Source organism: Streptomyces sp. Q2 (genome assembly GCF_056820935.1).
Genome location: NZ_JBXEJE010000063.1, coordinates 1 through 50,589, shown reverse-complemented (window position 1 = coordinate 50,589; position 50,589 = coordinate 1). Strand labels below are relative to the sequence as shown.

The 50,589-nt window shown below is 68.8% G+C and carries 41 protein-coding genes and 4 pseudogenes; 20 read left to right on the top strand and 25 right to left on the bottom strand.

Annotated elements, in window-relative coordinates:
• Nucleotides 1–2,596, bottom strand: a 2,596-nt coding sequence (locus ACWBNA_RS43540; RefSeq protein ID WP_482710158.1) for an ATP-binding protein, incomplete at its 3' end; no start/stop codon positions are given.
• Between the two features lie 319 nt (nt 2,597–2,915).
• Here ACWBNA_RS43540 and ACWBNA_RS43535 point away from each other — a divergent pair.
• The 4 genes from ACWBNA_RS43535 to ACWBNA_RS43520 all read left to right on the top strand — a co-directional run bounded on the left by ACWBNA_RS43535 (nt 2,916) and on the right by ACWBNA_RS43520 (nt 7,824).
• Complete coding sequence (locus ACWBNA_RS43535) at nt 2,916–3,974, top strand: WD40 repeat domain-containing protein (RefSeq protein ID WP_482710157.1); 1,059 nt, start codon at nt 2,916–2,918, stop codon at nt 3,972–3,974.
• A 171-nt stretch (nt 3,975–4,145) separates the two neighbouring features.
• Nucleotides 4,146–5,105, top strand: a complete 960-nt coding sequence (locus ACWBNA_RS43530; protein WP_482710156.1) for a DUF1152 domain-containing protein — start codon at nt 4,146–4,148, stop codon at nt 5,103–5,105.
• Nucleotides 5,106–5,356: 251 nt separating this feature from the next.
• A complete protein-coding gene (locus ACWBNA_RS43525) occupies nt 5,357–5,995 on the top strand; it encodes a nucleotidyltransferase domain-containing protein (protein WP_482710155.1) in 639 nt (212 codons plus the stop codon).
• Between the two features lie 608 nt (nt 5,996–6,603).
• Nucleotides 6,604–7,824, top strand: a complete 1,221-nt coding sequence (locus ACWBNA_RS43520; protein ID WP_482710154.1) for an outer membrane protein assembly factor BamB family protein — start codon at nt 6,604–6,606, stop codon at nt 7,822–7,824.
• Between the two features lie 409 nt (nt 7,825–8,233).
• Here the strand turns inward: ACWBNA_RS43520 and ACWBNA_RS43515 are convergent, their stop codons facing one another.
• The 5 genes and pseudogenes from ACWBNA_RS43515 to ACWBNA_RS43495 form a co-directional block, all read right to left on the bottom strand.
• Nucleotides 8,234–8,920: a HEAT repeat domain-containing protein gene (locus tag ACWBNA_RS43515; RefSeq protein ID WP_482710153.1), complete on the bottom strand. Its 687-nt coding sequence runs from the start codon at nt 8,918–8,920 to the stop codon at nt 8,234–8,236.
• A 933-nt stretch (nt 8,921–9,853) separates the two neighbouring features.
• Nucleotides 9,854–10,174, bottom strand: a complete 321-nt coding sequence (locus ACWBNA_RS43510; RefSeq protein WP_482710152.1) for a transcriptional regulator — start codon at nt 10,172–10,174, stop codon at nt 9,854–9,856.
• On the bottom strand, nt 10,171–10,662 hold the full coding sequence (locus ACWBNA_RS43505; protein ID WP_482710151.1) for a hypothetical protein: 492 nt from the start codon (nt 10,660–10,662) through the stop codon (nt 10,171–10,173). Before ACWBNA_RS43505 ends, ACWBNA_RS43510 begins: the two co-directional genes overlap by 4 nt.
• A 100-nt stretch (nt 10,663–10,762) precedes the next feature.
• Nucleotides 10,763–11,110, bottom strand: a pseudogene (locus ACWBNA_RS43500) (IS5 family transposase); the annotation flags it as partial.
• A gap of 47 nt (nt 11,111–11,157) precedes the next feature.
• Nucleotides 11,158–11,550, bottom strand: a complete 393-nt coding sequence (locus tag ACWBNA_RS43495) for an SgcJ/EcaC family oxidoreductase (RefSeq protein ID WP_482710149.1) — start codon at nt 11,548–11,550, stop codon at nt 11,158–11,160.
• A gap of 114 nt (nt 11,551–11,664) precedes the next feature.
• Between ACWBNA_RS43495 and ACWBNA_RS43490 the strand changes: the two genes are divergently transcribed.
• The gene (locus ACWBNA_RS43490; protein WP_482710148.1) at nt 11,665–12,405 is read left to right on the top strand and encodes a class I SAM-dependent methyltransferase; all 741 of its coding nucleotides are present in this window, start codon (nt 11,665–11,667) and stop codon (nt 12,403–12,405) included.
• Nucleotides 12,406–12,536: 131 nt separating this feature from the next.
• Here ACWBNA_RS43490 and ACWBNA_RS43485 read toward each other — a convergent pair whose 3' ends face one another.
• Nucleotides 12,537–12,950: a hypothetical protein gene (locus ACWBNA_RS43485; protein WP_482710147.1), complete on the bottom strand. Its 414-nt coding sequence runs from the start codon at nt 12,948–12,950 to the stop codon at nt 12,537–12,539.
• A 528-nt stretch (nt 12,951–13,478) separates the two neighbouring features.
• On the opposite strand from ACWBNA_RS43485, the gene ACWBNA_RS43480 reads away from it, so the two are divergent.
• From ACWBNA_RS43480 to ACWBNA_RS43460, 5 genes and pseudogenes are all read left to right on the top strand, one after another.
• Entirely contained in the window at nt 13,479–13,877 is a 399-nt protein-coding gene (locus ACWBNA_RS43480; protein WP_482710146.1) for a hypothetical protein, read from the top strand.
• Nucleotides 13,874–14,527, top strand: coding sequence for a hypothetical protein (locus tag ACWBNA_RS43475; RefSeq protein WP_482710145.1), 654 nt, complete (start codon nt 13,874–13,876; stop codon nt 14,525–14,527). Before ACWBNA_RS43480 ends, ACWBNA_RS43475 begins: the two co-directional genes overlap by 4 nt.
• An 87-nt stretch (nt 14,528–14,614) precedes the next feature.
• A pseudogene (locus ACWBNA_RS43470) lies at nt 14,615–14,746 on the top strand (GGDEF domain-containing protein); the annotation flags it as partial.
• Between the two features lie 68 nt (nt 14,747–14,814).
• Nucleotides 14,815–15,231 (top strand): hypothetical protein, encoded by a 417-nt coding sequence (locus ACWBNA_RS43465; RefSeq protein WP_482710144.1) that lies wholly within the window; start codon nt 14,815–14,817, stop codon nt 15,229–15,231.
• Between the two features lie 5 nt (nt 15,232–15,236).
• Nucleotides 15,237–16,514 carry an MFS transporter gene (locus ACWBNA_RS43460; RefSeq protein ID WP_482710143.1) on the top strand — a complete coding sequence of 426 codons (1,278 nt, stop codon included), beginning with the start codon at nt 15,237–15,239 and terminating at the stop codon, nt 16,512–16,514.
• 265 nt (nt 16,515–16,779) lie between these two features.
• On the opposite strand, the pseudogene ACWBNA_RS43455 reads toward ACWBNA_RS43460, so the two are convergent.
• A pseudogene (locus tag ACWBNA_RS43455) lies at nt 16,780–16,950 on the bottom strand (transposase); the annotation flags it as partial.
• Nucleotides 16,951–17,328: 378 nt separating this feature from the next.
• Nucleotides 17,329–17,640, bottom strand: a complete 312-nt coding sequence (locus ACWBNA_RS43450) for a beta-Ig-H3/fasciclin (protein ID WP_482710142.1) — start codon at nt 17,638–17,640, stop codon at nt 17,329–17,331.
• 687 nt (nt 17,641–18,327) lie between these two features.
• On the opposite strand from ACWBNA_RS43450, the gene ACWBNA_RS43445 reads away from it, so the two are divergent.
• The 3 genes and pseudogenes from ACWBNA_RS43445 to ACWBNA_RS43435 all read left to right on the top strand — a co-directional run.
• Entirely contained in the window at nt 18,328–19,284 is a 957-nt protein-coding gene (locus ACWBNA_RS43445; RefSeq protein ID WP_482710141.1) for a helix-turn-helix domain-containing protein, read from the top strand.
• A complete protein-coding gene (locus ACWBNA_RS43440) occupies nt 19,281–20,135 on the top strand; it encodes a helix-turn-helix domain-containing protein (RefSeq protein ID WP_482710140.1) in 855 nt (284 codons plus the stop codon). Before ACWBNA_RS43445 ends, ACWBNA_RS43440 begins: the two co-directional genes overlap by 4 nt.
• A gap of 535 nt (nt 20,136–20,670) precedes the next feature.
• A pseudogene (locus tag ACWBNA_RS43435) lies at nt 20,671–20,790 on the top strand (B/F/G family RNA polymerase sigma-70 factor); the annotation flags it as partial.
• A 206-nt stretch (nt 20,791–20,996) separates the two neighbouring features.
• On the opposite strand, the gene ACWBNA_RS43430 reads toward ACWBNA_RS43435, so the two are convergent.
• From ACWBNA_RS43430 to ACWBNA_RS43415, 4 genes are all read right to left on the bottom strand, one after another.
• Complete coding sequence (locus ACWBNA_RS43430) at nt 20,997–21,713, bottom strand: GAF and ANTAR domain-containing protein (protein ID WP_482710139.1); 717 nt, start codon at nt 21,711–21,713, stop codon at nt 20,997–20,999.
• Nucleotides 21,714–21,792: 79 nt separating this feature from the next.
• Nucleotides 21,793–22,521 carry an ANTAR domain-containing protein gene (locus tag ACWBNA_RS43425; RefSeq protein ID WP_482710162.1) on the bottom strand — a complete coding sequence of 243 codons (729 nt, stop codon included), beginning with the start codon at nt 22,519–22,521 and terminating at the stop codon, nt 21,793–21,795.
• A gap of 22 nt (nt 22,522–22,543) precedes the next feature.
• Entirely contained in the window at nt 22,544–23,116 is a 573-nt protein-coding gene (locus ACWBNA_RS43420) for a hypothetical protein (RefSeq protein ID WP_482710138.1), read from the bottom strand.
• Nucleotides 23,117–23,211: 95 nt separating this feature from the next.
• On the bottom strand, nt 23,212–23,637 hold the full coding sequence (locus tag ACWBNA_RS43415) for an STAS domain-containing protein (protein ID WP_482710137.1): 426 nt from the start codon (nt 23,635–23,637) through the stop codon (nt 23,212–23,214).
• A gap of 1,028 nt (nt 23,638–24,665) precedes the next feature.
• On the opposite strand from ACWBNA_RS43415, the gene ACWBNA_RS43410 reads away from it, so the two are divergent.
• Nucleotides 24,666–25,109, top strand: coding sequence for a hypothetical protein (locus ACWBNA_RS43410; RefSeq protein ID WP_482710136.1), 444 nt, complete (start codon nt 24,666–24,668; stop codon nt 25,107–25,109).
• Between the two features lie 619 nt (nt 25,110–25,728).
• The gene (locus ACWBNA_RS43405; protein WP_482710135.1) at nt 25,729–26,190 is read left to right on the top strand and encodes a TSCPD domain-containing protein; all 462 of its coding nucleotides are present in this window, start codon (nt 25,729–25,731) and stop codon (nt 26,188–26,190) included.
• A 354-nt stretch (nt 26,191–26,544) separates the two neighbouring features.
• Here the strand turns inward: ACWBNA_RS43405 and ACWBNA_RS43400 are convergent, their stop codons facing one another.
• Together ACWBNA_RS43400 and ACWBNA_RS43395 are read right to left on the bottom strand one after the other, a co-directional pair.
• Nucleotides 26,545–26,922 carry a helix-turn-helix domain-containing protein gene (locus ACWBNA_RS43400; protein WP_482710161.1) on the bottom strand — a complete coding sequence of 126 codons (378 nt, stop codon included), beginning with the start codon at nt 26,920–26,922 and terminating at the stop codon, nt 26,545–26,547.
• 37 nt (nt 26,923–26,959) lie between these two features.
• Nucleotides 26,960–27,709: a class I SAM-dependent methyltransferase gene (locus ACWBNA_RS43395; protein ID WP_482710134.1), complete on the bottom strand. Its 750-nt coding sequence runs from the start codon at nt 27,707–27,709 to the stop codon at nt 26,960–26,962.
• Between the two features lie 704 nt (nt 27,710–28,413).
• On the opposite strand from ACWBNA_RS43395, the gene ACWBNA_RS43390 reads away from it, so the two are divergent.
• The gene (locus tag ACWBNA_RS43390; protein ID WP_482710160.1) at nt 28,414–28,656 is read left to right on the top strand and encodes a DUF6417 family protein; all 243 of its coding nucleotides are present in this window, start codon (nt 28,414–28,416) and stop codon (nt 28,654–28,656) included.
• On the opposite strand, the gene ACWBNA_RS43385 is transcribed toward ACWBNA_RS43390, so the two are convergent.
• Together ACWBNA_RS43385 and ACWBNA_RS43380 are read right to left on the bottom strand one after the other, a co-directional pair.
• Nucleotides 28,640–31,102 (bottom strand): family 43 glycosylhydrolase, encoded by a 2,463-nt coding sequence (locus tag ACWBNA_RS43385; protein ID WP_482710132.1) that lies wholly within the window; start codon nt 31,100–31,102, stop codon nt 28,640–28,642. The two genes, ACWBNA_RS43390 and ACWBNA_RS43385, sit on opposite strands and share 17 nt — an antisense overlap.
• 183 nt (nt 31,103–31,285) lie before the next feature.
• Entirely contained in the window at nt 31,286–32,716 is a 1,431-nt protein-coding gene (locus ACWBNA_RS43380) for a glycoside hydrolase family 43 protein (protein WP_482710131.1), read from the bottom strand.
• A 641-nt stretch (nt 32,717–33,357) separates the two neighbouring features.
• Between ACWBNA_RS43380 and ACWBNA_RS43375 the strand changes: the two genes are divergently transcribed.
• Entirely contained in the window at nt 33,358–36,717 is a 3,360-nt protein-coding gene (locus tag ACWBNA_RS43375) for an alpha-L-rhamnosidase-related protein (protein ID WP_482710130.1), read from the top strand.
• Nucleotides 36,718–37,080: 363 nt separating this feature from the next.
• On the top strand, nt 37,081–37,698 hold the full coding sequence (locus ACWBNA_RS43370; RefSeq protein ID WP_482710129.1) for an SUKH-4 family immunity protein: 618 nt from the start codon (nt 37,081–37,083) through the stop codon (nt 37,696–37,698).
• 543 nt (nt 37,699–38,241) lie between these two features.
• Here the strand turns inward: ACWBNA_RS43370 and ACWBNA_RS43365 are convergent.
• The 4 genes from ACWBNA_RS43365 to ACWBNA_RS43350 form a co-directional block, all read right to left on the bottom strand.
• Nucleotides 38,242–39,249: a cytochrome c oxidase assembly protein gene (locus ACWBNA_RS43365; protein WP_482710128.1), complete on the bottom strand. Its 1,008-nt coding sequence runs from the start codon at nt 39,247–39,249 to the stop codon at nt 38,242–38,244.
• Between the two features lie 173 nt (nt 39,250–39,422).
• Nucleotides 39,423–39,641 (bottom strand): hypothetical protein, encoded by a 219-nt coding sequence (locus ACWBNA_RS43360; protein ID WP_482710127.1) that lies wholly within the window; start codon nt 39,639–39,641, stop codon nt 39,423–39,425.
• A gap of 208 nt (nt 39,642–39,849) precedes the next feature.
• Entirely contained in the window at nt 39,850–41,325 is a 1,476-nt protein-coding gene (locus ACWBNA_RS43355; protein WP_482710126.1) for an MFS transporter, read from the bottom strand.
• Nucleotides 41,326–41,389: 64 nt separating this feature from the next.
• The gene (locus ACWBNA_RS43350) at nt 41,390–41,671 is read right to left on the bottom strand and encodes a hypothetical protein (RefSeq protein ID WP_482710125.1); all 282 of its coding nucleotides are present in this window, start codon (nt 41,669–41,671) and stop codon (nt 41,390–41,392) included.
• A gap of 164 nt (nt 41,672–41,835) precedes the next feature.
• Between ACWBNA_RS43350 and ACWBNA_RS43345 the strand changes: the two genes are divergently transcribed.
• Both ACWBNA_RS43345 and ACWBNA_RS43340 read left to right on the top strand, forming a co-directional pair.
• Nucleotides 41,836–42,087, top strand: coding sequence for a maleylpyruvate isomerase N-terminal domain-containing protein (locus ACWBNA_RS43345; RefSeq protein WP_482710124.1), 252 nt, complete (start codon nt 41,836–41,838; stop codon nt 42,085–42,087).
• Nucleotides 42,088–42,252: 165 nt separating this feature from the next.
• Nucleotides 42,253–42,705, top strand: coding sequence for a DUF5707 domain-containing protein (locus ACWBNA_RS43340; protein ID WP_482710159.1), 453 nt, complete (start codon nt 42,253–42,255; stop codon nt 42,703–42,705).
• A 365-nt stretch (nt 42,706–43,070) separates the two neighbouring features.
• Here ACWBNA_RS43340 and ACWBNA_RS43335 read toward each other — a convergent pair whose 3' ends face one another.
• The 4 genes from ACWBNA_RS43335 to ACWBNA_RS43320 all read right to left on the bottom strand — a co-directional run.
• Nucleotides 43,071–45,068: a glycoside hydrolase family 2 protein gene (locus ACWBNA_RS43335; RefSeq protein WP_482710123.1), complete on the bottom strand. Its 1,998-nt coding sequence runs from the start codon at nt 45,066–45,068 to the stop codon at nt 43,071–43,073.
• 387 nt (nt 45,069–45,455) lie between these two features.
• Nucleotides 45,456–47,513 (bottom strand): RICIN domain-containing protein, encoded by a 2,058-nt coding sequence (locus tag ACWBNA_RS43330; protein ID WP_482710122.1) that lies wholly within the window; start codon nt 47,511–47,513, stop codon nt 45,456–45,458.
• 534 nt (nt 47,514–48,047) lie between these two features.
• On the bottom strand, nt 48,048–50,075 hold the full coding sequence (locus tag ACWBNA_RS43325) for a beta-galactosidase (protein ID WP_482710121.1): 2,028 nt from the start codon (nt 50,073–50,075) through the stop codon (nt 48,048–48,050).
• 44 nt (nt 50,076–50,119) lie between these two features.
• The coding region (locus ACWBNA_RS43320) for a carbohydrate ABC transporter permease (protein ID WP_482706801.1) at nt 50,120–50,589 on the bottom strand (470 nt) is incomplete at its 5' end.

The window sequence follows — 50,589 nt, the reverse complement described above, 5'->3', positions numbered from 1 at the left end:
CGACCGCCTCGGCAAGCCCGACCAGCATCCCGCAGCCCCCGGCGGCGGCGAGCCGCCGCCCGCGGTGCCAGGCCGCCTGCCCACGCCGCGCACCGCCGGGGTCCGCCGCCAGCAAGGACGCACCGAAGAGCAGGGAGAACGCCTCCCAGAACACCGCTTCGCTGCGGGCACTCTCATCGGCCGCCGCCACGAACAGGTCCGCCGCCACCCTGTCGTCACCGAGACCGAAGTGCAGGTGCGCGGCGCTGCGCATGGCCGAGGCGCGCTGTACGGGCAGATCGAGCCTTTCGGCCTCCTCGTGGGCCCGCTCCGCCCAGTCCTTCGCCGCGTCCAGGTCACCCATGGTGACGGCGGCGGTCACCAGGACCTCCAGGAACAGCGGGCGCATGGAGGGCTGCATCCGCCGCAGGTCGGGGCCACCGGCGCGCAGCACCGCCTCCCGGGCACGGGCCGGGTCGCCGGCGGTGAGTGCCGCGTAGCCGAGTACGCACCAAGCGGTGGATGCCCACCAGTTGACCCCCAGACCCGCTGCGGCGACCGCTTCCTCGGCGGTGGCCAGTGGTCGCGGGTCGCCGGGTGGGCAGGCGTCGGCCAAGGCGTGGGCCCTGGTCGCGAGGACGAAGGCGAGCAGTTCGTCGCTGCCGATGCCGCGGGCGATGTCCTCGGCCTCCTCGGACAGCTCCACCGCCGAAGCGAGCCGGCAGGTCTGGATGCGTACGTGTGTCTTGCACAGCAGGAGGTGGGGCAGGAGGTAGAGCTGGCCGGTGCGGCGGGCTATGGCCAGACCGCGATCGGCGTGCCGCTCGGCGTCGGCGAAGCGCTCCAGGAACGCCTCCGCCCAGGCCAGCCGTACCAGCGGCTCGCACAGGTCGGTCAGATCGCTGTCCGGCAGCGAGTCCACGAGGGCCGCCGCCCGGCGGGTGAAGTCGTCCGCCGCGGCCGTCTCCCCCTCGTACGCCTCTCCCAGGGCCGCGACGCTCAGCGCACCTGCCACCCCCGTCTCGTCCCCGAGGGAGCGGGCCACCTCCAGGGTGTGTGCCACGTCGGAGCGCACCGCCGGGTAGGAGGTGTCGTGCGGGGCCGAGGAGCCCAGCTCCAGGCCCAGCGCCACCTGGTCGGCGAGTGACGGCACGGGATCAGTGCGGTGCAACTCGCGGCGGAGCAGGGCGACAGCCTCCGCGTAACGCCCCAGATGGCGCTCCATGACGGCGCACAGCACGACAGCGGACGCCCGCGACCCGGTCCCGTCGCCCGGGTCGGGCAGAGCGATCACCTGGTGCAACAGGTCCCGGCTCTCCCGCAGCCGGCCGCCGACGCCCAGCGCCCGGGCCCGCCGGAGCATCAACTCGCGCCGCCTGCCCGCGTGTTCCGGCGTGTGCGGAAGATGCCGCAGCACCACTTCCAGCCAGTGGGCGCTGCTCGCGGGCGCGGTGTGTGCGGCCTGCTCGGCGGCCTCGTCCAGCACGGCCGCCGCCCGTGCATCCCAACCGGACAGTGACTGCTCGGCGTGGTGGGCCCGCTCGGCCAGCGGGGCGCCGGTCCGGGCGAGTTCGGCGCCGACGAGCCGGTGGGTCTCGGCGCGCAGCCACGGGTCGGTGCCGTCGCGGACGAGGCTGCGCAGCACGGGGTGGCGCAGTGTGATCCGCCCGTGCGTGCCGGTGCGCAGCAAATCGCGCCGGGTCAGTACGGCGAGGTCCTCGGCCAGTTGTCCCGGCTCGTGGCCGGTCACCGGGCCGAGCAGCGCGGGTGTGGCGTGGTCGCCCAGCGCGGCCACCACTTGGACGAGCCGGCCCTGCGACGGCGTCAGCGGGGTCAGCTCGTCGAGCAGCAGCGCCCCGAGGCCGGTCGTGGAAAGCCGGCTCACCGACGCGCCCTCGCGGTGTGCCTGGAGCAGGGTCAGCAGGTACAGCGGGTTGCCCTCGCTCGCCGTGAAGAGCCGTACGGCGTCGTCGCGGGCCAGGTCGGGGGTGAGCAGTTCGACGCACTCCCGCTCGCCGAGCGGGCCCAGGACCGTCCGCCGTACCGTGCCGGTCTCCGTGCCGCGGGTGAGGGTCGCGGCGAGCGGCGCGGGGCTCTGCCGGTCGCGGCGGGCAAGGACCAGCAGGACGCGGGCGCGCACGGGGTGCCGTACGAGATGGTCGAGGAGTTCCAGCGAAGCGGCGTCCGCCCAGTGCATGTCGTCCAGGACCACTACCAGCCCAGACGCCGCGGCGTGGGTCAACAGGGCGGCGGTGGCACGGTGCAGGAGGAAGCGGTCCGTGCTGCGGGGAGCGCCGCTGAGCACCGGGGCGACCTCGGCGGCCGACGGGAAGGATTCGACGGCCTCCGGGTCGAGGTCGGAGAAGGCGTCGGTGAACGGCTGGAACGGGATGTGGCGTTCGTACTCCGTCGCCCGACCGCGCAGCACCGCCGCCCCCCGCCGCGTCGCGGCCAGGCACAGTTCGTGGACCAGCCGGCTCTTGCCGATGCCCGCCTCACCCCCGACGTCCAGCACCGCCGGGCGGGTGGGCACGTCCTCCACCAGATCAGCCAGGAGCCGGTCGAGCCGCGCGAGTTCCGCTTCTCTGCCGACCAGCGGTGTCCGTTCCGTCGTCATGCCCTCGCTCCCCCCACGAAGTTGGTGCCCCCGCACATCCTGTCGTACGCCACCGACAACCCGTGGCTTCGTGTCCGCGATCTCACACAGCGTCGAAGGCGACGCGTCGACGGCGAGCCGCGGGCCCACGCGGGTGACCGTCGATCAGTGCGGGAGGGACACCCGACGTCCAGGTCGGGCGAACGGGTGCGGAAACTACGTAACCGATCTACGTAACAGCACGATGGTCACGGCCCGACGCACCCGCAAGTATCAAGTCCCTTGGGGTTCGCGTCCGTTGGCGCAGCAGGAAGGCTCCGGGGATTTTGGGGGAGGGCGGATGTTGATCGGCGGCATAGCGGCAGGGATCGTCGTTCTGATCGTTCTGATCGTCGTATGGGTGGTCCGGCGGTCGGACGGCCGGTTCCGGTTCCGGCCGTCGTTCGAGGCGGCCTGCGAGGTCACGGTCGGCGGCCAAAGACTCGTGGCGTACTCCGGGCACCGCAAGGTGATCCGGGTGGCGGACCCGGGCACGCGCGAGGACACGGCGGTCGTCACGAGCTCGCGCACCTGGATCCGTACGCTGTGCGAGGTCCACGTCGACGGCAGGCCCCTGCTGGCGTCCGGCGGCCGGGACGGGGTCGTCCGGCTCTGGGATCTGGAGGACCGAGGCGAGCTGGTGACGTCCCTCACCGGTCACCGCGGCTGGGTGTACGCGCTGTGCACATTGCGGGTCTCGGGGCGCGACCTGCTGGCCTCGGCGGGCCGGGACGGCGCGGTACGCCTCTGGGACCCGCGCGACGGCCGACTGGTGCGCACGATCGACGCCGGCCCCCGGAAGGGGTGGATCTTCTCGCTGTGTCACGTGCGTACGGGCGGGCGAACGCTGCTCGCGGCCGGGCACGGCAACGGCACAGTGACCCTGTGGCATGCCGAGTCCGGGCAGGCGGCCCTGGAGCTGACCGGGCACAACCGCGCCGTGTGGACCCTGTGTCAGGTGTCCGACGGCGACCGCACTCTGCTCGCCTCCTCCGGCTGGGACGGGGTCATCCGGCTGTGGGACGTGGAGGCACCGCAGGAGGCAGGGGCGTTCACGGCCGGTGTCGGGCCCGTGTACGCCCTGTGCCAGGCGGAAGCCGGGGACCGTACGCTCCTCGTCGCCGGCGGGGACGGACCGGGCACCGCTGTCTGGGACCCGTTCACCGGCGAGCGCGCCGGCGACCTGGGCATGGACCTCGCCGGCATCCTCAGCGGCCACGGCTGGGTACGCGCCGCCTGCCAGGTCCGGCCGAAGCAGGGCCCACCGCTGATCGTCACCGCGGGGTACGACGACGGGGCACGCGTGTGGGACGTGGCGAAGGAGATCGGTTCGCCTCCGTCAGAGACAAGAGCGCCCTGATCCGCGACGGATCACTTCGAAGTCGGTCCGACCCTCACCTTGAGTCAGATTCCCTCGCTGGTCCCAGCGCTGATGTTGACTCAGGCGGTGAGAGTCTTCCGTTTACTTCCTGCCCCTCGGTGCGGGAGAACTCGGGAGCGTTCGCGGGCCCGTCCCCGGACAATGATCGTCATGACTTCCCTCCACTCCAACCCGCTCTTCGCCCGCCTCGCCGACGCCGAACGGATCCTCGTCGCCGGCGCGGGCGGCGGCTTCGACATCTACTCCGGCCTGCCGTTGGCTCTCTCCCTCCAGCACCAGGGCAAGGAGGTGTATCTCGCGAACCTCTCCTTCAGCGCACTCGCCGGCCTTCCGATCGATGACTGGGTCGCCCCCGACGTGGCCGCCGTCACTCCCGACTCCGCTTTGCACCAGAGCTACTTCCCAGAGCGGACCCTCGCTCAGTGGCTGCGCCAGCATGGCTATCCGTTCACCGTGTATGCCTTCCCCCAGACGGGGGTGCGCCCGCTGCGCGCCGCCTACCAAGCACTGGTCGAGCTGCACGGCATCGACGCCGTGGTGCTGGTCGACGGCGGTACGGACATTCTGATGCGCGGCGACGAAGCCGGGCTCGGCACGCCCGAGGAGGACCTGACCAGCGTGGCCGCGCTGGCCGCGCTGGACGGCATACCGACCCGGCTCGTCGTGTCAGTCGGCTTCGGTGTAGACGCTTACCACGGCGTGAACCACGTGCAGGTATTGGAGAATATCGCCGCGCTGGAGCGCGACGGCGCGTACCTCGGCGCCTTCTCGATACCCCGCGCCACCCGTGAGGGCGCTCTCTACCTTGACGCGGTGACGCACGCACAGCACCACACTCCGGAGCACCCCAGCATCGTGAACGGTTCCATCGCGGCAGCCGTGCGCGGCTCGTTCGGCGATGTCCGGTTCACTGATCGCACCCGGGGCAGCGAGCTGTTCGTGAACCCGCTGATGTCCCTGTACTTCGCCTTCGACCTCCCGGGCCTGGCAGCCCGCTGCCTCTACCTGGATCGTATCGAGGACACCCAACTGATGCGCCAAGTCCACTCGCGCATAGCCGAGTTCCGTGAATCCATAGTGACTCGCCCGCCCCGCCGCTTCCCACACTAGCTAAGCCAGGGGGCCTGCTGGCTTGGGCCGCCTGTGGCGGCCGTGCTCCGCCTCAGCCGGTCGCTTCCATACAGCCGCGATCTTGTGGTCGAAAGGCGCCCGCCGCATCGCCTGCCACCCCCGCATTCTCTGGAATCACGACGGCAAGCGTTGACGTCGGTTGCGCACCCCGGTGCGGCACGGGACCCCAATGCCGGCCCCGCCGCCCGTATTCGAGCAGAGGGGGAGGGCTGCGACAGTAAATTGTGGCGATGACCGACTCCCTGCCGCCTGACGGCTCTGTGCTTGGTACAGACGAATTGGATGCCCGGTGGGCCGACGCATGGAGGCCGGAGCAGGTCGCGGGGCGGTTGGGTGGGGTCCACACTCCCTGGTGTGTTGCGGCAGGGTGGGCCCTGGACCTGTTCCGCGGTGGGCAGTCACGGCCGCACGGCGATCTGGAGATCGCGGTACCCGAAGCGGGGTTCCCGGAGATTCGGAACCGTTTTCCCGAGTACGCGTGGGACGCGGTGGGTTCGGGACGGATCTGGGCGGAGGCGGGAGCCGAGGAACTGGCGGCCACCCACCAGACCTGGCTTCGAGATCCGGCAAGTGGTCAATTCCTGTTGGACGTCTTCCGCGAGCCCCATGAGGGCGGGATGTGGATCTGTCGGCGGGATGAGAGCCTGCGACTGTCGCACGACGCGATCACCGAGCGGACGACGGACGGGATCCCCTACCTGATGCCGGAGTTGGTGCTGCTGTTCAAAGCGAAGGAGCCGCGGCCCAAGGATCAGGAGGACTTTGACGGGATACTGCCATTGTTGAGCCGGGTGCGCCGGAGCCGATTGAGTGAGTGGCTGGAGCGCGTGCATCCCGGGCATCCATGGCAGGTACAACTGACGGAGTAAGCGGCGCGGGTCACGTTCGTGGAGAACTGGGGACGATCCCAGCCGCTGAGGGCTGTCAGACGTGACGCTTGAACGTGTGGTGTCTTCCCTCGCCGGACTTCGATGACCGGTAGGAGCTGATGAGGCGTTGCTCCGGACGGAGTGAGGACGTCCGCCAGACGTTCCAGCAGCCGGTCCCCTTCGGTCTGACCGTCGTCGACGGCAGCCTGCGCTTCCTCGCTGAAGGCGATCGTGGCGAGCATGCCCTGGAGATTGTCCTTCGCTTCAAGGAGCTGGCCTTCGCTGGAGTCGTTGGGCATGGAGAAGTTCGCTGCGGGCGCTGACCATGCGGTGCGGTGCGAGCACTGTTCGAAGAACAGCGTGCGCAGTGGTGCGCGTTCCGGCCCCGGCGGTACGCACCGGCATCGGGTCCATTGCGGGGACGGTGCGTGAGGGAGGCCCAAATCCCTGTGGTGTAAGGGGAGTTACGTCGCGGCATCCTGGGTAACCGAAGCGGCGGTCGGGGCACCGGCCGACTCCACCCACTCCGCCCGCGCGGGCAGAGTGACGACCCAAGAGGGGGGCTCATGGGCAGCACTGTGAGGCGAGTGTGGACCAGATCGGGCTGTGTGACGGCGACAGTTCTGGCGGTCCTGGCCGTCGGCGTCGGCGTCGGTCCGGGAGGCGCGGCGACCCCGGGACCCGCATCCGTCACGGCGAGTACGGAACCGGCGGACGCCACACTGGGGTACCGCGCCAACGCCCGCCACGACAGCTTCGTCGCCCAGGCGACCGCGGCCCCGCCGTTCACGAAGCTCTGGTCGGTCGACCTCGGCTCGGCCGTCTCCGCGCCGGTGACGATCGGCGGGCGGGTCTTCGTGGTGGTCAACGCAGTGGACGAGGAGGATTCCGGCGGCCCACGCATGGAACTCGTGGGTCTGGACGCGGCCACCGGCAAGCGACTGTGGCCCCAGCGACTGGTCGCCGACAACGATCCGAAGGCCACCCTGGCCTACGGCGGCGGGCTGCTTTACACCCAGACCGGCCGAGGCGTGGTGACAGCCTGGGACCCCGCCACGGGCACGCAGCGGTGGTCTCGCAGCATCGGCTCCGGCATCTGCGAGTACCCGCCCACCTGGTACGACGGCGTCCTGTACACGCAGGACGGCCGCGGCACGGCGATGGCGCTGCGGGCCGTTGACGGGGCGGAGCTGTGGCAGGCTCCCCTCGTCGACTGGGGGATGTCGCCCGTGCTCGTCGACGACCTCGGGGTGTGGTTCGGCTTCGACAACTACTCGTACCAGCTGCTGGACCGGGGCACCGGCCGGGAACTGCGACGTTACGACGTACCCGACCTCACCGCGCTCGGCGGCAACCCGATCGTGCGGGGTGCCGGAGCGCTGTGGCTGCGCAGCAAGGCCGCCGACGACGAGCGGACCGTGGCCTACGACCAGCACACTGGCGCCGTCCTGCGCTCCTTCCCCGCCGACGCCACGACCGCGTTCGGTCCGGGCCGGGTCTACGTGACCTACCGCGGAACCGTGAAGTCAATCAGCACGACGACGTACACGACGGCCTGGAGTTACCGCAGCCCGCGCCAGGCGGCCACCGTCCGCCTCGTCGCCGGCGGCCATGTGTATGTCCAGGACGGTGACGGCCGCCTGGTGGTCCTGAACGAGCGCACCGGCGCCGTGGTCTGGTCCTACCGGCTGTGGGCCGAGCCACATCCGCAGGAGAACGTGATCGCGGAGGAGGACTGGGCGGGCTGGGTCAACCCCGGCATCGCGACCACACGCGGCCGGGTGTTCACGCCCGGGCAGAACGGCGTCCTGATCGCGTTCGGGAACTGACCGAGCAGCCGCACCGCGAAGGATCCGCGCCGACCGGCTCGGCGTGGGGAACACCGGCCACCCACGTATCCGCTCCACGGCCCACCGCTTGGGTGGCTGGGTGGACCCCCTGGTCGACCGGGTGGTGCCGGCGCCAACACTCCTGCGGCGCCAACACTGCTGCTCGCGGCCGTGACCAGCACTGCGAACAGCAGGCCGAGGGCGTCGGTGACGACGCTCCGGTCGCGGCCCGCGATCTTCTCCGTCGCGTCCCTGTACCGCCCTGCGGCCGGGGCGTCGGTGGAGGGTGATGCTGGCGAGCCGCATGCTTTCCGGGGCAGGGCCACGCGACCGGGGAGGGTGCGGGTCCAGTCGGCTGGCTGAGGAGGCGCCCTCGGCGGTCGTCGCAGGCCGGGGCCGCTCAGCTGATTTAACTGTCCGACTGGGTGGGGCGGTTGCGCTCCTGGTAATCCCAGTAAGCGAGGATTCGATGGTCCTCCTGGTGTGGGCCGATCTGACCGAAGCCTGGGGGCAGCTCCCCGACGCGTTCCCAGGCTTGCTCGGTGCGGGGATCGTCGCGGCGAGCGAGAGCGTAGACGATCTCCAGACGCAGGAGCTGGTGCTCCTCGTCCAGCACGGCGACGAGGGCGCCCGTCACGGCGGCCGTCCGGTCGTCGGAGGCGCCCAGCGAGATGGCAGCTTGAGCCCGGACGTCGAAGTCGCAGTCCCGGATGAGGGTCAGGAGGGCCTCTCGGAATGCGGGTGTGAGGTGGGCGGCCAACTCTGCGACGGCGGAGCGCCGAACGTCGGGGTCGGGATCGCGCGACAGGGCGAGCAAGGTGGTGGCGGCAGCCTCGGTCGGCGGGGCTTCTCGCGAGACCAGGCCGGGAATCTGGCTGCGCACACGCGGGTCAGGGTGGTCGGCGTAGCGCAGACTGATGGCCTCTTGGTCGGGGTGCTCCCCGTCGGCATAGACCTCCAGGATTTTGGCGAGCACCATGCCGTCCGCCTCGTCGAGGGCCCAGGCAGCGAGGAATTCGGCGTCCTGCGCGGTGTCCTGGCGTGGGTTCCACCACGTCATGGAGTTGCGGCTCCACACGACGTCGGCGAGGAACATTCGGTGGACGGGGGTCGGGGTGGTGCTGCAGGGCCTTCAGGTCGGACCAGTCCTGCGGGCTCTGGCGCTGGCCGAGGCTGTATCTGGCGGTGGACCAGTTGATGTGGGTGTGGTCCGGGACCCAGTACGGGACGGCGCGTGCCACCAGCTCCGCCACCGGTGCCAGGACGCCGAACAGCTCCTCCAGTGAGGTGAGGATGGCGCTGTGGCCTGACCGGACAGTGAGTCCTCCTAGGCAGATTTCCTCGACGTCCGTGTACCTGTCGTCGCTGACGAGGCGGCGGGTGGCCGGGCCCGCGGCTCCAGTTCGCCGGCGCAGCCCCTCCTCCTCGCCCGTCTCGACCCAGTACCGCGCGAGGTCGAGCAGCCGCTTGCGGGCGCCCTCGGGGAGCCGCAGCTGTGGGTCGTTGCCGAGCACGGCACCGACCAGAGCGTCCGAGCCGAGGTCGACGGCCCGCAGGAGCGGTGTGGTGCCGTCCGGCAGCTCGCGGTCGGGGTCGGCGCCGCCGTCCGTCAGGGCCTCGGCGGAGGTGTGGTCGAATCCGGCCACGGCGGCGCAGAGCAGCGGGAGGCCGTCGGGGCCCGGAGCGTTGGGGTCGGCGCCTTCTTCGAGAAGAGCTGTGACCGTGTCAGAGTCCTTGGCGGTTACGGCCGCCACGAGCCGGTCGGTCAGCTCGTGTTGCGGTACAGGCATCGGCCCCCAGGTGTTCCTGTCTCCTGCATGGTCGAATAGACCTCGCCCAGCTCCTTTCTTGCCACTTCCTCCTCAGTCCGCAGGCTCCTGCCCAGCCACGCCGCGGGATCCTCGCGTTGCAAAAAGTCGTGGAACAACACGCCGACCACGTGGCCAGGTCCTCGAACTCCTCTGATCACAGCTAGACATCGCGCTGCCACGAGGGACTCGCAAGGGCGAGAACCGCTCGCACAACATGATCAGGGAGATGCATCCGACGGCCCTACTATCGCCCGCAGCGCCGCAAGGTGCCCTTGGTAGGCATCCCGGCCTCGCCGGGTCAGGCGGAGCCACACGCGCTGGCGGGTGTCGCGGACGGCCTTGCGCTGCTCGACGTAGCCGGCGTCCATCAGCACGGTGACGTGCTTGCTCAGCACGGAGGCGGAGAGGTCGAGTTGCCTTTGGACCAAGCCGAACTCCGCCTCGCCCGCGGTGTCCAGCAGGGCGCAGATGCGCAGCCGGTTCGGGGCGTGGATGGTGGTGTCGAAGCCCTCCAGCATGCCGTGGGCTTCGGCGCTCACGCGGTCTTCCGGTGCAACCGGACGAAGGCAAGGTGGAAGCCGACGGACACGGCGGCACTGATCAGCGAGGCCGCGATCAGCCACGCCGGCCATCCGGTGACGCGGAAGGCGAACGCTGACCCCACCAGCAGCACGGGCAGGGCGACCATGAGCGGCACGGTCGCCCGCTTCGGCAGCACGTCCAACCGCAGCGCCACCCCGGTCTTGGTACGCCAAGCCTTGGCCGCGACGGCGAACAGCGCCCCGTACACCGCGGTGATCGCCAGCATGATGCCCATCCAAACCGGGCCCGGCAACAGCCAGTCCGAATCGGCCATGACGCCTCCGTAGGTGATCGGGAGCGCGGCGACGTAGAGCGTAAGGGTGATGAAGAACCAGTTCGGCCACGGTGTGGCCGACAGCGCCGCGGCGTTGGCCCGGATGTGCTCGGTGTCGGCCAGGGCGGAACGGGCCTGCTCTGGCGTCAGTCGTACCCCGTTAGTTTCCATAGCGGAAAGAGTAGTGGTTAGTTTCCAGTATGGAAAGAGGCGAGTTTCCGGGACGGCAAGTGTGTTCGCCTTCTTCTGCCCCTTTCGACGCAAGGGCCGGCGGTGGATCGGTGCGAGCGCAGGCCGCATGCTGTTGGGTCCGCAAGATGGTGGAGTCCACCGTGATGTCCCAGTCGATTTCATCAGCGGCGTCGGCCGCGGCCTGGACCTGCTGCAGCAAGCGTTGCCACGTGCCGTCGGCCGACCACAGCCGATGGCGCTCATAGACCGTCTTCCACGGGCCGAACCGCTCGGGCGGATCCCGCCACTGCACGCCGGTCCGCACGACGTGCAGAATTCCGTCGATCACCTGCCGGTGATCCCGCCAGCGGCCACAACGCCCGTTACTCACTGGCAGACACGGCCGCAGCCGCTCCCACGCCGCATCTGCCAGATCACCACGCGTCATGCCCAGGACAACGATCCGAATGAACCAGTCGCATGATCATTCTGGTTCTATCCACCCCGCACTTCGGTGTTCTGGCATGCGTGCAGCAGCCACCTCCCGTCATCCTGCTTCGTCATGACGTAGAGCGGAGCGCCTTCCGTGTCGCCCTCAGGCGAGTGGTAGACCTGCCGAACCTTGACGGCCGCCACGTCGGGACGCAGGAATTGCGTGTGCACTGCCTCGTAGGTGATCTCACCATCCCAGCTGGCTGCGGGCAGCACGGCGCGGGTGAACTCGGCGATCGCGTCGAAGCCGATCAGGACCTTGCCGTGGCCGGTCGTCCAGAGGGCGTCGGGGTGGAAGAGTGCGAGGAACCCCTCGACGTCTTTGGCGCGCTGAGCGCGCTCGACAGTGGTGACGACCTGTTCGATGGCCTTGATATCTGCGGTTTCGGTATCCATGCGGATCACTCTGAGACCTCAAGTCGACTTGAGGTCAAGGCCCGGTCGCGAGATCGCCCGGACAGGTCCTTAATCGTGTTGACCGCCCCCGGCAGGCAGTGCTGGAGTCGGCACGTGGACAGCATCTCCGCCAATCGGCGGCTCTGGAACCAGATCAGCAGCGCCTACCAGCACGAGCACGACCCGCAAATCGGCGCCACACCCCGGCTGTGGGGCATGTACTCCATCTCCGACGCGCACCTGCACGCCCTGGGCGACGTCACCGGCAAGCGCGTCCTCGAACTCGGCTGCGGCGCCGGTCAGTGGTCCAGGGCGCTCGCCGCCGAGGGCTCCACCGTGGTCGGGCTCGACCTGTCCGAAGCCCAACTCACCGCAGCGGCCCGCGCGATGGGAGCGGCCCGCTACCCGCTGGTGCAAGGCGCCGCCGAACAACTCCCTTTCGCCGCCGGCAGCTTCGACCTGGTGTTCTGCGACTTCGGTGGGCTCAGCTGGGCGCCCCCGCACCTGGCCGTCCCGGAGGCCGCACGCGTCTTGGGCCGAGGCGGGCGCCTGGTGTTCAACGTCGCCAGTCCATGGTTCGAGGCTTGCTACGACGAAGCCGCCAGCCGCGTGACCACGACGCTGCAGCAGGACTACTTCGGGCTGAACACCATCGCCGAAGGCGACGGCGCGACCAGCTATCAGCTCACCTACGGCGACTGGGTCAAGGTCCTGCGCGGCGCGGGTCTCATCATCGACGACCTCATCGAGCCGCGGCCCGAACTCGGAACACTCAACGGCTACAACGAAACCGACCCACCCGACTGGGCACACCGCTGGCCGGCGGAACTGCTCTGGGTAACCCACAAACCGTAAGGTCCGCCGCGCCGAAACGTGAAGGCATCCCCACACCGGAATCAGCGGCCACACCCCAGCCATCCGCGTCACCAACCTGTCCGGTCAGCACACCTGGCTCTCGCCACGACAGTCGGCCACCTCACCAGAACTCACGGGGAGCTGGCCGGCGGTCCGTCAGATCGCAGCGCGGACCCCACCTCATCGAGGGTCGGGGGCTCGGGATCAAGAACGGGCTGACCGACCTCGGACGGCCAATCGGGACGGAAACGTGCCTCGGAGTCTGCGAAGTCGTTCCGCTGATACCGAGAGTCCAACGGCCGCAGCCGGATCTGTTGACGGCTGTCTGCCCACCAGATCTCGAAATCCGCAACCGTGCCTTCCGCCGGCCAGTCATCGCTCTGTTCCGGAAGCCACAGGACGTCGACGAAGCCTCCGACGCTCAGGCTGATGTCCACGAAGATCCCGATCGCACCGGGCCGGGGAACCTTCACAACGGTGCCTTCGAAGACCTGCCCGAAGCACAACCCCCGGCGAATCCGAGCCCACTCGGCCTCTGTCACCACGAACGCATCTTCGCACCCTCGTCCGGGTCATGAGCAACCACACCCGGGCGGCAGGGTCCAGGCACGGACGTCGATCACTCCGCCCGTCTGGGCGCCACAGCACTGCCGTCACTTCTCGTGACCATTCCCCGACAGGCGACGTTCGACTGCTGCTGAACCTCCTCGACAAACGCTGTCGCTGATAGTGAACGAAGCCACGGAGCGGACTGCGAGACTGCCCAGGTAGCAGGCCCGCCCTGTGCCCGATACCGCAGCTAAAGCCATGGCGGTGGGGCAGTGGGTCCGGCATCATCCCCGTGTGATGGTGATGCAAGCCGTTCTGGAGGTCTTCACTGCCGACGACTTTGCGCTCTGGCCGGTTGGCGAGCACGAGTCGTACGGTTACCTCGTTCTGGACGGGGAGCTGACTCGGGCGGAGGTCGGCACGGCGGTTATGCGGTCGCCGACTGTAACGGTTTCGAGCCGGAGGAGGAGCATGGGCCGTGCCCGACCGACCCGCTCGGCGCGTTCCTGCACGGGCTGCTCACCATGCCTGACCTGTTCGCCGCCGGCGGGTTCCGGGTGACCGACAACGCCACCGACACCGTCTTCGTTGAGCCGGGCTGCTGCAGTGGCCTGGAGACCTGGCGGGACTGGCTGGAGGTGCTCGACGGCACCGGCTGCTCCTACTTCGGCCACGACCCGTCCTCGGTGGCCGAACGCGTCGGCGACACCGTCCGGCTGACGCTCGACGCCTACGCGAAGGACGGCAGCCCGGTGATCGAGCTGCCAGTAGACGAGGTCCGCACGCTCGTCACCGGTGCCCAGCAGGACTTGCAGGACTTCCTCAGCCTCGCCGGAACCTGGGCCGAGCAACACCTGCCGGCACACGCCGCCGCCGTCACCGCCGCCCTGGCACGGGCACTGGACCTGGGACCCACTCAATGACCAGCTTCCTGACCCACCGAACGCGCGTGCACGACGCCCGCCTCCCCCTCCGCCGCCGGCACAGCGCGCTGCGGACCTGCATCACCCTCTTTGCGCCATATGGCTTCCGGGCGACGTACCACCACCTCACACTCAGCGCCGCGATTCCCCGGCGGCTGGAGGCGGATCCGGACGCGCTGGTGCGGGCGGTGGAGGAACTGCATGAGGCGCGGGTGCTGTGGCGTGCGCGGGCAGAGGAGTACGCCGCGCAGCGCCGGGCGGAGAAGCGGGCTGGACGGCGGGCTGTAGCGAACCCGCGACCGTGGTGGATGCGGAGCTGGTGGGAGGGCCCGAACCGCGGCTGGTATGAGGACCCGTTTCGCCATCCGTCGCTGCGACTGTCCGAGTACGTCCGGCGACAGAACGCGATTCTGGACGGCGCCGATCTCCCCGGCTGTCCGGCCTGCGGGGACGAGAGACCGCTGGAGCCGAACTCGACCGGACACGGCTGGGTCGAGCTGTGCCGTGGGTGCGCGTGGGCGCCGGCGCCATGTCTGTGCGGGCAGCGGCACCGGCTCGTGCCGGAGATCCCGTACGGCTGGAACGAGATCTGGCAGCGGGCGCACATGAGCGATGACGGCAAGCTGAACCCTCACTGGCCTGCGTGCTAGCCAGTTGGATGCGGCACGGCGAATGCTTGGGAAGCCAAAGCCCGTAAACCACGGCGAACCCGCGCGCAGGACCACCACAGCCATCAACTGACATGCAGGTTCCGGCATCTCAACGCTCAGGATTCCGGGAACCCGCGCGCTTCCGAGCAGGATCACTTCAAGGACGTCAACGATCGTCTGAACCACGCGGCCGGGGATACGGTCCTACGCGCGACCGCCGACCGGCTCACCGCATGGGCCGGGCCCCGAGCGTCGGTTGGCCGACTCGGTGGAGACGATTCGCCATCGTGCTGCACCTGCCCCGCGGCCGCCGCGAAGTCCGCCTCGAACAGCTGGTGCAGATGCTGTGCACCCCGGTGGTCCTCGACGACGGCCAGGCCGTGGACGTCGCCGCCTCGGTCGGCGCCGCCACCGTCGACGTGATCGGCACCCGCGACCCGTCCGTGCTGCAGCGCGCCGCCCTGTACGACGGCAGGCACTCCGGCCGAGCCGTCCTCGCCACCAAGGAGCACACCACGGTGCCGTCCATCAACGGGCGGCGCGCGGGCCGCAGGCTGGAGTCATGCGGCTTGTCTTCACAAAACCGATTGCAGTTCGGCCCGGACTCTGGTTACGTACGCGCATGCCTGTTACGCCCCGTGTTTCTTAGCTCGGACACCAGCTTCGACGCCACCTTTGTGTCCTTCAGCTGTCACGGAGCGTAACTCCTTTGAATACTCTTCGCGGTCCCGGCCTGTTCCGGGACCGGGACTTCTCGCTGCTACTGAGCGGCCAGTTGGTCTCTGCCATCGGTGACCAGGCTCATTTCATGGCCCTGCCGCTGATCGTGCTGGCCCTCACCGGGTCGGCCACGCAAGCCGGGTTCGTACTCGGCCTCGGCACCCTTTCGTTCCTGGTGTTCGGGCTGATTGCCGGCGCCCTCGTCGACCGGTGGGACCGTAAAGCCACCATGATCTGGTGTGAGGTCGGCCGAGCCGTACTCACCGCCGGCGTCGCCGTCGCGCTGTGGCTGGACAAGCTCACAATGCCCCAGCTGTATGCGACAGCGGTGCTTGCCGGGATCCTGACCACTCTCTTCCAGGTGGCGAGCACTGCGGCGCTGCCCAACGTGGTTGGTCCGCGACAACTGTCCGCCGCGCTCGGCTACTCGCAGTCCGTCGCCAGCGCGGTGGGCATCTTCGGAGCCTCACTCGCCGGTGCGCTGTACACCGTCGGCCGGACCGTGCCGTTCGCCGTGAACGCGATTTCCTTCGCGGTGTCCGCGGCGTCGCTGCGGTTGATGCGCGCTCGATTCCAAGTGGACCGGCAGGACGTGCGAACGACGTCCCGACTCACCACCGAGATCCGAGAAGGGCTCGTCTGGCTGTGGCGCCAGCCGGTCATACGCTTCCTCACTCTGGTCTCGGCCGCTGACAAGGTGCGTTACGGGGCCGGGTATCTGTTGATCATCACCCTTGCCGGGCAGGTGGGCGCCTCGCCGCTGTGGATCGGCGGCATCTTCAGCGGCGCGGCGGTCGGTGCCATGGCGGGGGCGCTGGTCTCGGACAGGGCCGCGCGCCGTTTTCCGCTGGGCCGGATCGCCGTGGTGATGCTGTGGCTGGAGGCATTGATGTTCCCGCTGTACGCTCTCGCGCCCAACCCGCTGGTGCTGGCAGCGGTCGCGGCCGCCGAGTCGCTGGTGGCTCCCGTCTATGCGGTGGCCATGACCACCCACCAACTGGCCATCACCCCCGATGAGCTGCGGGGCCGGGCGACGAGCGCGGTCTCCACGCTCACCACGGGAGCCTTGTCGATCGGCACGCTTGCAGGCGGCGCGCTGATCACTACGCTCGGTGCCAAGCCGCTGGTCTGGCTCTGCGGAGCATGGCTTCTCATCCTGGCCCTCCTCACCACTGCCAACCGGGCCGTGCGGCAAGCACCACCAGCGGGCGCGCTTCCACAGCAGCAGGCCACCAGCGCGACCGAAACCGCCGACATGCCTGGCTAGCACCCAAGGCCGCGGCCACCGTTGATCGTCAGTGGGCGGAAGGGCACTGACGGCTCAGCGGTGGCCGCTGGTCACACCCTCGGCCTGCTCCTGCGTTGACGCCAGCGACACGGACCGGAGTTCGCCACGACGCGAGCGCCGCAGTCGCACAACACCTCCCGCACCAGTGCGTCCTCGACGTCGAAATCCAGCACCGGGACGGGATCACCCCGACACCCTCACCAGCCGCAACAACCTCGCGGCGGCACGGGCCGCGGCCGCGCGTACCCAAGCTCGTCGGGGAGGTCCGCCAGGGCGAGTTGGTGCAGTACTTCCACGCGATGGCCTCGAGCGTGCGGCTGTGGTCGGCGCACCGGCGTCCGCGGACCGGATCGGCCGGCATCAGCGGCTCGATCCGGTCCCACATCGCCTCAGTGATCACTAATCGGACAGGCACACCCGATCAACTGATGAGCCCACCAAAGAGAGACGCGCTCTAGTCCGGCGGCTCGCCCTTGCCCGGAACGTCAGCTTCCTCTGAACGTACACGGCATGAAGTCCCCGGGCCGGCGGTCCGGAGAGTCGCGTCAGCGTGCGTCATGAAGCGGGAGCATTACGACGCCCCAGAAGGCGTGATGCACGATTTGCAGCGGTTCCGCTGTGGATCAGTGTCCGGTTGTTCGGGGGACATGACTGAGGGCCCGCCCCTGTCGGTACGGGCCCTGAGCCGGCGGAAGAGAGCAGCGTGCCGTGTACCTCGCCTTGGAGTCCTAGCTCAGAGCCCAGGGCCAGGTGACCTGCTGGCAGGCCCGGCTATTGTCCGCTCGGTCCAGTGTCAGCACACGGCTGTTCTGCTGTAGCTGCCAAAAATCCCCTCGTATTCGTATATCCAGCTCGCCCCGGCTGACGCGATGTAGCACGTGCTGTCGCTGCCGCTGTTGACGACGACCTGCACCCTCATGGTCTTGCCGCAGTTGTTTTCGAGGTCTACGTCGAAACCTTTGCTTGTTTCGTACACATGGCGCGCAATGCATGCAGGTGCGGTGCCGCCGGCCGCATAGGCAGAGGGCGCTGAGACGAGAGAGGCGCCGACTGCTGCCGTCATGGCGGCAACAACGGAGAGCTTCCTGGGCAGACGCATGGTCATGTTCTCCCTTTGGGGATCGGATGGGCTTCCTGGTGACAGGAGCGGAGTGTCGCAGGGGGTGTCCCGACGTGATGCTTGACGAGTTCAGCCCCCTGGCGCTCGACCGCGTTCGTGCACCGCCCCAAGCCCTCGCCTTGAACACGTCAAGCCAGGGGGTGAGGAGCGAGGTGAACCTGCGGAGTAGGGGTTGTGGAACACGCGTGTCACAACGTGCGCCAACTCTCCGATGGCTGGATGTGAATGGATTTGCGCCAGCTTCGGGAGGCCGATTCGGCCAGCCGCTCCGCCATTGGTACAGCGGGCTGTCCAGGTTCTGACATCCCGAGGGCAGTGCGCTTTCCTGCGTTCACGAATCGGCCTCCTCCCTGCGAGGACAATGCGGGGTTGACCGCGCCGTCTGGTCTCACGACAGAGATTGCTGGTCAATCCAGATCTGGGCCAGAGAGGCCGGCCCCCTTGAGACACCGTGGGACGTCCCACCCATTGACCTGCTGGGATGTCCGACGTGATGCCACATCGCTGGGACGCCCGCCCCTCGTGGGCCATGCCTGAGGACATGGGTGCGGAGCTTCGGCCTGGCCATTGAGCCCGCACGAGGTGTACTAACAGAGCAACGGGCGAGAGCCCTGGGGGGTCTGATGTGTATAGGGGTGGAGCGTGTCGCGCTGGAAGGAACTGCCGGACTCTTTGGACCAGAGAGTCCGGCAACTCGTGGTGCAGTTGCGAAGGTTGAAGGACCGCAGCGGGCTGAGCCTGGACGCGCTCGCGGTCAAGACCGGACACAGCCGCTCGTCGTGGGATCGCTACCTCAATGGGAGGGCGCTGCCGCCGCGGCACGCGGTGGAGGAGCTGGCGCGGGTCGCGGGGGCCGACCCGGTCCGGCTGTTGGTGCTGCATGAGGTGGCCGAGAAGGCGTGGCCACAGCGGATCGCGTCGTCCTCGTCGGCCGGTACGGAGGACGGCGGCGAGCAGGGGACACGGGGCGAGGCGGCTGCCGAGCGTTCTGGTGCGGCTGAGGACTCTGCGGCCTCGGCGGAAAGGTCCGAGACCTTGCAGGAAGAGCCCGGAGTCCTGGCGCAGGGGCCCGGGACATTGGAGGAGGGGCCCGAGCCGTTGGGGGCTGGGCAGCCGTCGGGGATACCCCGGCCCGTCGCCCTCGCTGCCGTGGTGGCCGCCGCGCTCGTGGGGATGGCCGCCGGAATGCTGATCGCCGGGCCCTGGGGCGATGACGACGGCGGGGTCGCCAAGGTGCGGACAGCGCAGGACGGCCCACGGCCGAGCAGCAGTACCACCAGCACCGGTGCCAGTACCGGCAGCAACAGCAACAACACCTCTACCGAAGGGCTGGGCTGGTACGTCTTCGAGCCGGGCAAGTCGTACCCCTGCAAGGTCCGCCGGAACGGCACGGCAGGCGAGGGGCTGTTCGCCGGATACAGCGCAACACGCAGCGCCGTCCTTGCCGGACCGGGCTGGGACGTGGTGGAGGCCCAGTGCCTGCTGGGCCATCACCAGCTCGAGCCGGGCATCGTCGACGGGGTCTACGGGCAGCAGACCATCGCGGCCGTGATGCGTCTGCAGAAGAAGGCCGGGCTGCCGGCGGACGGCGTCGTGGGCCCGCATACCTGGCAGGTGCTGCGCGGATGACAGGCCCCGCACCGGAGTGCGCGGCACTGGCCGAAGGGCTCCGCGAAATGAGGGCGCGGACAGGCCTGAGCCTGGCGGCGCTGGCCGAGCGCACGGCGTACAGCAAATCGTCGTGGGAGCGCTATCTCAACGGGAAGAAGCCGGTGCCCCGGCACGCCGTCGAGGCACTGTGCGCGATAGCGGGGAAGCCCGCCGGGCGGCTGCTCGCGCTGTGGGAACTGGCGGACACCGAGTGGAGCGGGCGCGCCCGGCACACCCGCCCCCCTGCTCCGCCCTCGTCCTCGCCGCCGTCCTCGCCCGCGTCCGCCCTGGTCCCCGCACGTGCTGTGGAGACCAAGGCGGACGCGGGCGTCCACAGGAGGGCTCGGCGCCTGGGGCTGTTCATCGCCGGTGTGGGTGTGGCAGCGGTGGCGATCTTGGCGACCCTGTCTCTGCGGAGCCCCGGCACCGCCGCCGGAAGCCCGGCAAGCCTGGCGTCTCCCACGCTGGATCCCGTCCCCGGATGCCATGGGAAGGCGTGCGACGGGAAGGATCCCAGCCCGATGGCCTGCGGGATACCCGGCCGGGTGGACTCGCTCGGTCCGCCCCATCGCACCAGCACCGGTACGAGTGTGGAGCTCCGGTACAGCAAGGTGTGCGCCGCCGCATGGGGCCGGATCTGGCATTCGAAAGTCGGGGACATGATCGAGGTCTCGGCCCCCGGCGTCCGGCCGCGTCGAGTCGTCATCACAAACCCCGCGGATACGAGCGCCTACCGTTTCACGCCGATGATCGGCGGCCCGAACCGCACCGGCCTACGGCTGTGCTTCACACCGGCGGGCGCCACGGGTCGGGAGTGTTTCGACTCCTGACAGCCTGACGGTGCATTTCTCCTGGCCGAGCACTGGACACGAGGATATTGGCGCGGGTTGCGCCGAGGGTAGGTACGCACACGCCGAGGCGCCGGCCCGGACCCCCGCTCACCCCCAGGAGGGGGTCCGGGCCCCCCAGGACGTACGCGCTCTCATCGGGACCGGGCGATCAGAAGAAGTTGTCGGCCGGCGGGGACAGTTGGGTCACGGTCGATGTTTACGGGGAGCAGGATGCTCCGGCCCTCGTCGTCGTCCCGGGCGTGATGAGCGATGCGTACGCGTGGCGCCGCGTTGCGGGCGCCATCGATGCCTGGCCGTCAGTGGTAGTCGTAAACCGTCGGGGCCGTACTTCAGAAGCAGCGTCTGGCGCTGGGGCAGGCGCAGGGTGGCCAGGGCCATGGTCGGCGCCCCGATGATCATGCCTACGGCGAAGGCGGTGATCAGCATCCCGGCCTGGGAGGTGCTCACACCGAGGCCGGTGGACAGTTCGGGCAGCGGTCCGGCGATGACGGTTCTGCTGCGAGATGACCCAGGAAGCATCGCCCTGGAACTCGGACTCTCGCAGATGCACGTCTCCCGTCTGATCACCCGCACCTGTCCGCGCCTGCGCGACCAGGTGATGGCCGAGGCCCACGATCGCAGGAGGGCAGTGTGACGACGTCTCTGGTGGCTGACCCAATGGCCTTCGCCGCGCCTACTGGCGCCGCCCCATCAGGCCGTGCACCACGCAGCAGTGGTTGCGCCGCCGCGACAGTAGTGCCGGGGATGTCCAGCTGCGCATCGCCGACGCCATCACCGAAGTGGCCAGGCCGGGCCCCTGCGGCCGTGCAGGCTGGTGGCCCTGCCGTGCCGTGACGCCGGTCAGGCCCCCAGACCGGCGAGGGGTTCGGATTCGTTGATGAATGCGCGGGCCACGTCGGCCAGACGCCGGTTGTGGGCGCGGGCGTAGCCGCGGAGCGCGGTGAACGCCTGCTCCATGTCGATGCTCTGGCGTTCGGCGAGTTTCCCCTTCGCCTGTTCGATCAGTACCCGGCTGTTCAACGCCGCCTGCAGCTGTTCGTTGAGCACCGTGCCGCGGTGGACGGTGCGTTGTTGCAGCAGGCTGATGGTGGCGACGTCGGCCAGGGCCTGGGCGATGAGTGTGGCGGGCGGGTCGAAGGGGCCGGGGGCGGCACGGAAGAGGTTCAGGGCGCCCACGGTCTCGTCCCGCAGGCGCATGGGCAGGGCCTGGACGGCCCCGAACCCGCTGCGGTGGGCCGCCGTGACGAAACGTGGCCAGCGGTCGACCTCTCGTGTCAGGTCGTGGATGATCACCGGTGCGCCGGTGCGGAAGCACTCGAGGCAGGGGCCTTCGTCGTTCTGGAGCTGGAAGAGCTCCAGCAGCCGCACCTGTTCGTCGGAGGCGGCCATGACGCGGAGTTTGCCGTCCCGGTCGGCGAGCAGCACCCCGGCGGCGCTCGCGTCGAGCATGCCCACGCAGCGGTCGGTCAGCAGGCGCAGGAAGTCGATGAGGTCGAAGTCGGCGACCAGATTGTCGGCCAGCTCGACGAAGGTCTTGGCCAGAAGCTGTTGATCCATCGTGGGCACCCTCGTTTGAGACTAGTCCCGGCCCGAAGGGGCGGGAAGTACGGCACGTTTCTCGGCTGGCACCCATGCGTCAGGTTTCCTCATCAGTCTCGTCCGGCTCCGCGTCCGGTGAGAAACGAAGCCGACGGGCCACCACGTCCGCGGCCACGTCGGCGAGCCGGCGTCCCCGCGCATAGGCGTAGGCACGAAGCCGGACGAAGGCTTCTTCGATGCCGACGCCGAGCTGGACGGTCAGGATGCCGTTGGCCTGGTCGATCTCCGCCCGGTACGCGCCCAGGTCCTCGAAGCTCTGGTCCGGCCTAGGTTCGCCGGTCGGCGCGCCTGTCTCGTCGATCCTTGTATCGAGCAGGATCAACGTCGCGAGATCGGCGAACGCCAGTGCGTCGGCCAGTTCCTCCGCGTCCAGCGCGGTCGGCACATTGGCGTACAGATCCAGAACTCCCGGGCTGATCGCCCCCATCTGCAGGGGGAGCGCGAAGACCGCGCGGGCTCCGGCTTCCAGGGCCGCGTCGGTGAAGACGGTCCAGCGGTCCTGCAGGTCACGGGTGAGCAGATCGGGTGTCAGGACGGCCGAGCCCTGCAGGAAGGCGTCCACGCAGGGTCCCTCGCCCAGGGTGAGCTGGAGCTCTTCCAGTCGCTCGCTGATGTCGTCGGTGCTGCACAACGGATGGCTCGGCGCGGACCGGGACATCGCCGACAGCCCGGCCCCGCCGACCGGCAGCGCGGCCACGGCCGCGGTGCACACGTCCACCACACCGACCCGGGCACCACGCTGGACCGCCTGCTCGGCCACCAGCATCCGAACGCGGGCCGACCGCCTGTCAGGCCCCACCCGGGCCACCGCCTCCACGCGTCGCGACAAGGCCGTCCGCCCTCGCCCCGGTTCGTTCCCCCACGGGAAATACCAGCGCGCGGAACGTGGTGGGACCGGCCGGCCTGCGAAGCTCTCCGACGTCCCTCCACCCCCAGGAGCGGAGCGCGGCGAGAGTAGGCCGATCGGCCCGGTCCACCAGTGTGGCGCCGAGTGATGCCTGGTGGTCGGTCAGCAGCCGCTCCAGCAGACGACGGGCCAGAGCCCGGTCCTGCGGGTGCGGCCGGATTATGATGTCGCCGAACGCGAAGACGCTGCCGGACACCCCGGGTTGATCGATGCGGTACGGCAATGCTCCCGGGGAGTCGAACCACCGGGAGCCGTCGCCGCGTACCGGGAATCCGAAGGCGCATCCCATCAGTCTGTCCATCTCGCCGATCACCATGGCGAATCCCGGTCGGCGCATGTCCGTGGTGAGACGGGTCAAGAAGTCCTGGCGGCCGGGACGGCGGTACGCGTCACCCGGCGCCGTTACGCGGGACTCCACATACAGATCGGCCAGTTCTTCACGCAGGCCCTCCACCAGCCAACGGTTCAGCCGACGCAACCACACCGGAGCCATGGCGGAGGGCTCGCCGTCCCCCCGCTTCCGTGACTGTCCCCGTCCGGGTTCGGCCGTCATCGCTCATCGCCCGAGAGAGCAGGCGCAAGCGGGACAGACCGGTGCGGCGGGGCTGGAGTGGGCGCGGCCGGGGTGTCGCCGAGAGGAGTCGGCAGGTGGCCGAACAGAGGGCCGAGGAGCAAGAACTCGCAGCCGGCCAGGTCGAGAATCCGAGCCAGCGTCGGTGGCGGATGGTGCAGTCGCAGGGTCCCGCCGACCACGGTGGCCTGCTGCGCGGCGTGGAGGAATGCGTTGAGTCCGGTGCAGTCGCAGAAGGTGACGGAGATGAGGTCCACGTCGATGGCGCGGATACCGTCCCGCAGGCACCGCTCCAGAGACGCGCGCACCAAGGGCGCGGATTCCAGGTCGATCTCACCGGACAGGGTGATCAGCGCCCGATTCTCTCGGTCCTGGCGGTACGCGGTGAGCTGGGGAAGGGGCATGACGCCTCGGTTCGGAAAACCATCCGGCAGCGGGCGCGGTGGTGCCGGAGTCCCGGCATCCTGGGCGTGCTCCCGGCAGTGGCGTACGTTCGGCGGAGGCGGAGCAACGGTCGGTCCGACAGTCTGCGCAGCAGGACAGAGGACCCACCCAGTTCCCTCCAGGGATGCGCCGGGTGACAGACGAACAGTCCGCACCCCGCAGCCATTCTGTTTTCAGCAACAGCATGCCGCCGGGGTCTGGGACGTCTATACAGCAGCATAGTCCTCGCGTCGTGCGGTGGACGGTCCGAAGCCGCCCAATCCCAGGATGTGGACGGTGCAGAAACGCGGTGGCGCGCGCGTATCCGAGGCATCGCACGGTACTCGGACGTGAAGCACTCAAAGCGACCGCCCGAGTAAGGCACTCCGTGCGCCGGCCTCGGAGACGGCTCGCATGACGGAGCCGAACAGTGCCTCCTCGCAGCTGCCCGATCCGGAGAAGCCCCGCATTCGCCCGGACCGACGGCGTTCGTGACGGGTCGACACATCGCCCAGGCACGAGAGGGCGAGGGAAGCGGGATCCACCTGGACTTCGGGATCTTAGAGGTCGCGCGGGTAGGCGGCGTCGCTGGGCGGGAAGTAACACGGGGCCGGGCCCCGAGGTCATCGAGTCGTGTGCACTCCGTGCGGGCCAACACCCCGTTCGGCCTCCAGGGACGTCTCGAGGCTGCCACCGGCCGGACGGCTTGACCTTGACGCATGAGTCAATCTCTAGCGTCGTCGGCATGGATACGTCTTCGAAAAGCACAACGTTCTCCAGCCGCTCCGGCATCTCCCGTACCGGGCTGGAAGCCCGGCTGTTCGCGCGGCCTGAGGGCCTGCCCGCTCCCGGGACTTCGAGATCACCGAGGTCGTTGTTCGGAAACGAGTAAGCCTGGCTTGCGGGAGTGCGCTCGATGGAAGAGTGGGACAATTTTGCTCAGGCCCACGCTGGAGTGGCGGCCGGTGCCGGGTGGGCGCGGGGGAGGGGCCGAAGGAGGGCTTGGAGGATGGTCGAGCTGGTTGCCCTGAGGACCGGCGCCAGGCCCGTCCCGCAGCCTGTCGCCGCGCCATTGGTGTGGGTCACAGCTTTCGGCGGGGCTCTGACGGTGGTGGCCCTGCACAATGCCCTGATAGGCCTGGACCGCCCTGGATTCGCCCTGGCCGCGTTGTCCTTGCTGGCCTCCCTGCTCGGGGTATACGCGAGCTTCGCTGCGGCTCCAGGCACAGCCGTATTGTGCTGGCTCATCCTCAACGGCTTCGCCATCCCGCCTGTCGGTACCCTCACCTGGGCCGGCCACCGCGACACGTTCTGGCTCGCCTGCCTGTGCGCCGCGACTTTGGTCGGCACGATGCTGGCTCGGATCGTCCACGCCCGCGCCGCCTATCGCCGTATCGCCCCCCTGGTAACCGCCACAGCGGCAGACCCGGACGACGAGCGGGCCGGATTCTGATCACTGGCGTAGGGGCCATCCTGAACAGTGGCTGGCCCGTTGGGTGGGCGTCTTCGATTTTCATGCGGCTTCGCGCTTGCCCGCTGCGACCGCGGTCTGTGCTTGTTCGGTCCCAGCTGTTTCTTCCCATTTGCGCCGTCGGATGCGTGGCCGTATTCGCCAGGCTGGCATCGCGTCGGGCTGGCCACCCGCGAACTGGGCACACTGCTCGCCCGCGTAGGGCTGAAGGCCGGCGGCCCGGGCCTGCTCGTCTCCGGCCGCCGCATGGCGGCGAAGCGCCGTGCGCCTGGGCGCCACCCGTCAGCGTGTTGTCCGCGAGAATCAGCACCTGGAGCTTGCTGTCCTGCCACACAGACGCGGGTACTTTTCCTAGCTTCAGACGCCAGAGGTTCAGCGTGCCGCGTGTGGCTCCGTCTCTCTCCGACCCCTACGGTAACCCCAACATGTTGTGGTCATCGTCGAGTTGATGCCCACAGTTTGTGTTGTGGGGCGCAGTCTGTCCCATTTCGCGACTACGGATGAGGATCGGTTCATGGCGGAACGGTTCGGTGACAGCACGACGCGGAAGCGCAGCGCGGGGGGCGCGACCAGTCCGCCCCGGTCGCGCCCCCCGCGGCGCATGAAGTCGACGACCCGGTCGTTCACCGTCGGCGCGGGCAAGGGGTACTTGACCGTAGCGTGCACGGAGGACGGGGCCATCGCCGAAGTACTGATCCGCATGGCCAAGCAGGGATCCACGCTCGCGGGAATGATGGATGCCTTCTCCTCGACCATCACCCAGGGCCTCCGGCACGGGGTCGCGCTCAGGAATTTCGTCGCTGAGTACGTCGGACTGCGCTTCGAGCCCGCCGGCCTCACCAACGACCCAGAGGTGAAGCAGGCCGCCTCCGTCATGGACTACGTCGGCCGCCGCCTGGCCCTCGACTACCTGCCGTACGACGTCCGGGTGGAACTCAACGTCCTCACCACCGAGGAGCGAGCTACCAAGGAAGCCATTGACGGAGTCGGCGACGCCGTGTGGACCGACCTGGTGGGCTTGTCGATGTCCGCTCCCCTCGTGACCCGACCGCGCCGTAGCTGAAACTCCAGGCGCTCACCCTGAGGGCGGACGGGTCCCGCGTCCGCCCTCAACGCCGGGCAATTGAGGTATTCAGCCATGGTATTGGATGACGTGACCGACCAGATGCCGCCTACTTCCAGCGCGTCCGGGCCTCGGGCCTCGGGCCTCAAGAAAATTGGGGCTTCGCCTCGCGTATCGCTCTCTTTCCGGCGGCGAGCTGCTGTCGCCGCAGGTAACCCGTCCTTTGCTGAACGGCAGTTGTGCCCCTTCTGCAGAGCGTCGGTGACCACGGAGCCCAGACCAGGAGGGTGCTTCCCCCGGTCTCCGCACGCCGCGCATGGGGCAGGCCACTCTGCAAATCTCCGGGAAGGCATCTCAGGTGGACGTTCGTCCGGGCGTCGGACGGCTTCTTGACCGGACGAACTGGGCGGATGTTTGGCCGTACCGCTTCCTGAAGGAACGGATGAAGTGGCTGCTGTCGGCGAATTGCCAGCGTGCAGCGAGTTGCGAAATGCTCGGTGGGCCGACTGATGTCGTCAGGTCAAACCGGGCTTGCTCCAGCCGTCTGCGGCGTGTGTATGCGGTCACCGACTCCTCGGCCGCGGCGAAAGCCCTCTGGAGGTCCGTACCGAGATGTTGAGTTCGCGGGACAGTGCCGAGGGGGAGAGGCCGGAATCGGTGAGACGGCTCTCCGCTATGTCCTTCGCCGCTTGGGCCAGCGCTGGCGCCAGTCGGGGCTCGTTGTCGTCGAATTGGGGAGCGGTCGCAGAGAGTGATCCCGGAGAGGTGGTCAGGTGGCTTGGAGTCTGAAGTGCAGCAGGTCGGTGGTATCAGCAGGGGCGGGCTTGCCGTCCGGATCGGTGACCGCGGTCACGGTCAGGCCGGCGGTCGTGGCCAGCTTCTCGAACTGGTCCCGGGTGTACCAATGGATGACCCACGGTCGCTCTTCGATGGTGCTGTCTGCGCCGTGGTGCCGTTCGTAGCGGAGAAGCGTCGTCTGTGTCCGGGCTGTCTCGTCGCGTTGCTCGGCGACGACGGATACCCGGAGCTCGGCGCCACCGGGCGCGGCGGCCGTGCGCACCTGGCCGATCTGTTCGGCGGGGGTCGGCGTGGGAGTGAACAGGGGCACCAGAGCGGTACCGCCTTCAGCCAGGTGAGTGCGGATGCCGCGTAGGGCAGCGAGCGCGGTGGAGTCGTCGGGAAGCAGGGTGAAGGTCGGTCCGGCGAGGAAGATCGCCCGGTAGCGGCGGGGCAGGTTCAAAGTCTCCATGCGCTGGTGGAACACGTCGGCACGGATGTCTTGTTCGTCCGCCCGGCGTCGCAGTCGCTCCAGCATGTCGGCGGAGGAATCGACGCCGTCGACGTCCAGGCCGCGTCGGCGCAGTTCGAGCAGGGGGTCACCGTCTCCGCATCCCAGCTCCAGTGCCGGCATGCCGGTTTGCTGAATGAAGGCTGCGTATGGTTCGGGGTCCTGGGAGAAGGACTTCAGCGGTCCGTAGATCTCCGCGACAATTCCGGTGTAGAAGTCAGCTGCGTCCACGCTCGTCACTTTACGCAGCCCTTTCCGTACGTTCACTCGAATATCGCGGGTGGGTCTTTCTGTTGCGGTTCACGGCGCTTTCGGTGCCGCCGGGGGCGGCATGCAAGGCGATCCGGCCGGCATGGCGTCGAGGTCCCGGAGCAGGTGGAGTGCGAAGCCGGTACGGCCCGTCAGCTGACTGCCGTCAACGGCGTCGATCCAGGCAGGAGCATGGGACCGAGGCGGTGGGCAGGCGGTGGATGCGTGGGAGCGGAAGGCTGAGCACGGCTGGGTGCTTGACGAGGGGAACTTGTCGCTGCGTCAGAGTGTGCACCGTCTTGAGGGGCAGGGGCAGGGGCAGGGGCAGGGGCAGGGGCAGCGGCAGCGGCAGGGCTGGTGTGGGCGGCCGATCGGGAGACACGCGCGGAGTTGTCGGCATGGGAGGGACGCCGGTGCGCAGGGCGGTCCGGTTGGCGCTCAGGGGGCACGACCTACTCGCTTACGCTGGTGCCCGGCCGAGCCCGGAGTCCAGCGGGGGCCGGCCGGGGTAACGGCTGGTGGTGTTGCTGCGTCACAGATGGCTCCCGTGCGGGTGTTCGTGGGTTCGGGCGGCCAGTTGAAGGCGTCGCCCGCGCCGGGCTTGGCCGAGCGAGTTCGTACGGCGGTCCACGATCGCGGGGCGGGCCGGACCGGTGGCGGCTGTATCCGAACTGACTCGGCAGCAGATGGATTCGGTGGCGTACTTGTTTTGGCTGCACCGGCTTACCGGGTCGGCGAGGGAGGCCAACCGTTTCGGGCGTGAGTACGGCATCATCCACCGCCCGGCCGCTGAGACTTGCTGTCCGCTCGCGACGCGGCTGACCGCCCGACGTGGGCCCCGGCGTGCCACGATGCCGGCTGCCCCGCACGGTAAAGCCGTGCGGGGCAGCCGGAGTGAGCGAGGGAATTCGGTCAGGCCCAGGGGTTGACCGGCGTGAAGGAACTGTCGGCGCGGAAGGTGGCGTTGTCCTGGTAGGGGTCGATGCGCAGCTCGTAGTTGTAGTGGCGGAGGTAGCGGCCGGGGTAGTTGTAGGACTCCAGGCTGAACGAGCCGATGGCCGAGCCTGGCCGGGCGCAGTAGGTGGCGTCCTTGTTGAAGGTGGCCGTGCCGTTGTTCGCGTCGAAGCGGACGCGGTAGTCCTTGTGGCGCAGGTAGCGGCCGACGGAGTCGCGGAACGAGTAGCAGGTGGAGTCGGCCAGCCCGGGGACGATGGTGAAGGTGGCGCCCTGCTTGACGGCGGTGGTGCTGGTGGACGTCACCGGGTCGAGGTAGCCGAGGCTGTCGGAGCGGACGGCGGCGTAGCGGCCGGTGAAGTTGACCGACCGGAACGAGCGATTGGTGTGAGTCGGCAGGGTGGCGCCGACGGAGACCGGATCAATGCTGCTCAGAGTGGGGACGACCTTCTTGATCAGGCCGCTTGAGTCGAACTCCAGCTTGTCGATGGTGGTTTCGCGGTGGGTGCCGTCACCGCCGGGGATCGCGAAGCGGTGGTAGGCGATGTACCAGTCGTCGGTGCCGGGGACGTGGACCACCGAGTGGNTGATCAGGCCGCTTGAGTCGAACTCCAGCTTGTCGATGGTGGTTTCGCGGTGGGTGCCGTCACCGCCGGGGATCGCGAAGCGGTGGTAGGCGATGTACCAGTCGTCGGTGCCGGGGACGTGGACCACCGAGTGGTGGCCGGGGCCCTTGATGCCGAGCGAGAGGTCCTTCTCCAGGATGATGCCGCGCTTGGTCCAGGGGCCGGTGGGGGAGGGACCGGTGGCGTAGGCGACGCGGTAGTTCTCGTCGCGGGTGTCGTTCTCCGACCACATGAAGTAGTAGGTGCCGCTGCGCTTGACGACGAAGGAGCCCTCGTTGTAGCCGCTCGGGGTGATGTCGGTGACCTTGGAGGCGTCGAAGGAGACCATGTCGTCGTTGAGGGGCACGACGTACGCCCTGCTGTTGCCCCAGTAGAGGTACCGCTTGCCGTCGTCGTCGGTGAAGACCGCCGGGTCGATCATCTGGCCGGTGAAGGCGCCGCGGGCGATCAGCGGCTTGCCGAGCGGGTCCGTGAACGGGCCGGTGGGCGAGTCGGAGACCGCGACACCGATGTTCGTGTCGGCGGAGTAGTAGAAGTAGTACTTCCCGTTCTTCTCGGCCGTCGTCGGGGCCCAGGCCCGGGCGTCGGCCCAGCTGACGTCGGGTCCGAGGTCCAGGATGACGCCGTGGTCCGTCCAGTGGACAAGGTCCTTGGAGGAGTACGCATGGAACTTCGTACCGCTCCAGCCCGCGAACCCGTCGGTGGTCGGGTACAGGTAGAAGGTGTCGCCGAACCGGACGATGTTCGGGTCGGCGGTGAGCCCCGGCAGGACCGGGCTCTTCATGATGAGCGCCTCGACCGTCCAGGTGCGCTTCTCGCCGTCGGAGTCGGTCACCTCGTACGTCACGGGGTCGGTGAAGTCACGGGGGGTGCCGGAGGCGGGGCTGATTGCCGCGCCGTGGGCGATGGTGAACTGCGGGGCGAGCGTGGTGAGGTCGGTGCCCTCGGTCATCGGGAGGGTGATTTTGCTGGTGCTGTTGTCGACGATGGCGTCGATCTTCAGCTTGGGGTGGGTGGCCGCGCCGATGCCCGTGGTGTTCCCGCTGACGTCGAGGACCTCGCCGGGTGCCAGCGCGCGGTTGTAGACCCGGAAGTCGCGGATCCTGCCCTTGAAGAGTTTGTCACTGGTGTAGACGGACTTGCCGATGTAGTTGGCCGTGGTGATGCCGGATCCGATGGAACCGGGGGTGAGGGTGACCGACGTATTACGGGCCTTCTCCACGCCGTCCTCGTAGAGGACGCCGGTGGTGCCGGTCTGGGTGTAGGTGACGTGCTTCCAGACCGAGCGCTGCAGCGCCGCGGAGGTCCGGGTGTTCTGCTCGGTGGAGGAGTTCCCGGAGGCAATCGCGGTCCTGAACGAGTTGCCGGTGGTGAACAGGTATCCGTTGCCGGTGCCGCTGCTCGCGGTGTTGCCGAAGCCGTAGATGAAATACGGCGTGGCCTGGGCGGCGTCGATCTGCACGTCCATCGAGACGGTGATCGAGTTCATGCCGCTCATGATGTTGTCGGGCACCTTGATGTAGGTGCTGGACCCGTTGAATGTGAGTCCCTCACCGTTGCCTGACCAGCCTGCGGTGCCGTTGACGGTGCCGTCGCGTCCATTGCCGGAGGCGTCCGCCGCCACGGTGCCCGAGGTGGCGTCGAGTTTGTACCAGAGGGCCAGGCCGTCGGTGATCTCCGCCGCCTGGGCGGGGGCCGCCGGGCCGATGACGCCCACCAGGAGCGAGGCGGCGGCCACGGCGGCCAGAGCGCCCGGCCTGAATCTCCGGCGGCACCGAAGTCTCACGCTGTGCATGGTTCACATCCCCTGAAGAAGACATACCTGAGGAGGGGACTGCGACGCCTCGTCAGAGATGCCGCGTTCTGCCCCGAATTACACCTGCTGTCGCGTTGCGCTCGCGGGTGGGATGCCGACGCCTTCCTCGCTTGAGGGCGGGCGGCAGGTGCGCCGCCCGAGGGCGCCGGCATCCCTGTCAGGTCAGCTCGTCAGACGGAAGGTGGCGTCGCTGCGTCCCGTCGCGGTGGTGATCGTTTCGAGCTTCAGCTGGAAGGCGTAGTGGCGGATGTAGCGGTCGGGGTGGTTGTACGACTGGAACGAGGACCAGGTCGAGTCGGCGAGTCCGGCGACCTGGCGGAAGGTGGCGTCCTCGGCGAACTGGGTGGTGCGGTCGTTGTAGACGAGCTGGAAGTCGGATCCGTCGTGCCGCAGGTAGTAGCCGGGGAAGTTGACCGACTCGAAGGAGACGGTGCCGGACCCGGCCAGGCCCGGTCGCGGCCGGAACTTGGCGTCGTCGTTGGTGACGTTCTGGTCGATGCGTACATCGAAGTTGGCGTGCCGTACGTAGCGGTCCTGGAAGTTGAAGGACTGCAGCCGCTTGGCCGCGGTGTTCGCCCAGCGGGCCTGGATCCGGGTGTCCTCGGCGGCCGTCAGGTTCAGGATCGAGCCGTGGCGCTTCTTGGTGCCGCCCAGGGAGTAGGTTCCCGACGTGGGGAGCTGGTAGGTGCTGGTGACGGACGGGTTGTTCGTCGCGACCGGCATGTAGCCCTTTCCGGCCGCGTACTGGTCGAGGTAGAGGGTCCACTCGTTGCGGTCCCGGAACTTCATCCACATCGGGCCCTCGACCTGAGAGCCGGTCAGGCCGATGCCGGAGAGGTTGCCGAGGTTGGTCCAGGTGCCGAGGATCGAGTTGCTGCCCTCGAGCGTGATCTGGCCGTCGCCGGAGGCCCGTACGTAGCGGTAGTTGCCGACACCGGAGGGGACCTCGACGATCTGGGTGTCGATGATGCCCTGGGTGCCGGGGCGGTCGATGTAGATCTGCGGTGTCGTGATGGTGTGGAAGTCGGTGGTGCGGGCGTAGTAGATGCGGTGCTTCAGCACTCCGTTGAGGGTGGCGTTGGTCGCCCAGTACAGGACGTAGTCGTTGGTGGCCGGGTCCCAGATCGCCTCCGGGGCCCAGGCGTTGCGCCCGTCGGGAATCGCGCCGGCGACGTTCAGCAGCCACGGCGCCGACCACGTGACCAGGTCCGTCGACTCCCACACCACGAGGTTGCGGCTGCCGTTGGAGGTGGAGTCCGACCACGACTGCCCGCAGCCGATGCACAGGTCGGTCGCGATGATCCAGTACTTGTCACCGCCTGGAGAGCGCACCAGCGCGGGGTCCCGTACTCCGCGGGTGCCGACCGTGGAGCGCAGGGTCATCCCGCCGCCGTTGAGATCGGTCCAGTTCAGACCGTCCGCACTGTACGAGAAGTACATCTGCTGACCGGTCGCCCCCTCCCCGATGAAGTGCGTCATCAGGTAACCCGGGTCCGCGGCGGCGGCCCGCTGAGCTGTGGTCACGACTTGGGCTGTGAAGAGCAGGCAGGCGGCGATGAATATCGCCGTCAGCCGAGCGCGAACCGCGGGCATATGCGTTCCTGTCTATCTGGAGTGCCGTGATCAGGTGCGAGTGAGGTCGAGGGTGAGGCCCGGCCTGTGTGCCGTGGGGGCAGGACTGGCTCGGCGCCGACGTGGAACGTGGCGTGATGCCGGTCAGCGGCCGAGGAGTCGCGGTTTCCGCGTGAGTGTGGCAGCGGCCGGAGACGCAGCAGCCGCGGGCCGCGTGGCGAAGGCGGCAAAGAGGGCCGACGGGACTGTCTCAGGAGTGAGCCAGTGACAGGTGCTCAACACGGGCTGTCCCCTTTGACGGCCATGGTTCGAAAAATCGAACCTCGTTCGCAAGTTCGAGCAGAAGATAGATGTCACTTAAGGGCGCGTCAACGGAACTGACCAGTTTGCTCTCCGGCGCTCGCGCCTGAGCCCGCTCGTGGCGGTAGAGACGTCTTGCGCCCCACCCTCCTGGAGTGCGGAGACTTCCCTTCGCACTCGGGCCGCTCGTGAGAACGCCGACTGCACGACCATTGACACCACGCAGTGAACAGGGCAAGGATCTCGCCTGCAAACATGCGAATGAAACGTTTCAAAACCCCGGAACCAACCATTCCCTTCCCCCCGGCTCCGGCTTGCCCGCGCGTTTGCTGCCCTCTCCGCACATCTCCAAGGAGCCCGCGATGCACGATGTCACGCGCCGGTCCGCCCTGCGCTCAGCCATAGCCGTGGCCCTGGCCCCCACCCTGGGTTCCCTGGTCCTGCCCGGGCTGGCGCCGACGGCGTCCGCGGCGGTCTCGTGGACCGCCAAGTGGCTCTGGGCGCCCTCCAGTTCGGCGAACCAGTGGGTGGCCTTCCGCAGATCGTTCACCCTCGCTTCGGCGCCGTCGAAAGCGGTCACGCAGATCGCGGCCGATTCCAAGTACTGGCTGTGGGTGAACGGAACGCTGGTGGTCTTCGAGGGCGGCCTCAAGCGCGGTCCGAACCGTACGGACACGTACTACGACGAGATCGACCTCGCCCCGTACCTGACCAGCGGCACCAACACCGTGGCACTGCTGGTGCGGTACTTCGGCAAGCAGGGCTTCTCGCACAGCAGCAGCGGCAAGGGCGGTTTGTTGTTCCAGTCCGACATCGCGACCGGTACCACCATCACCCGTCTGGTCAGCGACACCGGCTGGAAGCACACGGTCCACCCGGGCTACTCGAACAACACCAGTGGCACCCAGGTCAACTTCCGGCTGCCGGAATCGAACGTCTACTACGACGCCCGCAACGCCGGCGCCATGGCCGACTGGCAGTCATCCGGCTTCGACGACAGTGCCTGGAGTGCGCCCACCGACTTCGGCGCCGCCGGCGCCGCCCCCTGGAACGGCCTCGTCGAGCGGCCGATCCCGCAGTTCCGCTACTCCGGCCTGAAGTCCTACACCAACGCCGCCTCGCTCCCGAGCGCCGGCCAGGGTTCCACGGCCATCTCGGCCGCCCTGCCGTCCAACATCCAGGTCACGCCGTACCTGAAGGTCAACGCTCCGGCCGGCGCGGTGATCGGCATCCAGACCGACCACTACGACGACGGCAAGGGCCTGGTCGGCATCGACCAGGCCACCATCTTCAACGTCCGCGCCACCTACGTCTGCACCGGCGGGGTCCAGGAGTTCGAGGCGCTGGGCTGGATGAGCGGCACCGCCGTGCGGTACACCATCCCGGCGGGCGTGACGATCCTGGACCTGAAGTACCGGGAGAGCGGTTACGACACGGACTTCGCCGGGTCATTCACCAGCAGCGACGCCCTCCTCGACACCGTGTGGACCAAGGCCGCCCGCACCATGTACGTCAACATGCGGGACAACTACATGGACTGCCCGACCCGCGAACGCGCCCAGTGGTGGGGCGACGTGGTCAACCAGCTGAAGGAAGGTTTCTACACCTTCGACACCAACTCCCACGCCCTCGGCAAGAAGGCCATCTCGCAGCTGGCGGCCTGGTACAAAGACAGCGGGGCGCTCTACTCTCCAATGCCCTCGACCATCTGGACCGCCGAACTGCCCAACCAGATGCTCGCCTCGGTGTGGTCGTTCTGGACGTTCCACCTCTACACCGGCGACACGAGCACGGTCACCGGGGCCTACCCGGCGGTGAAGAAGTACCTGGACCTGTGGGGTCTGGGCAGCGACGGTCTGGTGGCCCACCGTGCCGGTGACTGGGACTGGCAGGACTGGGGCACCGACATAGACACCCGCGTCCTGAACAACTGCTGGTACTACCTGGCCCTGGACACCGCCGCCAAGCTCGCCGACCTCAGCGGCAACACAGGCGACGTCGCCGGATGGCAGGCCCAGCGCACCAGCATCAAGGCCAACTTCGACACCCTGCTGTGGAACTCCACGAAGAACGAGTACCGCTCGCCCGGCTATACCGGCGACACCGACGACCGGGCCAACGCCCTCGCCGTCGTCGCGGGCCTGGCCACCGCCGGCCACTACCCGGCGATCACCAACGTGCTGCGCACCCACCTCAACGCAAGCCCCTACATGGAGTTCTACGTCCTGGAGGCGCTGTACCTCATGGGCGCGGCCACGGTTGCCGAGGAGCGGATGCGCAACCGCTTCGCCGCCCAGGTCGCCGACCCCGCCTGCCACACCCTGTGGGAGGTGTGGGTCAAGTCGCAAGGCACCGACAACCACGCCTGGAACGGTGGGCCGCTGTACGCCCTGTCCGCCTACGCCGCCGGCGTCCGGCCCACCAAGGCGGGCTGGGAGACCTACGAGGTCATCCCCCAGACCGGCACCCTCACGAAGATCAACACCGTGACGCCGACCGCCGAGGGCGACATCCGCCTCGGCATCACACGCGACGGCACCCAGGTGACCCTGACGCTCACCTCGCCGAGCGGGACGACCGCTCGGGTGGGCGTGCCCACCTACGGCGGCTCCCAGCCCGTCATCAAGGCGAACGGCACCACCGTCTTCACCGGCGGCTCCTCGACGGGCAACGTCAGCGGTCTCAGCTACGACGGCAAGGACTCCTCGTACGTCTACTTCAAGGTCCAGCCAGGCACGTGGACGTTCACGGCGACGGGCACCGGCCGCCTCGACAACCTGGCCCTGGACCGGCCGGTCACCAGCAACAACAGCCTGGAGAACAGCAGTTGGGGCAAGAGTCGGCTCACCGACGGCAAGCTCACCAGTGTGTCCGGCGCCAGGGGGTACACCAGCAACGAGTTCACCTCCGCCGACGTCAGCGCGAATCCCGTGTGGGTGGAGATCGACCTCGGAGCCGACACCGACCTCGACGCCGTACGCCTCTTCCCCCGCACCGACACACCGGCGGCCGGAGGCGGGACCGCGGGGTTCCCCGTCGACTTCACGATCCAGACCCGCCCCGACGGCTCCAGCACGTACACCACAGCCCGCACCGTCACCGGACAGTCCAACCCCCAGGGGCTGGTACAGACGTACGGATTCAAGGCCACCACCGCCCGCCACGTCCGCCTCCAAGCCACCAAGCTCGGCACTCCGGCTTCCGACGAGTCCACCAAGTTCCGCCTGCAACTCGCCGAACTCACCGTCCCCACCGCCGCGACCACGGTCACGGCCAACTGCACACTCGAGAACAGCGACTGGGGCAAGACCCGGATCCTCGAGGGCACCACCACCAGCGTCACCGGCGCCAAGGGCTTCACCAGCATCGACTTCCCCGCCGCCGACGTCAGCGCCACACCCGTGTGGATCGAGGTCGACCTCGGCGCCGACCGGTCCATCGGCTCCGTCACCCTCCACCCGCGCACCGACGCCGGCGGAGCCGGCGGCGGCTCGGCGAACTTCCCCGCCGACTTCACCATCCAGACCCGCCCCGATGGATCCAGCACCTACACCACCGCCCGCACCGTCACCGGACAGTCCAACCCGAGCGGAGCCGCCCAGACCTACAACCTCACCTCCACCGGCCGCTACCTGCGACTGACGGCAACCAAACTCGGCACTCCGGCTTCCGACGAGTCCACCAAGTTCCGCCTGCAGCTGGCCGAGATCGGCATCAGGTAGCACGCCAAGGCCACAGTGGCCCGCCCCACACGCACCCGTGTGTCGGGTGGGCAGCCTTGGCCTACCACGGACACGGAGCCATGACCGGTCTGTCACTTGTCACCTGGGCAAGGATCTCTGTGCGTGAGATCGGGAGCTGGCCGGCTGGGTCATCGGTTGGAGGGCATCGCGCTGACTGGTTAGGCTCCGAGCCATGAGCGGACCAGTGCCGAGATGCTCCCGCAGACCGGGACTCGGCAGCTCGGCAAGTCCTGGTTCGCGCATCAGCATATTTTGAAGAGAAGCGGGCGCTGTTGTAGTGACCGCTTCCGTCCCCGAGGGTCCCACGGCGCCCGTGCCGCCGCCGAGTTCGGAGTTCCGGCAGTGCTTTTCGACATCACACGCAGCGAACTGGCCGACATCTTCGGCGAGGACCGGCTCGCGACCCTGCCCGCCACCGCCTTCCCGCCCTCCACCGCGGACACGGAGGGCGCCCGGCTCCTGCAGACCGTCGGCGTCCCCGCCGGGACGCTGTGGCTGCGTGAGCCCGACGAGGACTCCGGTCGGCTGCCCCTCGTCCAGGACGTGGTCGACGCCGAGGACTTCGAGGAGGCCTCGGCGGACGCGGGCGAATGGCCCGTCATCGGCTGGCTGCTCAACGCCCACCTCGCCCTCGATCCCGGTTCCGGCAAGGTGCACGCCTTCGACGCCGACGAGGGGACCGTGCAGGAACTCCACACGGACGTCTCCTCCCTCGTGCAGGTCACCCTCCGGTTCCAGCGCCTGCTCGAGGAGTTCACCTTCAGCCGCGACGACGGCGACGAGGAAGCCGACTTCGAGCGCCTGGAGCACGATGTCGAGCGGATCTGTCAGGAGACGAGCAGCATTGACCCACTCCCCTTCCAGGACGACGAGACCGTCTGGTCGGTGGTCGGCGAGGAGATCGCCGCGGGCCAGCGCTTCAAGGGCAACAACCCGGGAGCCGGTTCGCTCTATGGGTGATCGCCGGCTGACACTGTCGACCACGACGAGGTCCGCATTGGTCATTTTTGAGGCGACCTCAGGGAGGCCGATCCGAGCGTCAGCCATGACAGGGCCTGGCCCGATCAGCGGGGAGTAACACCGGGCGGTGCCTGGTGGGTGAGGGGGGAAGGTTGCCGGTCCTCGCCGCGGATGGCTATAGCGCGTGCCAGGCGGCCTGGTCCGTCGTCAGCGCGCCGTCTTCGATCCCGTGCGGATGCTCGACGTGGTGGCGGGGTTGTCTGTCTGCTGTGTTGGGGAGGGGCGGCAGGTCGGGCGGGGGACGGCCGCGCCGGTCAGAGCGCGACGTAGCCCGAAGTGGTGGGTGGCGCACATGGAGGAGTTGCGCGAAAGCTACGGCGGCCCCTGCCCCGGCGTCTCCGGGCCGGGCAGTGCCACGCCGGGGCCGTGTGGACCCAGATGCATCTCTGTGCGCGGAATACGCTCCGTTCGCTGAGGTCAGCGCCGGTCCCCGGGCGTTGCTCTCTCCGTGGACCGCCGGCGCCGGCGGGGTGTGTACGCCGCTCAGCCCGGTCGCCGCTGCCGGATGCGCTCGGCCACTTCGCCGTTCTCCGTCTCCCACCACGGGCGGACGAGGTCCGCACCACGTCCGCCGCCGTCGGCCACCACACCCTGCCCCTGCGCGGCACCCGTCGCCGGCATCGCGAGGATCAGCTCCGCGTCCAGGCGGTGGTCCAGGGCCGTCGTCTGGGCGCGTTCGGTGTGCGCCCACTGCACGAGGACGGCCAGCAGGAAGGGCAACGCCACCAGTTCCGCGATGCTGATCATGGCGCCACCGCCGAGTTGCTGGTCGTGCCGCGTGTCCGGAGCCCAGGAAGGCGCATGGTGCAGGTACCAGGCCCCGGCGATCAGCGTGCCGTGGGTCATGACCACGATGCCCGGCACGGCGTCGATGACCCCGTCGAGGAACACCAGCGCCGCCCGGACCGGATGGGTGCACCACCTGGGCAGTGCCTCCTCGCGGGTGAGCACCGGCACCACGAACAGGCATCCGGCGAGCAGCAGGTGCAGGTACATCAGCTCGTGCAGCCAGCTGTCACGCAGCGCGGTCGCGAAGTAGGGCGTGAAGTACACCGTCAGTTCGGTCGCGAGCACCAGGGCGGTGCTGACCAGCGGAAAGGTGAGCAGCCGCACCGTCCGCCCGGCCATCGCCCGCCGCACGCGGCCGACGGCCGGCCCGGGCAGCGCGTTCAGAGCCAGGCGCAGCGGATCGCCCAGGGCCAGCCCGAGCGGAGCGATCAGGTCGAGCAGGACGTTCTGGACGGCGGCCGGCCAGAACAGCACCCGGTCGTACACGGCCAGTGCGGACATCGTGGCCACGACGAGCGTGCCGAGCCCGAGCAGCGCGAAGGCCCCGACGCGGGGCACGGGCCAGCGCTCGCCCCGCCGTCTCACCCGCAGCACCCCCCAGCCGTACAGCACCCCGAACAGGCCGACCAGCAGCAGCGCCGGCACATCCAGGTGCCACGACGACAGCAACCGTCCCGTGGTCAGCTCGGGCAGACTGCCCATCGCGACCTCCCTTCCTCGCCGAGACCTACTGCCATGTACTCCCGGGCAGGTCCCGCGCGCACCTGACGCGCCGCCGTCATACCGGGTTCATACCGAACCCATGGGTCCGGCTCCGGCCGAGCGGACACGAGCGGACCCCCGCCACCGCCCGGCCGGAATCGGCGACGCTCAGGTCATCGCTCAATCGCCTGCCGCGCCTGCCGCGCCTGCCGCGCCAGCCGGGTCAGCATGGGGTCGTCGGCGTAGGCCCCGTTCCACACGGCGGTGAAGCGCGCGATCCTGCCCCACGGGCCCAGTTCGAGACCCGTGATGCCCCCGGGCACCGGGCCGTCGGCCGCCGTCCACTGCGTTGCCTGCGGCCACACCGCCCACGCCGACACAGTCGGAGCCACCAAGGTATTACGGGCCGGGCTGGTCCGTCGCGACGCCAACCCGGCATAGCGAGAAGCCCCGTCCTTCTGGACGCGGAGGAGTCACCGGGAAAGGTCCAGGAGACTCGAGACTCATCAGTGCTCCCTTTCGCGGCCCCTCGGGATGGCCGTGGTCTCGCTCATGCGCGATGGTGGCCATGAGCGCGTCCGCGTTCGCGGGGCGGCGGGTTCAGGCGTCGACGACCGGAGCGGCCGACGCGGCCTTGTTGAAGCGCGGCAGGGCGAAGGCGCCGACCGCGAGCAGGGCGACGATGCCCATCTGCACGTACTCGACTCCGGCGAACGCGTGGGAGACGTTGTGCGGCGCGAGGACCAGATAGAGCGTGCCGAGGGTGGCCACGCCGAGGGCGAGTCCACTCTGCTGCAAGGTGATCAGCACGCCGCTGCCGATTCCGGCCAGGTGGGTGGGGACGTCGGCGAGGACGCTGCGGAACAGGCCGGCGAACAGCATCGACTGCCCGGCGCCGACCAGCGCGAGGGGTACGGCCATCGACCACAGGCTGACGTGCGGCCAGTTCTCGAGCACGATCGTCACCAGTGCGGCCAGGCCCACCAGTTGGACGACGGCGCCGGCGGACAGCGCCGCCCGGCCGAACCGGGTGATCAGGAGGGGCGCGATGAGTGAACCGGCGAAGAAGAAGAGGGCCATCGGAAGGATGGCCAGGCCGCTGTGGAGCGCGTCGGCGTGCAGGCCGTCCTGGACGGTGAGGGCGAAGACGAACATGAAGGCGCCGAAGCCGATGCTGAAGGCGAACACCATGGCCAGGCCGCGTGACATCGAGGGCAGGCGCAGCAGGGACGGCGGCAGCAGCGGTACGTCGCCGCGCCGCTCGGTGCGCTTTTCCACGACGTAGGTGCAGGCACCCAGGACGATCGCGAGGGCGAGCAGCGCCCAGGTCCACCAGGGCCAGCCCAGCGAGTGCCCCTCGGTGAGCGGCACCAGCAGCGCGGTCAGGGTGGCGGCGAACAGGACGGTGCCGGGCAGATCGATGCCGACGGGGTGCTGCGAGCGGGTGTCGGGCACCATCCGGGCCGCCAGCAGGAGCACGACCGCGCCGATGGGCACGTTGACCAGGAAGATCGGGCGCCAGGAGGTGCCGGCGATGTCGGCGCTGACCAGCAGACCGCCCACCAGCTGTCCCACCACGGCGGCGATGCCGGAGGCCGCCCCGTACAGGGCTACCGCGCGGGCCTTGCGTTCACCTTCGAGGACGTGGTGGAAGGTCGCCAGCACCTGGGGGATGAGCAGGGCGGCGGTGGCGCCCTGGACGATGCGGGCCCCGATGAGCGCGCCCACGTTCGGGGCGATTCCGCAGGCCAGGGAGGCGAGCAGGAAGCCGACGAGGGCCCCGAGGAAGATCCGGCGGCGGCCGTAGCGGTCGCCGAGCCGGCCGCCGAGAACCAGCAGGGTCGCGTACGCGACGCCGTATCCGGCGATCACCAGCTCAAGGGAGGACGCGGACGCGTGCAGCGAGGCGTCGATGCTGGGCAGGGCCACGTTGGTGATGAAGAAGTCCATGATCGGCAGGAACGCGCCGGCCAGCAGGATGAGCACTCCCATCGGATGCAGGCCGCCCGCGCGGGCCGTGGCATGGGGCGAGAGCGCGCTCGCTCCGGTATGCCGGGAGGAGGTGGTTGTCGTCATGACAGCTCCCAGGAGAATGTTATGACTCCATAACTATGAAGCCATAAGGAGTATGCGCTCATAACTACTTGCTGGCAAACCCGTACTCAGGAGCCGTGAGGGAGGACCGAACGCACCAGACGGTCCGGCCGCAGGACCGGACGACGAACAGCGATGGGCCCAGCTGCAGCGCAACGATCTGTCCGCCGTCCTGGGCGGGCTCGAACGCCAGGGCCTCGTCGAGCGACGCGCCGACCCGGGAGACGGCCGCGGCGTGAGCGTCCACACCACCGAACTCGACCGGGCCAACAACGCCCGTCCGCAGGGAATGGGCCGCCACCGTCTCCGCGGCCGCCGACCACGACACCGAACACCTGGACGCCGCCTCGCCCTGCTCACCGCCGGGGAGACCGGGCCGGCCAGGACGCCACGCCTGGCCCGCCCCGCACCACCCCTGACCTTTTCGCCACGACCCGAGGCGACGTGCACCCGCCCTCGTCCGCCGCTCCGGCACCTCACCACGGTGCCGCTGTGGCTCTCTTCACACGTTCCTGGGCAGCACTGCGCACGGACGAACTCCCGGACCGGCACTTCGAGCAGCCGTCCGGCTGTACCGGCTGGCTCGTCCGGGACCTCGTCTGCCACCTGATGATCGACGCGCAGGACGCCCCCCAGCGCAACCACCTTGCACGTCGGCGGGCCGCCGCGCCCGTGCCGCCGTCAGCGCGACGGCAACGTCCGGACGCGGAAGAAACGGTCGACCGTGCGACCGCTCAGCCTTGACGCTCACAAGCCCTCAGATGGTCCCGCAACCTGGACTGGCCCTACTCAGGCTTGAGTTGAGTACGTGTGCTCATTCCCGGTGCCCGTGGCGCGGCCAGTATGGGTGCAACAGCGCAGCCGAAAAGCGCCAGCCCGATCCAGCTGAGCCTCATGGGGGAATTGTTCATGTCTCGCCGTATCGTTGTGTCCGTGGCCGCCGGTGTCGCCGTGCTCGCAGGTGCCGGAACGTTCGCCGTCGCCCACGCCGGGGACCAGCCTCCTTCTGTGGCGCACAGCACCGCCCGTTACGTTGCCCCCGACGGCGATCGTGGCGGCTCGTTGACCTTCACCACTGACGTCACGGCGTCCTCGGGCGTCAAGGACGTGAAGGTCCTGGCCTGGCCGGCGAACTCGTCCTTCGCGAAGAAGGGGCTGACCGCGAAGGATATGGCCGGCGTGGAGTCGGCCGTTTGCGAGCCGGCCGGTGAGGACACCGTGCGCTGCACCTATACCGCCACCGTCAGCCGCGCCGACGCTGAAGCGTCCCCGGGCGGTCTGTGGCACGTCGCCGTCCTGGCCACCGCCAAAGCCGGCGACACGACGCTGGACACGAAGGCAGCCGACTTCACCGCCAAGTGATCCAGACGCGCATTGGCTCGGTCATGTGCGCAGTTGGGTCGCGTGCGTTCTCATCTGCGGGGGCCTATCACCCTGGACGCCTGGACGCCTGGACGCCTGGACGCCAAGGTCGCCCTGCCCGCCCTTCCGGACCGACCTGGGAGGCGGAATGACCGGCTTGTAGTGGGTCGTCGACGGCTACACCGTGATGTGCGCCCCTACTGCTCGCGGCCGGTTCGCTGTCCGACCGAACGCGCGCATCGCGCGTTCGAGGGCGGACGTCTGCGGCGCATCCGCGCCGTAGCGCTACGGCCGCGCCGCGGACCGGGTGATGAGGGCGCCGAATCGACTGGTCAAACGGCAGGTGCTACCGAGCGTGGAAATGCTCAGCCGAGAGTCCAGTCGACGCTGTCGGTATACGTGGAGCCGTTGATGGTCGCGGTGACTGTCACGGTGTTCTTCCCCTGCTTCAGTGTGATGTTGGCCCACCGGAAAATGTGGTCGCTGCTGCTCAGGGTTCCCAGGGAGGTGCCGTTGAGAGTGGCGGTGACCTGACTTGCGTTGGAGTAGACCTTCAGTTCGGTGGTGGCGTCGGTGCGCTGGGTCCAGCGTCGGCTGGTGATGTAAAGGGTCGGAGTGCTCGCCCAGTTGGCCTTGTACCAGTAGAAGGCGTCCTTGCGGATCTGCCGGTCGTGGGTGACCAGGCCCTTGTCGTTGATGCCGGGCCGGCTTCCTTCGTTACGGCCGTCGGAGGCGAAGTCGAACATGGCCCAGACGAACGAGCCCCAGATGTACGGCCGGGCGGCGAGCTGCTTCCAGGCCGCTTCGTGGAACAGCGACTGGTATTCCTCGGGATGCCAGGAGCCACCCGGTGAGGGCTTCGGCGGGTTGAGGGCGTGCTGGGTGGTGTTGGCGCCGGCGCCGTACTCCGACATGGCGATCCTGCGGGACGGGGAGGTGGTGTGCAGGTTGTCGGCCCACGCACCCAGGTCACCGTCCGCGGAGCCGTAGTACCAGCCGTAGTACTTGTTGAAGCCCGTTGTCTGCGTGTGCAGCCCTGACTGCGCGTTGTCGGGGTCCTCGCCGCGCACGGCGTAGGTGGAGAGCCGGTCGGGGTCCTCGGACGCGACGATGTCGGCCAATGACCGGAGCAGCGTGTTCGTGGCGGCTCCGTTGTAGTCAAGCTGCTCGTTGCCGATGCCCCAGAAGGCGATCGACGGGTGGTTGTAGTTTTGCCGGATCAGCTCACGCATCTGGCCCTGGGCGTTGGCGGTGAAGGCGGTCGAGTTGGTGACAGTGTTGACCATGGGGATCTCCGCCCACACGATCAGCCCGCGTTCGTCAGCGAGGTTGTAGTCCTTCTGGTCGTGCTGGTAGTGCGCCATCCGGATGGTGTTGGCGCCGACCTCCTGGATGAGATCGAAGTCCTGGATGTGGTCGGCGTCGGTTGTCGCCCAGCCCTTGACGGCCCGCTCCTGGTGCAGGTTGACGCCGTGCAGGCCGAGGTGGCTGCCATTGAGTCGGAAGCCGGTGTTGGCATCGACGGCGACGGAGCGAAGGCCCAGGCGTTCGGTCACCACATCAGTGACCCTGTCCGCGCCCGCGGTGACGTCGTGGATCTCGACGCTGGCGTTGTAGAGGTACGGATCCGCCAGAGCGTTCCACAGGCGCGGGCTGTTGACGGTGACGGTCTGACTGATGTCCGCGCCGGTGGCCGCGGCAAGCGAGTGCGCGGTGGTGCTGGTGTCCGCGACGACGTTCCCGCTGCTGTCGGCGATGACGGTGCGGACCGCTACCGATCTGGTGGCGCTGTTGTCGTTCCACAGCTTCGTCGTCACGGTCACCGTGGCCGACGCCGTGGTCACTCCGCTCTGCCGCAGGTAGACGCCGGGACCCGCGTAGTCCGTCATCCGCACGTGAAGGTTGTCGACGGCCCAAACGCTCACGTTGCGGTAGATGCCGCCCTCGAAGGAGTAGTCCGCGCCCACCGGTGCGATGGTGGTGTCGTAGGCGTTGGTCACCTTCACCGCGATCACGTTGTCCGCGCCGGGGACGAGTACGCCGGTGACGTCGAATCTGAACCGGGCGTATCCGCCTTTGTGCTGCCCGAGATACGTGCCGTTGATCCAGACGTCGGCGACTTGGTTGACCCCGGCGAACTGCAGGTAGAGCCTCTTCCCGGCCATGGCGGACGGCACGGTGTAGTGGCGGCGGTACCAGCCCACTCCGCGGTAGTAGTTGTTGCCGCCGTCGGCGCCGTCGACGGCGTTGTAGGTGTGGGGCGTGGTGACCGAGGTCCATGCGGAGTCATCGAACCCGGGCGCTTGCGCACCTGTGACGTCCTGCCTGATGAATCGCCACCCATCGTTGATGTGTACCCACACACGCGGATTGGGCGCCGTGTACGTCGCCGCGGACGCGGTGCCTGCAAGCGGAATCCCCGCCAACGAGGCCAGCACTCCTGCAGCCGCCCCGCTCAGCACGTGCCGGCGAGTAGGGGAACCTGTCATGTCTGAACTCACTTTTTCAGAGGTGAAGGGGAAGGTCTTCTCGGCACGCGTCACGCCGAGGAACGCGGTGGGCCGGCGGCATCCGGGCCGGGTGACCGGCTGCGCGAGGCAACCGGGAGACGCGCCCCGGTTGCACCTCGCGTCCAGCCGGCCGTTCTCCGGATCGCGGCGCCGTAGCCGCACGACATGTGGTTCTCGGAGATGAGGATGCGGACGGGGAGCCCGGCCGGCGGGATGCCGGGCCCCCTGTCCTTCGTCGGGTCAGTTGATGCGGACGATCTTCCAGAGCTGGTCGTCGACGGTGAGGCTGTTCCACTGGACGACGGCCGCGCCGTCGGCGGTGGAGGACTGGGCGACGCCCGCGACGAGGGAGCTGTTCACGTTGCGGAGTCTGTAGTAGCCGTTGCCCGTGTCGGTGAGCGTCCACTTCTGCGAGTCGGCGGTGGAAGCGGTGTTCTGGACGAGGGCCGCGCCTGCCGTGGGGGAGGAGTTGCGGATGTCCAGGTTGAGGTTGCTGTTGGCGTTCTTGATGGTCCAGGCCCCGTTGCCGGCGGACTGGAAGGTGAACAGCTGGCAGGTGCAGGCGGAGTTGCGCCACTGGTCGACGGCTGTGCCGGTGGCGTTGGAGGCGCCGGGGATGTCGAGGTACTTGCCGCTGTTCTTGTTGACGAGGACGTACTGTCCGGTGCCCAGCGGGGGCAGGGCGGCCTGGGTGAGGTTCCAGCGCTGGCAGTCGCAGCCGGAAGTGTTCCACTGATCGGCGGTGGTGCCGGCGGTGGTGGAAGCGTTGGGGATTTCGAGCAGTTTGCCGGTGACGCGGTTGGTGACGGTGTAGCCGCCGGCGGGATGGGGGGCGGCGGCCCATTCGTGGTCGAGGGTGCCGTTGTCGTCCCACTGGAGGATCTTGGCGCCGTCGGCGGTGGACTGGTTCTGCACGCCGAGGACCTTGCCGCCGGCGACATTGAAGATCTTGAAGTAGCCCGAGGGTTGCTGGACGAAGCGCCACTGCTGGTCGGTGCCGTTGGTGGTGTTCTGTTGGGTGGCGTAGGTGCCGTTGCTGGTTGAGCCGCCCGCGATGGTCAACATCAGGTTGCTGTTGGCGTTGGCGATGCTGTAGGTGGCACCGTCGGAAATCCCGCCGCCCAGGTCGATGACGCTGTATTGGACGGGATTGAGGGTGCTCACGCCGGCACGGCCGCCGGTGAACACCATGAGGCTGTGTCCGTCGGCCAGGGGGAGCAGGCCGCGGCTGTAGCCGCGGGGGACGTTGGCCCGGATGCGGGTCCAGGCGTTCGGGTCACCGTTCTCGGTGTTGAGGAACAGATCCTCCACGGTGTCGCCGCTCACGGCGAGGGTGCCGTTCGGGCCGCCGGTGGGCAGCCAGGTGACGAAGGGTGCCCCGCTGGGGATGGTGCCGTCGGTCGCCCGCAGTACCCGGTCGGTGGCCGTACCGAACGCCTCGGGGTCGGCGGAGATCTTGTAGTACACGGAGCAGCCGCCTTCGGGCGCGTTGCAGTACTCGTGTGTCATGACGTAGTTGCCGTTGGGCAGCCGGGTGACCACCGGCATGCCGGGCCGGTCCGCGTAGGCCGGCTTCGACACGTCGTCCACGACCGGGCCCCAGGTGCGGAGGTCTGTGGAGACCTGGTGGACGATCTCCTGGCCGTGGGCGGTGTCGCGCTGGTCGGAGTAGTAGACGATCAGCTTGTTGCCCGACATCAGGAAGTAGGGCTCCCAAACCGGCGTGTGGCCGTTGCTGGAGATCGCCTCGCCACCGGTGGCGATGTTGGTGACGAAACTCCAGGTCAGTCCGCGGTCCGTGCTGGCGTACAGGTCGATCTTGGTGCCGCCGCGGTTGCTGGGGACGGAATCGCCGGCGGCCAGGACGGTACCCGCCGGGAAGCCTCCCATCGCCGTGGGCAGCTCGAAAAGCTCGGGCTCCCAGCGCATGCCCCAGCCGTTCTGGGTGTCGGCGACCTCGGAGATCTTCGTCCACGAGGTGCCGTTGTCGGTGCTGCGGTAGATCGGGAAGACGGGGGTGCTGTTCGTGTACTGCTCGAAGGTGGCGAGGAGGGTGCCGTTGGCCGCCCCGTTGTGCTGCAGACGCAGCCCTCGCGGGTAGAGCGAGCCAGGGGCGGGTGAGCCGGACGGCGGGGTGTACAGGGTCTGGGCGGGGCGGGAGATGGCGTCTGCCCTGCCCGCGGCGGGCAGGACCAGTGTCGCCGCAGCCAGGGCCAGAGCGAGCAGCAGGAACGGGAGAGCGGTGAGACGGGGGCGCGGAGCGGCGCCGCGTCTGGCACCTGTCTGTGCGGGGGACATGTGCGGCTCCCAAGTCGAGAAGGGTAGGAGTGTTTCGGTGCGTTGGGTGCGTCGCCCGGCGAGTGGGCCTACGCCGGAGCAGCGGAATGCGGGGGAGGCGGGTCAGAGGGAGGGCGGAGCTGTGGTCGAGCCGTGGGCGACGGGTGCGACGGGTGGGGCACTCGCCGACGGCGGTTCGCTGTCGGGCCTCTTGATGGTGTGAAGGAGAAGAACAGCGCGGCCACCGATCTGTCCGAAGCCGGCTCACGACCTGCGGCGTACCCGGAGACCGCCGACCGGTCACCGTCGAGCACGGGCGGTTGGTGCGCGCCTCGTGCTGCCGGCGCCGCCTGCCATCCCTCAATGCGATGCGATGCGGGCGGGAGGCGGAGCCGGCGACGCGGGGCGACCCTTGGGGCCGGCGTCTCACAACACGGTCTGCCGGTTGGCCGGATGGATCTCAACCGGACTGGGGCACGACACGTGTGTGGCACCCCGGGATCGGCCGTTGCGGGCGCTGTCGGTAAGACGCTGACACTGACTTCTGACTCGGTGTCAGGACGTGGTGCGGTGTGGTTCTCGGATGACGGCGACACCTCCAGGAGGGACGGAGACCGTTCCGGTGACCGGGGTGGCGGTGAGGAGCTCCATCCCCGTGGCGGGGGCTTCGGCTCCTTTTCCGGTGTGGTCGATGAGGAACAGGAAGTCGGCCTCGGTGCCGTGGCGTCGGACGACCTCGATTCCGGCGGGCACCTGGTGTTCGGGGGTGACGCCGGCGTCCTGGCGGATGCGGTGGAGCAGGGTGGCCAGGGTGTCCTGGTCCGGGTGGGTTGCCAGATACCAGGCGGTGCCGCTGCCGTATGCATGGCGAGTGACGGCAGGCACGCCGGTCAACCTGCTGTCGGCGTAGGAGGCGACGGCCGTCGCGCCGGCGAGCCGCACCCGTTCCGACCAGAGGTCGGCCCTGGCACCCGGGGGTATGTCACCGGTCAGCCCCGTTGTCTCTCCCGGCAGCAAGGGGAAGAGCTCGTCGGTGACCACTCCCAGGACGTTGCGGAATGCGCCGGGGTAGCCGCCGAGGCGTATGTGGCCGTTCTCGTCGACCACGCCGCTGTGGAAGCCGACGGCCAGCGTGCCCCCGCCTGCGGTGAAGGCGGTGAGATTGTCCGCTGCCGCGTCCGTCACCAGGTAGAGCGAAGGGACGAGGACGAGCTGGTAGCGGTCGAGTCCGGGGTCGTCGGGGCGTACGAAGTCGACGGCGACGCCCGCTCGCCACAGGGGTGTGTACCAGTCGCGCACCAGGTCCTGGTAGCGCAGTTCGCCGCTGGGCTGGGAGGGCAGTTCCAGTGCCCAGCGGGCGTCCCAGTCCCACACGATCGCCACCTGTGCCGTGACGGTGGAGCCTCGCACCTCGGTCAGGGCCTTCAGGTCCTTGCCCAGTCGGACGACGTCCTGCCAGATGGCGCTGTCGGTTCCGGCGTGCGGCAGCATCGCGGAGTGCCACTGCTCGGCGCCCGCCTTCGCCGCCCGCCACTGGAAGAAGGCGATGCCGTCGGCGCCGTGGGCCACGTGCGAGAGTGCGTTGCGCCGCATTTCTCCCACATCCTTGGCCCGGTTGACCGGCTGCCAGTTGACGGCACCGGTCGAGTGCTCCATGAGGAACCACGGGCCGCCCGCGAGGGAGCGCATGAGGTCGCCGCTGAGGGCGATGTCGAGTTCCGCTTCCGGGTCGTCGGACATCAGGTAGTGGTCGTTGGAGAGGATGTCCAACTCCGGTGCCCAGCGCCAGTAGTCGAGGGCGTCGAAGGTGCGCAGGACCATGAGGTTGGTGGTCGCGGGGATGTCCGGGGCGGCTTGGCGCAGTACCTCGCGTTCGGCGGTGCACAGTGAGAGAAGTTCGTCGGAACAGAAGCGGCGCCAGTCGAGTTGGTGGGTGGGATTCGCAGGAGCCGCGGTGGCGCGGGGCGGGATGATCTCGTCCCAGTCGTGGTACCACTGGCTCCAGAAGGTGGTGCCCCAGGCGTGGTTGAGGGCATCGAGGTCGTCGCTGTAGCGGGCGCGCAGCCAGGTGCGGAAGGCGGCGGCGCTGGTGTCGCAGTAGCAGGCCGGGTTGTGGCAGCCGTACTCGTTGTGGACGTGCCACATCACGACGGCCGGGTGGTCGGCGTACCGCGCGGCCAGTTTCCCCGCGATGCGCAGGGCGGCCTCGCGGTAGGCGGGGCTGGACGGGCAGAATGTCTGGCGGCTGCCGTACGACAGTCGGCGGCCGTCCCGGTCGACCGGCAGCGCCTCCGGGTGGGCCCTGAAGAACCAGGCGGGCGGGGCCGCTGTGGGGGTGGCCAGGTCGGCCGCGATGCCGTTCTCGTGGAGGAGGTCGAGGATGCGGTCCATGCGGGAGAAGTCGTAGACGTCCTCGGACGGTTCGAGCAGCGCCCAGGAGAAGATGCCGACGCTGACCATGGTCACGCCGGCCTCGCGCATCAGGTGCATGTCCTCGGCCCAGACCGCCTCGGGCCATTGCTCGGGGTTGTAGTCACCGCCGTAGACGATGCCGGGAAGGCGAAGGCGGCGTTCAGTGCTCACTGGTGGCGCTCCGAGATAGCAGAGACAGGTGGCTTGAGGGGGCGTCAGCCTTTGTTGGCGCCCAGGGTGAGGCCGCTGACGAACTGGCGTTGGAGTGCGAAGTAGACGATCAGGGTGGGGATGGCGGTGAGCAGGGCGCCGGCGGCGACCAGGTTGGGGTCGGTGAAGTACTGGCCGGAGAGGTTGTTCAGGGCCGAGGTGATCGGCATGTTCTCGCCGGTGGAGATCAGGACGAGGGCCCAGAAGAAGTCGTTGTAGATCCAGATGGACAGCAGCGTGGCCAGGGCGGCCATGGCGGGCTTGCACAGGGGCAGCACGATCTGCCAGTACAGGCGCCACACCGAGGCGCCGTCGACGAGGGCGGCCTCGGTCAGCTCGTGCGGCAGTGAGCGCATGTAGTTGCTGAGTACGAAGGTGCAGAAGCCGGCCTGGAAGGCGACGTGGATGAGGACCAGGCCGAGTGCGGAGTCGTACAGCTTGCCGCTCATGGTGATGCCGGGCAGGTCGATGAGCA

Bases quoted from the DNA above. Each gene is read 5' to 3' on its own strand.
- ACWBNA_RS43535 (WP_482710157.1), top strand. From the start codon at position 2,916: ATGTTGATCGGCGGCATAGCGGCAGGGATCGTCGTTCTGATCGTTCTG.
- ACWBNA_RS43530 (WP_482710156.1), top strand. From the start codon at position 4,146: ATGACTTCCCTCCACTCCAACCCGCTCTTCGCCCGCCTCGCCGACGCC.
- ACWBNA_RS43525 (WP_482710155.1), top strand. From the start codon at position 5,357: ATGACCGACTCCCTGCCGCCTGACGGCTCTGTGCTTGGTACAGACGAA.
- ACWBNA_RS43515 (WP_482710153.1), bottom strand. From the start codon at position 8,920: ATGTTCCTCGCCGACGTCGTGTGGAGCCGCAACTCCATGACGTGGTGG.
- ACWBNA_RS43505 (WP_482710151.1), bottom strand. From the start codon at position 10,662: ATGGAAACTAACGGGGTACGACTGACGCCAGAGCAGGCCCGTTCCGCC.
- ACWBNA_RS43495 (WP_482710149.1), bottom strand. From the start codon at position 11,550: ATGGATACCGAAACCGCAGATATCAAGGCCATCGAACAGGTCGTCACC.
- ACWBNA_RS43480 (WP_482710146.1), top strand. From the start codon at position 13,479: ATGCCTGACCTGTTCGCCGCCGGCGGGTTCCGGGTGACCGACAACGCC.
- ACWBNA_RS43475 (WP_482710145.1), top strand. From the start codon at position 13,874: ATGACCAGCTTCCTGACCCACCGAACGCGCGTGCACGACGCCCGCCTC.
- ACWBNA_RS43450 (WP_482710142.1), bottom strand. From the start codon at position 17,640: ATGACCATGCGTCTGCCCAGGAAGCTCTCCGTTGTTGCCGCCATGACG.
- ACWBNA_RS43440 (WP_482710140.1), top strand. From the start codon at position 19,281: ATGACAGGCCCCGCACCGGAGTGCGCGGCACTGGCCGAAGGGCTCCGC.
- ACWBNA_RS43430 (WP_482710139.1), bottom strand. From the start codon at position 21,713: ATGGATCAACAGCTTCTGGCCAAGACCTTCGTCGAGCTGGCCGACAAT.
- ACWBNA_RS43425 (WP_482710162.1), bottom strand. From the start codon at position 22,521: ATGCTGGTGGCCGAGCAGGCGGTCCAGCGTGGTGCCCGGGTCGGTGTG.
- ACWBNA_RS43415 (WP_482710137.1), bottom strand. From the start codon at position 23,637: ATGCCCCTTCCCCAGCTCACCGCGTACCGCCAGGACCGAGAGAATCGG.
- ACWBNA_RS43410 (WP_482710136.1), top strand. From the start codon at position 24,666: ATGGTCGAGCTGGTTGCCCTGAGGACCGGCGCCAGGCCCGTCCCGCAG.
- ACWBNA_RS43405 (WP_482710135.1), top strand. From the start codon at position 25,729: ATGAAGTCGACGACCCGGTCGTTCACCGTCGGCGCGGGCAAGGGGTAC.
- ACWBNA_RS43390 (WP_482710160.1), top strand. From the start codon at position 28,414: ATGGATTCGGTGGCGTACTTGTTTTGGCTGCACCGGCTTACCGGGTCG.
- ACWBNA_RS43380 (WP_482710131.1), bottom strand. From the start codon at position 32,716: ATGCCCGCGGTTCGCGCTCGGCTGACGGCGATATTCATCGCCGCCTGC.
- ACWBNA_RS43375 (WP_482710130.1), top strand. From the start codon at position 33,358: ATGCACGATGTCACGCGCCGGTCCGCCCTGCGCTCAGCCATAGCCGTG.
- ACWBNA_RS43365 (WP_482710128.1), bottom strand. From the start codon at position 39,249: ATGGGCAGTCTGCCCGAGCTGACCACGGGACGGTTGCTGTCGTCGTGG.
- ACWBNA_RS43355 (WP_482710126.1), bottom strand. From the start codon at position 41,325: ATGACGACAACCACCTCCTCCCGGCATACCGGAGCGAGCGCGCTCTCG.
- ACWBNA_RS43340 (WP_482710159.1), top strand. From the start codon at position 42,253: ATGTCTCGCCGTATCGTTGTGTCCGTGGCCGCCGGTGTCGCCGTGCTC.
- ACWBNA_RS43330 (WP_482710122.1), bottom strand. From the start codon at position 47,513: ATGTCCCCCGCACAGACAGGTGCCAGACGCGGCGCCGCTCCGCGCCCC.